Origin of the sequence: Seongchinamella unica (assembly GCF_004354085.1) — a bacterium.
Taxonomy (GTDB): domain Bacteria; phylum Pseudomonadota; class Gammaproteobacteria; order Pseudomonadales; family Halieaceae; genus Halioglobus; species Halioglobus unicus.
Genome location: NZ_SMSE01000002.1, coordinates 921,476 through 979,146 on the forward strand (window position 1 = coordinate 921,476; position 57,671 = coordinate 979,146).

Sequence of the window (57,671 nt, forward strand, 5' to 3'; positions counted from 1 at the left end):
GACTGTCTTCACGGCCGTTGAACTCCAGTGGCCGCAGGCCGAATTTGTCGCACAATTCTATGTTGAACGCCGGTGTGGCCTTGACCCAGGTGCCCTCCAGGTAGATCGAGGTATACCCGTGAAAGTAAAAGACCTCGGTCTCCATGGACTGCCGCAGGCGTTCGGTTGAAAGGTGATTGCAGACATCAGCGAAACCCAGTCGGGCGGCAATTCCCGACGCCCGACACAGCGCGGCCAGGAGCACCGCCTTGGGGACGCACCAGCCTTCCCCCGCCGCCAGCACCGAGGAGGCGCGAAAGCTCCGGGGCTCCGTACTGACGGCATAGGGGTTGTAGCGGATGTCGTCACGCACCGCGTAATACAGCCTGACGGCGCGGCTGACATCATCGCCACTACCTGCCTTTTCCCGCGCCAGGCGCCTGACCTCCGGCGCATCGGCGTCGATGAAGAAGCTGGGCGCAAGCAATGGGGCCAGGCTGTCATCCTGCGGCTGTTGTTCCATGGTTGTTGGTCCTGTGCGTGCTGGTGATCCGGCCAGTATATCCTGTTCGGGCACTCAGAACGGGTTCTCCAGCTCCAGGCTCACTTCGTAACCACCCACGTTGATACGGTGGCCATCGAGTTGCACATCGCCATCGGCCAGCACGCCGTGATCAAAGCGGTACACCGGTTCAATCGTGCCGGCGATCATGCCCTCGTCGTAGTCTGCCTGTGCCTGGCTCACCGCCTCGTTGGCCGCCTGCCAGGACTGCCACTGCTGCGACGTGCAGCGCTGCTTTAACAGCGCCATTGTCGCCGCCGGACTCAGTAGCGTGGCCGAGGCGTTGTTGCCGCCAAAACCCTTGGAATTAATCACCGCATACCGGGCCCGGGCAGGATCGAACTGCCGGTGCTCCTTGCTGAAGGCCAGGTGGTCGGTACGCACGTCATCGGCCAGTTCGTCGATCGTGTTAATGCCGGGAATCAGTCCATGATGCCACATACTCAGGGTGGCGGTGACCTGGTCGCCGGAGGCGGCACCCAGTGAGTGGCCGAGGTAACTCTTGAGCGCCACCACTGGCCAGCTGTCGATACCGAAAGCCTCTGCGGTGCGGCTGAGAATTTCCGATTCAGTGACCCGGTTCTGGGGGGTGCCGGTGCCATGGGCCTGGACAAAGCCCCCTTCCCGCACGGCCTGCTCGCCGAGGATCGCGCGCACCGCTGCCACCGACTTGGCCATGGTGATGTAGTTGCCCACTCCCGGACCCGATATCGACTTTTTGTAGCCATCTGCGTTGACGAATACGTCAGTAGCTGCGCCGAAAACCGTCGCGCCCAGCTCCAGCGCCAGGGCGTCGTCGAACAACACCACCATCTGGGCTGATTCGGCGATGGTAAAACCGCAGTTGTTGGCAAAGGGCCGGCAGGCACGGCGGTGATCCAGTTTGTCTCCCGGGCCCAGTCCATCCAGCTGGCGCAGTTCCTTGTCTGTCGCCAGTGCGCCCATGGCAGCATAACCTTCCATGACCTCGGCATTGACGGGAGCCTCGGCGGCGCCGATAAACGCAACCCTCGCCCTGCCGGCGCGAATATCGGCAATACCATTTTTGAGGTTATACAAAAACGAGGCGCAGGCGCCCAGGGTGGCTCCGGTAGAACCCATGGCACCCAGCACATAGGCGTTGATAAAATCGGAGGGCATTTCCGCCAGGCTCAACGGACAGTACTTTGAGGTCACACGCTTGCCGTTATAACGGGCCTTCAGCATGCCGCCGGCGCCGGCGCTGTCGAGCTGGCCCATGGCGCTGCCAGCATAGACGCTGATCTTGTCAGCGGGCACCCGCTGTTGGATCATCTCCCAGTCCAGGCCCAGGTTGCCGAGCGCGTCGGAGGCTGCACACACGGTCATCTCCAGTCCCCGGGGATGGCTGCGCGAAGCGTAAAGCTTGCCGGGTTCATAGCCGGTGGGCAGTTGTCCGGCGGCCTTGACTTCGAATTCGCGGTTGGTGGGTAACAGGAATTCCTGATGGCCCTGAATGTTCACATTCACGTGCGTCACCGAGGTCGGTGTCACCTTCCAGCTCGCCGGAATATCTTCCGGGAGATGACGTCGCTCAATGTCGAAATTTACCGGGTGACCGTTGCTCTCAGTCGGAAAGCGCTGGTTCCAGAGGACGGAGTCCACATCGAAGTGCTGGAGTTCGATACGCCGGATCAGGGTATGATCCAGGATGTACTGTTCCTGTGCGGATGGGTTATCCAGCCCCATCATGCTCGCCAGTGACGCCAGGGTGCGCTGTTTCTGGCGCTGGTCCAGGGCTTCGTAGCCCATGCGGGCAACGGCATGGTGTCCAGAGGCGCGCCCGGCGCCGTTGAATCCACCCAAACTTACGATGACCGGTAAAGGCTGGCCCGACATGATTGCAACTCCGATAGTGAGCGAAACTGGTTAAATCAGTGTACGCTGAGACAGGGTGAGAGTTTATGGCATATCTGCCATATAATATGGTTTTTTGGACAGGCTTGACCCATGTACCAGATTGCTGCCCTGCTCTACCCACAGGCCCTAGCCACCAGTATTACCCTGCCGCTGGAAATATTGCGTGCGGCTTCGCAGATTGCCCGGGTAAAATCCCGACTCAGCCCCCGCGTCCACCATATACTCGCCGCCGCCAACCGGAAGCCGGTCAGCCTGTTCGGCGGCCTCACCCTCAACCCTGACCTCGGCTATGCGCAACTCCCGCCCCTGGACCTGTTGATCATCCCCGCGATCTGGCGTAACCCGGTCGCGGTTATCAACAGCAGCCGGCCCTGGCTGGACCAGCTCGCCCGCATTGCCGCCAGTGGCACCCGGGTGTGTGCGGTGGGCACGGGAACCTGTCTGCTGGCGGAAGCGGGCCTTCTGGACGGAAAACCGGCCACCACCCACTGGAACTACCTCAGTCGTTTTGCCAGCGACTACCCGAAAGTACAACTGAAATCGCGTCACCTGATTACCCAGAGCGACAATATCTACTGCGTCGGTAGCGTCAACTCGATCGCCGACCTGATGGTTCATGTGGTTGAAGACTGGTATGGCAGCGGCGTTGCCCGCGCGGTTGAGAACCAGTTCTCGCCGGAGATACGACGCCCGTTCCGGGCGGCGGCCTACCAGAATGAAGGTGAGCAGAGCCATCATGACGAAACGGTCCTCGAGGCACAGCAGTGGCTGCAGGAAAGACTCGCCGACAAACCGACCGTGGAAATGGTGGCCAGCGAACTGGGGATCAGCGCGCGCACACTCAACCGTCGCTTTCGCCAGGCCACTGGCCAGAGCCCCCGGGCCTGGCTGCAGCGATTGCGGGTGCAACAGGCCCGGGAGCTTTTACGCCACTCCAACCTGACTCTGTCGGAAGTCGCCTGGCAGGTCGGCCTGCAGGACGTGAGCCATTTCGGCAAGCTGTTTCGCGAGCACGTGGGCATGACTCCGGGCGCTTACCGGGAAGCCGTCCGCGGCAAATTGTTTGTCCCGGAACGCGCTTGAGGAAAACAGGCGCCTGTGGCTAAATGGGCGCCCTGTTCGCTCCACCGGCTCACGCAATCAACTCAGCCTCCTGTGTGCCCTGCAAAAGCCGGGCAGGAAGCGCGGCGTAGGCGCCCTCTGCATTGGCGCTGGTCAAGCGGCAGCCGTCGCTATCGAACTCAACTGAAAGGTATCAGCCAATGGCTTTGTCCAGCGTACCGGATATTCTCGACGACATTCGTGCCGGAAAAATGGTCATTCTCATGGATGACGAGGACCGGGAGAATGAAGGTGACCTGATTGTTGCCGCCGAGGCAGTCACCCCGGAAATCATCACCTTTTTTTCCAGCGAGGCCTGTGGACTGATCTGCATGCCGATTACCGACGAGCGCGCCCGCCAGCTGCAACTGCCGCTGATGGTCAGGGACAACCGGTCCCAGCACGAGACCAATTTCACCGTCTCTATCGATGCCGCGGAAAAAAAAGGCCCCGGCATCAGTTCCGTGCAGCGCGCCCATACCGTGCTGACAGCGGTGGCCGCCAATGCCAAACCTGCTGACATCAATCAGCCGGGACACATCTTCCCGCTGGTGGCCAAGCCGGGTGGCGTCCTGCGCCGCGCTGGCCACACCGAGGCCGGAGTGGACCTGGCGCGCATGGCAGGTTTCGAGCCAGCTGCCCTGATCGTGGAAATCATGAATGAAGACGGCACCATGGCCCGACGCCCGGAATTGGAAGTCTTCGCCGAAAAGCACGGTCTTCGCATGGGGACCATCGCCGACCTGATCGAGTATCGCGCCCTCCATGAGCAGTCCGTGGAACTGAGAAACTCGAAGACGGTCGACACCGAGTTCGGGCCGTTTGAGCTCCACACCTTCCTCGACCTGATTGACGACACCGTGCACTACGCCATGACCTGTGGCGATATCTCCGAGGACGAAGATGTGCTGGTGCGGGTGCAGGCACAGAACACCCTCCGCGATGTGCTCGCTACACGGATCGAAGGGTCTGAAGGCTGGTCTTACCGGCGGGCCATGGAAGCAGTGGCCGCCGAAGGCAAGGGCGTGGTGGTGCTTATTGGCCAGGAGGTCAGTCCCGAACAGGCACTGGCGGAAGTCATCCAGTTCCCCGAGCCCCCGAGCGTTACCGGCCCGGCAGACACGGCTGGCCAGCAAAACTACCGGGTGATCGGTACCGGATCACAAATCCTCAAGCGCCTGGGCGTCGGTAAAATGCGCCTGATGTCGGCACCGGTGCACTTCAACGCCCTGTCGGGCTTCAACCTGGAAGTCACTGACTTCGTGCAGCCCTGAGCATCTGCCGCCGGCTGCCGGGCCCTGCCCCTGATACGAAAACCCCCGCATTCGCGGGGGTCGGCTCATCCCTCCTCGATGGTCACTCGCCTGATCTCCTGGGCGTCCCGCTCCGCCTCGCAGAACGGCATGTCGATCCAGCCGCTCTCGGAATACAGCCGTGTAGCATCAGCGTAATGCGGTGAGGCGGGATCGGTAGACTGCGAGTAGGTCAGCACGGCGTTGGCGTCGGGACAGTCCGTTTCATCCCAGCTGACCGCCTGGATGTAGCTGTTTCCGGCACGTACGTCAGAGTAGCCCTCACCCTCGACAAAGCCGGCGCTGATCACGCTGAACAGCATCGAGCCGGATCCGCCGGGCAGAGGAATACGCTCACCGTTCTTCTCGATGAACTGTACTTCGCCCCAGGTCGCATCCAGGGCGATACCATTGTCCTCAAATACGGCAACCGCGTCGGCCAAGCCCTGTCGCACTGATTCCACCACTGCAGCGTCTCCGGTGTTCAGCGTATTGGGCGTATTGACCGGATCGGTGGCGTCGAACGGCACCGCCCAGAGGTTGTTCAGGCTTCTCACCCGCTGCCAGAATTCGTAAAAAATATGGCCGCCAACGCTGTCAATCTGGTGGCGTTTGTCCCAGGACGCCAGAATCTTGCAGGCAGAAGCCATGGTGGCATTAGAGCTACCGTAGACAGACCAGTCACTCACTCCGTCACAAATACCGACGACATCGTCGTTGATCAACTCAGCGGCATGGTTGCGTGCCGAGGTCAGGATGTCGCGCACCTGCTGGTTGGTAAAGCCATCACCCTCCAGGTCATCCTCCCCTGCCAGGCGCTGCTCTGCCTGTACAAAGGTGAGTCGGGTGCGGATGGTCTGCTGGTATTCTTCAGGACCGATGGCCCGGGTAAAGCCGGTGAGCAGGTTACGCGGGTTGGGCAACCAGTAGCTGTCGTTGGCGTTGGCCGCGTACTGCGTGGTCCGCAGCTTGGGAAGGTTGTCGAAACCCAGCAGGTTTTCCGGTGCGCCCTCATCGTTGCCCAGCTGGCAGTCGGGGTCCGAGCCATCCAGGGTCACAATGCTCGCCACCGCGAGAATAGGTGCGGCGATGGGGCCGCGCACGCAGCTATCAATCAGCTGTTGCGACGCGTTGGGTACTGCGGAAATGTCGCCATAGAAGCCTTCGCCATGGCGATCGGCAGCGATGGTGTTAACCCAGGGAATACCGATGGTTTTGGTGGCCTCGAGAATGTCATCGAGGCCCTGTGCCTGGCCGAAGGCAATCCAGTTTTCCAGACCCCGCATGTTTTCCCGATTGGCATCATTGAACGCGAAGATGGTGCCGTTAAAGGTCGGCCAGCCACCGAAGGCTGCAAGCTGGTTACCCAGGTCGGCAATGGTACCGAACTGGCTCTGGTAAAACGTGTGCTCAACGGTCTGGCCGTCCCCGTCCACTGCACCGACGGTGACGGGTTCAAGATCAACCAGTTCGTCGCCAAAGTAGTACTGCAGGGGATTGTCCGGGTTGACTTCCAGTTCATGCAGGGTAAAACGACGGGCGGTAGAGACCGTGTGGCTCCAGGCGGTGTCCTTGTTGAAACCAATGTTGGCCAGCGGAATACCGAACAGGCCCGCCCCCATCACGTCGTATTCACCGGGAATCGTGTAGTGCGCCATGAAAAAGCGGTTCACGCCCTGCCAGGGAAAGTGCGGGTTCCCGTAGAGCACACCGCTGTCGAATCCGGCCGCGTCCCGACCGATCCCGTAGGCGTTGCTGCCCAGCACTTCAGTGGAGGGGAAACCAAAGCCCGCCAGCAGCTGTTCAGGCGTGGTGGCGGCGATCTGGGCCAATGCCTGTCGGCGCATCTCCTCCGACCGCGGCGTCAGGGCGGCGACGGTATCAGCGGGGGGCGCTGCAGCCACCAATTCGCGATAGAAAGGATCCGCCGAGGCGCGCAGAATGGTCTTGTGGCCCGACTTCAGGGCATCATCGAGGGTAACAGGCCTGACCCAGGCTTCGCCCCGGCAGCCTTCCTCTCCCTCGGCAAGATTATCCACCCCGGTATCAGCCAGGTAACGGCTGATACCGGCGGCGTAGCCCTCAAACAGGGCCAGGCCACGCTCGGTCATCTGCGCCTTGATCCGCTCCAGCGCGGCATCGGTGTTATAGAGTCGCATCACGAAGTCGAATTCCAGGTTGCCGTCGTCACCCAGATATTCTGCCGACTGGCCGTTGGCCCGCACCACGTCGCGCATATAACTGCAAAAGTTCTGCTCGGCAAACGCGTAGCCAGCACCGTAGCCGAGGCTGCCCCAGTCATCGGCGGTCACATGCGGGATGCCGTACTCGGTCCAGACAATATCCGCCTGGTAGGTCAGCTCTGGTTCCGGCGGTTCAACCACGGGCGGCTCCACCGGGTCACGGCGGTCAGAGGAATCGCTGCAGGCGATAACGACAAGAGAAACAAGACTGATCAGTGGCAGCCGGAGGCTAGCGGGAAGGGAGAGGTTCAAGGGGGCACCTGTGAATAGCAACATGGACTAATTATTGCGCTCATTCTACCTTGCCAGTGGCTTCGATCATACAAGGTGCGGACGACTTCAGCAGTCTAATCCGGCCAGCAGCCGGTAGTATGTGGCCAGTTCAGAGGTTGCGAAAATCGGGTGCCCGCTTTTCCATGAAGGCGGTGATCGCCTCGATGTTTTCCGCGGAGCCCGCCTGCCTGGCCATGGCCTGCTGTTCCGCCGCCATGGCGGCCTTGATCGCCGGCAGATGATGCATTCTCAGGCTGCGTTTGATCTCCCGCAACGAGTTGACCGGCCACCGGGCGATTTCCCTGGCCCTGGCCAGCGCATGGCCCCGCAGTTCCTGCTCTGGCAGCACGGCGGCAATGATGCCCAGCGCCAGGGCTTTGTCGGCGTCCACCCATTCGGCGGTGTAGAACAGTTCAGCGGCTTTTTGCGCACCGATGTTGGCCTGCAGCATGTAACTGCTGCCCCACTCCGGCGCCAGCCCGAGGCTGGCAAAGGGCAGGCGCAGGCGCAGGGTATCGGCTGCATAGACAATGTCTGCGTGGAACAGCACCGTGGCGCCTCCGCCAACCGCAACCCCCTGTGCCGCCGCCACCAGCGGCTTGTCGAACTCGGCTACCGCCAGCGCCGCCGCGTTGAACAGAGCCTGTGGATCGGTATCCGGTTCACCGAAACTCGCGAGGTCGGCGCCGGCGCAAAAATGCTCTCCGTTACCGCAAAGCAACGCACAGACGATTGTGTCGTCCTCGGCGGCAGCGCGAAATACATCGCGAATACCCGCCCACATGGCACTGTTGATGGCGTTCTTCTTCTGCGGGCGGTTAAAGCTAATAACCAGCACACCATCCATATTTTCACTGTGAATGTACTGGGTCATACGGACCTACCGGTGAAAAGTAACGGTGTCGGACAAGGGGGCGCGGTCGGTGATGCAGGTATTTGCCGGCTCATCCGGGTCCGGGTAACCAAAGGAAATGCCGAACAGCAGTTTGTGGGAGGCGTCCAGCGCCAGGGTCTCACGCACCAGTTCCACCTGGAAGCTGAGCGCGGTTTGCGGGCAGCTGCCAAGGCCATGGGCGGTCAGGGCCAGCATGAGGGTCTGGGCATACATGCCCAGGTCGGCCGCTTCGCGCAGGCCGAAGGGCTCAGGCAGGAACAGAAACGCCGCGTGGGGGGCGCCGAAAAACGTGAAATTGCGCATGAATTGCTCATGCCGGGCGGCCTTGTCCTCCCGGGCGATACCCGCGGCGTCGTAGAGCGCGGCCGCTGCGCCGTATTGCCTCTGCTTGTAGACGCCGTCATAAACACCGTCATAGGGGAAGTCCATGCTCATCTTGCCCGCCATAAACTGGCTGGGCATCTCCTGGCGCAGGTACTCCAGCTTTGCACCGGACACCACGTGAACACTCCAGGGCTGGGTATTGCAGTTACTGGGCGCACGCTGGGCGCAGGCGAAAATATCCTCCAGCATCGACTGGTCCAGCTCCCGTGGCAGAAATCCACGCAGAGAACGACGCTGGTTGACGATGGTGGTAAAAGCCTGACTTAAATCATCCGACATGGGTATTTCTGCTCTCCGGCTGGCAAGGAGCGACATTATGGGCACGGATCAGCTGCCGGTAAACCGGGCGGGACGTTTTTCCTTGAAGGCGCGCATCCCCTCTTTCGCATCGGACGATGCGAACACCGGGCCAGCCAGTTCATCGGAAGCAAGCATGGCTTTTTCTTCCGGCATACATTCCTGGTGTTCACGCAGCGACCTGACCACCGCTTTGACTGCCAGCGGCCCGTTCTGGCATATCCTGTCTGCGTACGCTTGCGCCGCTGCCAGGGTGGTGCCGGCAGGAACGACCTTGTTGACAAGACCGAAGTCCAGCGCCTGCCGGGCGCTAATGTGCTCGCCACAAAGCAGCATCTCCGCCGCCAGGCAGTAGGGAATCTGCCGACGCAGGCGAATGGTCGATCCGGACATGGGGTAGAGACCCCGTGCGACCTCGGTAATGCCAAAGATGGCGTTATCCGCAGCCACGCGAATGTCGGTGCCCTGCAGAATTTCGGTACCCCCCGCCAGGGCGTAGCCCTCCACTGCCAGTATCAGCGGCTTGCAGGGGCGGTTATCGCGCAACAAGGCCTGCCAGTGGACATTGGGAACCTCCGCCATCACCGCCATGAACTCCTCGGTGGACCGCTGTTCACCATCGGCTCCCGCCTTGAGGTCCATTCCGGCGCAGAACGTGTCGCCGTTGGCGGTAAGAATGGCGCAGTAGAGCTCGTCGTTCTCATCCAGCAGTCGCCACGCCTTGTACATACCCAGCAGCATTTCCGGACTGAAGGCATTCTTTGCTTCGGGCCGGTTAAGGGTCACGGTCAGCACGTGGCCTTGCTGTTCCACGGTGCAGTTTCTGGTGCTTATGTCGAGTTCGGGCATGGATCGGGGTCCGTTTTCTGGTTAGGTGAGTCAGGTCAGCTTACTGAAGTCACTGGATCCCCGCCTTCGCGGGGATGACGATATGGGGCCGGGATGACGATATGGGGCCGGGATGACGATATGGGGCCGGGATGACGATAAGGGGCCGGGGTGACGATACAGGGCCGGGATGACGATAAGGGGCCGGGGTGACGATACAGGGTCGGGGTGGTTAACCGGGGCCCGGGTGACGATAGCGTCATCATGCGACACGGTGGTTGCCGGCGAGGGCGATTTCCAGGGCTTTCGGGTAGGCAGGTTTGCCGCTGGGCGCTCTGGGCACCTCATCCACCACGTGCAGTTCCCTGGGCAGCTTGTAGCCGGCGATATGCTGGCGGGCGTCAGCCTGCAGTTGTTCCAGGGTAATACTGCTGTCACCGCGCAGGGCCACGACCGCCGCCACCCTGCTGCCGAAACGCTCGTCGGGGGTCGCCACCACCAGGCAGTCGAAAATCGCCGGGTTGGCCTTCAGTGCCTGCTCCACCTCTTCCGGAAAAATTTTTTCACCGCCACTGTTAATGCAGTTGGAGCCTCGACCGTAGACCGTAATGCTGTTGTCTTCCTCCAGCCGCGCTTCATCGCCCAGCAACAGCCAGGGTTTACCCTCCACTTCGACGATGGTTTTGGCGGTCTTCTCGGGATCGTTGTAATACCCCACCGGGATATACCCGCTGCGCGCAAAAATGCCCATTTCGCCCGGCGCAACATGTGCGTGAGGTTCACCCTCGTGATCACTGATCACCGACATGAACTCACTCTTGCTGACATTGCCCAGGCCCTGGCCTTTCTTGCCGCCACCATCCATGCCCATGTTGCCGCTTTCGGACGAGCCGAAGGAATTGGTAATGAACACATTGGGCAAGTGTCGTTTGAATGCTTCCTGCTTGGATTCGGAGAACACCGCGCCGCCGGAACCCACACTGAACACGGAGCTCAGGTCCCAGCGCCCCTCGTTGGCATCAAGAGCATCGAGTAACGGCACCGCCATCGCATCACCGACGATGGAAATCGCATTCACTTTCTCCCTCGCCACAATATCCCAGACGTCTTCGCCCACCAGCGAACGGTGTTGCGACAGCACCACCGTGTTGCCAGCCAGCAGCTGGATACAGGCGTACCACCAGCAGGCGCCATGCATCAGCGGGGCCAGCGCCATTCCCACGATAGCAAAATCCCCTATCCGATCGACGATCTGCTCCGGCTGGTCGATGGCACCATCAGGGTGAAACCAGCCGCCGCCGCCCATGGCGGCGAAAAACACGGACTTGTGCGGCCACATCACGCCTTTGGGCATGCCGGTCGTGCCACCGGTATAGAGAATAAACAGGTCGTCGTCGGCGCGCTCGGGAAAGTCCCGGCCATCGCTCTGGTCGGCCATGGCCTGTTCGTATTCAACTGCACCGATTGCCTCGGGGTTCGCGTCGGAGCCATCTTCTACATACACGAGGGTTGTAAGATCCGGTGCCGAGTCGCGGACCTCGGCTATGTGCGGGCTGAACTCCCGGTTGTGTATGCAGGCCACCATGTCGGCGTTATTGAATATGTACAACAACTCTTCATCGACATAGCGGTAGTTGACATTAATGGGCACCGCGCGGATCTTGAAACAGGCCAGCATGCCCTCGAGGTATTCATTGCAGTTATAGAGGTACAGGCCCACGTGGTCACCGGCGCCGACGCCCCGTGAGCTCAGGTAGTGCGCCAACCGATTTGCGCGCTGGTCCAGCTCGCGGAAGGTCGCTCGCTGTTCACCGCAGACCAGGGCGTCCCGGGAGGGGACCTTGTCCGCCACCATCTCGAACATGTCGGCAATGTTGAAGTGCTTCTTCATCTCCATCTCCTATCCCTTGTCCGCGCCGACGACCCACATGGCGAAGAACTGGGCGCCACCGCCATAGGCGTGCCCCAGGGCGAGCCTGGCGCCTTCGACCTGATGATCACCGGCATCGCCGCGCACCTGGCGGGCTGCCTCGGCAAAGCGAATCATCCCCGAGGCCCCGATGGGATTGGAACAAAGCACGCCCCCGGAGGGGTTCCAGGGAATGTCTCCGCCCTCGTCCAGCGAGGTGGCACCGTCCATGGTCAGTTTCCACCCCTCGCCTTCGGGGGCAAAGCCCAGGTTTTCCAACCACATGGGTTCGTACCAGCTGAAGGGGACGTATACTTCGGCGCAGTCCAGGTCCCTGCGGGGATCACTGATGCCGGCCTGCCTGTAGACATCGCCCGCACAGTCCCTGCCAGCCTGGGGGTTAACCTCATCACGACCGGCATACATCGTCGGTTCGGAACGCATCGCTACGCCCCGTATCCAGGCCGGCGGTCGCGGTGCCTGTTCTGCCAGTCCCTCATCAGCAATGACCATGGCGCAGGCACCGTCAGAGGAAGGACAGGCCTCCAGGAAACGAATGGGGTCCCACAGCATGAAGGACTCTTCCACTTCCTTCATGGTGATATCCGGCTTCTGTAAATGAGCCAGGGGGTTACGGGCACCGTGCAGGCGATCCTTGACCGCCACCTTGATACCGGCATCATAGGGCGCCCCAGAGCGCCGCATATACTCGCGAATAATCGGCGCGAAGTAACCGCCGGCGCCGGCGTTGAGGTGGGTCGAGAAAGGCTGCGGCGTGGACAGGGCCCACATCGCGTTCGATTCTGACTGTTTTTCATAAGCCACGGTCAGCACCCGCCTGAAACTGCCGCTCTGGACATGAGACGCCGCTACCAGCGCGGTGGAGCCGCCCACGGACCCCGCCGTATGGACCCGCAGCATGGGCTTGCCATTACAGCCCAGGGCGTCGGCCAGGTAGATTTCCGGCATGACAACACCCTCGAACATATCCGGGGCCTTACCGATAATGACCGCGTCTATATCGTCCCAGCTCAGCTGGGCGTCCTCGAGGGCGTTGACCGCCGCCTCTCTCACCAGACCGGCAATGGAGACATCATGGCGTTTGGTGGTGTACTTGGTCTGGCCGATGCCGACCACTGCTGCCAGATTAGCCATCATGCTTTCTCCACTACGGTGACGAGATTGTGCTGCAGGCAGGGTCCGGAGGTGGCATGGGCTATGCCCCGCTCCGCTTCGCCGGCAATGATGCGGTTAAACACCTCACCGATTCGCGACAGTCCCGACGCCATCATCAGGTTGCCAGCCAACACGCCGCCACTCGGATTGACGCTCGTCTCGTCGCCCAGCCCCAGGGCCCGGATCAGTATCAACTCCTGGTGACTGAATGGCGCGTAGAGTTCAGCGACATCAACTTTGCCCGCGCCCACGCCCGCGCCTTCGGCGGCAAGCCGGGTTGAACGGGAGTCGGTGAGATCACGCATACCCAGGTTATGGGTTTCCATACGGTGGTCTATGCCAGTGATCAATGCATAGGGCACGCCCCACTCTCTGGCTTTTTCCACGGTGCAGATAATCATCGCCGAGGCACCGTCTGAAACCGGAGCGCAATCGGCTCTGCGCAGGGGGGAGACATAGGTCTCCTCGGCCAGCACGTCGTCGGCACTGATGTCCCCGGCCAGCTGCGCATTGGGGTTGGCGAGGGCATTGCGCCGGGAGCGTGAAACCACTTCCGCCATGTCCCGCTCGCTGATCCTGCCCGCATCAAGCAGGATTCGCGCCTGCATGGCAGCGAGGGAGATACTGTCTAGCCAGAGCGGCGCCAGGTAATAGGGGTCCAGCTGCTGCGAGAGCACAATGGGCAATTCGCCCGGTGATGACTTGCCAAAGCCGTATATCAGCGCCGACTCGGCGTGCCCCATTCGAATTTTCAGCATGGACTCGTACAACGCCCAGGCGGCGTCCATTTCCACGTGCGATTCCCTGATCGGGGGTACCGCGCCAAGTGCATCAACACCGGCGACAAAGGCGAACGCTGCACCCTGCAGATAGTCACAACTCCCGGAGCAAACGAAATCGACGTCCTGGGCATTGGCAATCCCCAGTTGCCGATAGACTTCCGTCAGTACCGGCATGATCAGTTCCACCTCGTTACAGGCACCGACATCGGACACGGCCTTCGACTGGTGATAGGCCACGATTGCTATGTCTGTCACGATCCTATCCCTCCCATCCGCTGACCGGCAACGTGCCGATCGATTCCACCGGGACGTCCGGTTCATCGATCGGCTTGAAGTAACGGATATTGTCCATGGCATAGTCCCATTCTTCCTCGGGTTTCCACACCGCCTGCACCCGCTGGCCGATGTGCACCTCCTCGTTAACACACTCGCTCATCAGGTGAATGAAGGAGATATTGGCGCCATCGGCCACCAGGTTGGCGACGATGTAGGGGGGCTGGATCGGGTTACCCGGAATCGGAATGGACACGATGGTAAAAGATTCCACCGTTGCCTTGTCAGAGAGGACCACTTCTTCCTCGGTCGCGACCCCACAGGCGGCACAGGAGCCTCTGGGGGGGATATAAACCTGTTCACAACGGGGGCAGCGCTGGCCGGTCAGTACCCCCTTCCTGATCTGCGACAGGAAACGGGCCGGCGCTGCGCCGGCAGTGAAGTTGTATTTGAGGTAGATCGGCGCCTCGATGCCGGTCACAGGGTCCTGTCGCTCACTCATGACATTTCCTCCGGTACCAGTTCGAAGCCATTGATATCAGTGATAAAGCCGACGGTCTCCTCTGCCCACACCGCCCTTACCCTGACGCCGGTGCTGACGTCGGCTTCCCTGCCGGCGCGGATCCAGTGCACCATCGGCACATCGGCGCCGTCCAGTTTTATCATCGCCCAGGCAAAGGGTTGCTCGCTGGGATGGGACTCCCGGGGTTCCTTCACCCAGGCAAAACTGACGACCTCGCCTTCCTCTCCCACGTCGACAAACTCACTCAGCGCTTCGGCTGTGTCCGGGTCGTATTCCATGGGCGGCACCACCACCCGGCCATCACTGGCCTTGATCCCGACGATATTGCGGTCGCGCAGTTCGGTGAGAAATCGCCCCACCACCGGCCCGGTCGAACGGGTATAGGTAAAACCAAGCTCAAACGCCTGGTTGAGAATGTCCGGCTGTGACACGGCCTTTGCCTCCCTGAGAGGAATGATCGAGGTCTGGCAGTATCAGTGAGATGACTTTTGCGCTCAATGACCCATTGGATCAGCTGTTAATGACATTTCAGATCACTATGGTGAACCAGCAGGGTTTAACCGAGATTGGGTATGGCAGGCCGGAAAAAATCCCCCATAATGCCTGCTGTCAGTTCAATCACCCGGGAGAAAGGCATGTCTGTTTCAGCTTCAGGATACCTGCGTATCGGCGCCACGGACGTCGACGCATGGATGGATTTCGGCACCGGGGTCCTGGGCCTCATGGACGCCGGGCGTGAGGACGCCGCCGGTGCCCGCTTCCTGCGCATGGACGATCATCCCTTCCGGCTGATGATTGAACCTGCTGAGGCGGATGGTCTCATCGCTACCGGCCTGGAATTTCCAGACGAGGTCGCCTTCCTGCGCACCTGCGACGCGGTCGCCGAGGCCGGTCACACGGTAGCGCCAGGCTCAGCCGAGGAAACGGCAAGGCGTTGCGTTACCGCGTTCGCCACCACGACCGACCCGTCGGGAAATACCCTCGAGTTGTATTGGGGCCGGACACTCGATTATCGCCCCCTGATCTCTCCCCAGGGCGTACCAGGGTTTGTCACGACCTACCAGCAGACAGGGGATCTGGGGTTTGGCCACCTGGTGCTGCCCGCGGCGGATTTTGATGCCACCACCGCCTTTTACACCCAGATCATCGGCATGGGCATCACCGACATTCTCTACCCCCCGGGGATGGCGGGCGCGAAGATTCACTTCATGCACGCCAACAACCCCCGCCAGCACTCACTGGCCCTGTTCAATAGCCAGCATCCGCTCGGCGTTGTCCACATCATGGTAGAGGTAGAGACGATGGATGAAGTGGGCCGCGCCATGGATCGCGCCAGGTCAGCCGGCTCCCATTTCCTCGCCACGCTGGGGCGACATGTCAACGACAATATGTGCTCGGTCTACCTGTTGGCCCCGGGTGGCATCGCCGTGGAGTACGGCTACGACGGCCTGTTGATCGACTGGGAAAACCATGTCACCACGGTCAGCATCGAGGGAGATTTATGGGGACACGAGTACAGTTTCCCCGGGGTAAACGACTAAACCCGGCGCCGGGCACGTTGGAAATCAGCGTGTCCGTCCATAGCCTCAGCTCTCTCGCCTGGCGTTTACTAGTGCCTTGTCGGTGATTTCATCGACCAGGTTGATCATTTTCGCCACCAGTTCCTCGTACTCGGGGAACTCATGCACGAAATCCTTGAAGTCATGAGCCCGCTTTACAACGCGGCTCAGTATTTCTATCTCACCGTCGTCAAGAGGCTGTCCCCGGTCGACTTCCGCCTCAACTTTCAGCAGGTAGCGCAGACGGTAGTTAACAAATTGCTCCACCAGCACCTGGGAAACGCCGGTCTCGTCGAGGTCCTCGTCTCGGTGGAATTCCGGCGGCCTGAATTCCTCGTCTTCATCTTCCAGGAATCGATTGCCCACGCTTTGCCCTCCTGCCGAAGAATCGCCTTCAGCACCTGTGTTGCCGGAAACCGCTAGTGCACCTCAACGGTGACCGGGATCCAGCGATTGAGAATATATTGCAGTGTGCCATTACCGCGCATCAGCTGCAGCGCCCTGTTCAGCTCTGCCGCCAGCGCGCCGTCTTCCTTGCGCACCGCCCATGCCAGCATTTCCTCGGTCAATGGTGCGTACAGACTGATCAGATCGTCATTGTCCATGCTGTTGGCCAGCTGCCAGCTGGTGGGAGCGTCATGAATGTACAGGTCGATCACGTCGCCGCGCAGTGCGGCAAAAGCCTCCTGGGTATTTTCAAATTGCCGGACCTGGGCGCCCTGTAACTCGCGCTCGGCAAAATCAGCACCGGTAGAACCGCGTTTCACGCCGATTCTTACACCCTCGCGGTACACTGCCCAGGGCTGGGAATAACTGCCTATTTTGCTCTTGTGCATGATCGCCATCTGCCCCACCCGCAGATAGGAATCAGTAAACTGGACCTGGGCACTGCGCTCGGCGGTAACACTGAGTCCCGACATCAATACATCGACCTTGCCTGCCCTGAGTGCCGGCAGCAGTTGTTCCAGTGGAATTTCCACGATCTCCACCCGGCGTGAAAGTATCTCGCCAACGGCCTTGGCGTTGTCCGCCTCAATCCCGAGGTAGCGCCCGTCCTGCTTGAAATGCAGCGGTGGATAGTCGGCCGACATACCCACGCGCAGGGTCTCCGCTGCCATGGCCAGCGAGGTCAGGAGCAACAAACCGGCGGTTATCAGGATTTTGTTCAACATGGATATTCTCTTCGGGGTAGGTCACAGCCATCGGGACAGAAACTGTATCATTCCTGCCCCTCAGGCCAAGCAAAATTTATGCGCTTCGGTCACAAGCTGACTTGGGCATACCCTTCCGGTGCCGTAGAATGGCAGCATTGCAAGCAATGGCGAACAACCCATGACAGCCCCGGTTGCCCTGAACAGATCGATTATCGAAGGCTGGCTCGACGAAGCCCGGGTGGAATACTACACCTGTGATCGTTGCGAAGGCCTGCACCTGCAGTCCCTGCAGGACATCGAGGGTATTATCGACAGCCGCCTGTTTCTGGAACCCTGGGGCTTACTGCTCACCACCGAGCTGGAAATACGGCCGATGGCGCTACTGCCTCTGGCCGCAGACCTGGGAAGACTCAACATGGACTACCCGGCGCTCAAGCTGTTCCAGGACGTGGTGGACGATGCCACGCCACAACTGGTGATCGCTGGCACCCAGCTCGCCGCCGCGGGACTGACACTGGAACAGTTTGCCACCTTCGTTGCCACCACCGTCGCGGCGACACGCCAGGTCAGCAACGAGTGCCGGCAGCTAAACTATCTGTTCGCCGAGGCAAGCCCCGGAGAGCACCCCGGCCCCACTGCCATCCACTAGCCGCTGCCGGGTCTGAAGTTGGCCAGGCCGAAGCGCCTGGCCATGGCCCGGTCGAACAGCGCGGTCGGTAACAGGCGCTTCAGCAGCACCAGATTGAAACTGCCCTTGCCTCCGCGAATCACCGCGGGCGGCTTCTGGCGCAGCAACTTGTCGACCACCGGCGCGACAAATTCGTCGGTCGGCGTCGCCCCCTGCTGTCCCGCCTGCGCCCGGGCCTGTATACCCACCTCGATAGGCTTGAACAGGGAGTCATCCGGTAAGCGGATTCCCTCCTCCGCATGGTCGCCGAAGGAGGAGCGCACTCCCCCTGGCTGAATGGTGACAGTGCGAATGCCAAACGGTGCCAGCTCCATGCGCAACGCGTCGGTCACAGAGTGCACACACGCCTTGCTGGAACAATAGGCGCCGGCAAACGGTGTGGTAAACAGGCCGACAATACTGCCGACATTCACCAGGTCTGCCACGCCATGACTGGCCACGGCTTTACGCAGCAGGGGAATCGCAGCCCGGGTGACAGAGACCACCGAAATCACATTGGTTTCGTACTGGCGCCGCAAATCCTCCCGCTGCAGGTCGATCATGGCGCCCACCTGGGAAAATCCGGCGTTGTTGACCAGCATGTCCAGCTGCCCCGCCTCGTCCGCCACGGTTGCCATCGCAGCGGCGATACTGCTGTCATCGTTGACATCGAGGGCGAGCGTGCGCAGTCCGGCCTGGGCCAGATCCTGCAGGGTGTCTGGGCGGCGGGCGGTGGCGTAAACCTGCAGCCCCCTGCGGTGCAGTTCCAGGGCCAGACTACGGCCAATACCGCTGGAACAGCCGGTGATCAATACGGTTCGCGTCATGGATGATTACTCCTGGTTAGTAAGGGCCTGTTCACACTCAATAGTACCTGTCCGGAAACTCGTCTTCTCGTCATTCCCGCGAACATAGCGACCCACTGCTGCCTCTGGGACCCCGCTTTCGCGGGAATAACTGATTGGGAGCATGACCGGTGTTTCCGGATGCGCACTACATCGTTTCCTGCCATTTCTCTTGCCGGGCCCAGTCGCGGGGGGATTTCCCATACCAGCCACGGAAGCTGCGACTGAAGGCACTGAGTTCACTGTAGCCTAACACCATCGCCAGTTGGGTTAACTGCATATCACCTCGCCGCAGGTGGAAGATGGCGATCTCCCTGCGCACCCGTTCCAGAATATCGCGAAAGCTGCACTGCTCATTCTCCAGTCGTGACTGCAAGGTACGGGGGCTGGTGGCGAGAGTAGCCGCAACCCGCGGCAGAGAGCAATCCCCCGTGGGCAGAAGCGTGCGGATCATATCCTCCACCTGGCGCCCGGCAGATTTCGGCACCCGGCCCCGCGCCGTCAGGTAAGCGTCAAGGGCCAGCCGCAGTTCCTCACTCCGTCCCTGTAACGGCTGTGCCATCCAGTGCGCAGCGACCTCGACCTCCATGGCACTGGCGCCAAAACTGATGCGCTTGCAGGGTAAGTCGGCATAGGGAGCGACATCCGCGGGCTCTGAATAGGGAAAAGACACGCTCTCAGCCTGGAAATCCGGCCCGCACAGCCGGCGCATGATATTGCTGGTCACTCCCGCGGCCACGTCAAACACCTGCCTTGAACCGGGCTGGTCGTTGCACGGCAACGCGTAACTGATGATACTGGCGTCGGGATGCCGCTGCATGCGGGCATGGCCGTAGGTATCGTGGATACTGTAGAAATGTTCCAGGGTTTCCCAGGCACTGCTGACCGTTTTCGCCTGGGTCATGGTGATACCAATCGTGCCCAGGGTCTCGGCATTGGAGGCGCGGGCCATCAGTAGCCCGAAATGCTCGGCTCCGGTTCGCTGTGCCGCCAGGTGCAGGAGCCGCATGTAGTTCCCGTAGGGAAGAAAGACACCCGGCAGGGTAAGCACCTCCGGGGCAACGTCCGCCTCACAGAGCAGTGAATTGACGTCAACGCCAAACGGGGCCGCGGTGTCAGCAAAATGTTCAAGAATGCCGCCGCGGATATAGGGCTTCACGGCACGCTCCTCAACCCGGTAAACCTGCGTGAATTGTCAAAATAGCTTCGCAAATTGTCAAGCACAAAACTGAGAGCCACCTACAATGTCGCGACCAACGCCATACCTCAACAGATCTAATGCTAACAAGGAGTATCGCTGATGACCGCGCCCGTGAAATCCCCGCTGGAAATGTTCTACCAGTGGGAGCAGCAGACCCCGGACAAAATCTACCTGCGCCAGCCCAAACAACTGGAGTGGAAAGAGTACACCTGGCGCCAGGTCGCGGACCGGGTGCGCCGGATTGCCGGTTTCCTCAGGTCCAAAGACTACCCCGTCGGCAGCCGCATCGGCATCTGGTCGGCCAACAGTATGGACTGGCCGATCGTCGATCTCGCCATCATGCTGGCCGGCCACATCAGCGTGCCCATTTACCCCGGCCAGGATGTGGAGTCCGCCAACTACATCTTTAACCACGCCGAAGTCAGGCTGGTGTTTTGCGGGTCTTTCGACCAGGCTCCGCGGATTGACGAGGCTCTCGCCGAGGGCATGGAAACCGCAGGCATGCTCGGCTGCGCGATCGATGCGGATATCGACATGGCCTCTATTCTGGAACATTTTGAGCCCTTCACCGAATCCCCGGTGCCGGATCCTGAGGATATCTTCACCATCATCTACACCTCGGGCACTACCGGTAATCCCAAGGGCGCCATGCATATGCACCAGACACCGGGCCATGTGGTTCCCGGCATTGTCCAGACCATGCGCATGAACGAGCAGCCCAACGAGTTTTTCTCCTTCCTGCCCATGTCCCACGCCGCCGAGCGTATCGTGGTCGAAATGAGCAGCCTGTACGCCAACGCGAGCATTTCTTTCTCGGAAGGCCAACAGACCTTCGGCGACGAGATCCGCTCGGTGCAGCCCACCTTCTTTTTCGCGGTGCCAAGGCTGTGGGTGAAGTTCAAGGAAGGCATCGATGCCAAGATCCCCCCGGCGGCGCAAAAGGACCTGTCCGCCGAGCAAAAACAGGGCATCGCCCAGGCATTGGGCCTGAGTCGCGCCAGGTTTATCCTCACCGGCTCGGCCCCCTGCCCTACCGACGTCCAGGACTGGTTCCTGGCCATGGGTATTGCCCTGCGCGACGGCTACGGCATGACCGAAAACTTTATTCACGGCATTGCCTGGAGCAAGGATGACTCACCGATCTCCGGCTGTGTCGGCCAGCCAATGGACGATTCGGTGCAGGTGCGTCTCTCCGACAGCGGCGAAATCCAGTTCAAGAGCAAGGGCCTGATGAAGGGCTACTACAAGAATCCGGAAAAAACCGCCGAAGTCTTCGATGATGGCTGGTATTGCACCGGAGATTCGGGCCGCTTCGACGAAAACGGCAACCTGTGGGTGACCGGCCGGGTCAGCGAGGTCTTCAAGACCACCAAGGGCAAGTTCATTGTGCCCATGAAGCTGGAGTCCAAGTTTGGCCGGAATCATAACCTGGCGCAGTTCTGTTGCATGGGCCACGGCATGGATGCCCCGATTATCCTGGTCACCCTGTCGGAACTGGGCCTGAGCCGCGACCGGGAAGAACTGCGCGCCGAACTGGCCGCGCTGCTGGAGGAGATAAATTCAGAAGTGCCGGCTCACGAGCGCATTTCCCATATCTTCGTCTGTGATGAATGGACGATCGAAAACGCCCTGCTGACGCCGACCATGAAGCTCAAGCGCAAGCAGATCGAGGATCATTACCGGGAACGGCTTCGCCAGCACATGAATTCGGACAACAGGGTGCAATTTCTCGCTTGAGGCGACGGTACACGAGGCGGGCCTTCAGGGCCCGTCCTGCAAGCAGCACGGACCCGTTTTTCAACCTCGGCACCCGATCCGGTCGTTCAGGGCAACGAGGCCACTGTCGATGGCCTCCAGCGAGCGCAAACAAGCGGCCCCGGCCCGACCCATCCGGGCCTTGAAACTAATGGCTATTAGTCTATAGTATGGCAAAAGACCCACCGGTATATCGCTATGAACAAATGCCCCTTCGCCGATTTCCAGAACCTGATCGATCCGGACACCTACGCCAATGGCATGCCCTATGACGAGTTGGCCCGGATTCGCCGGTCAGGCCCCATACACTACATGGATGACCCCACGCGCGGGGTGCCCTACTGGCTGGTTACCGGGCGCGATGAAATCGACTTTATCTCGAAAAACCCGCAACTGTTTTCCAACGAGGCCCGCACCGCCCTGGCCGATGAATTTACCCAGGAAGAGATCGACAGCATACAGAGCAACATGACCATCAACATGGACCCGCCGCGGCAGATGAAGTCGCGCAAGATCGTGCGCGCCACCTTCACCCCCAGGGCAGTCGACTCCTACGAGGCGCGCTTTCGTGAACACGCCAAAAACATCGTCGACAAGGTCGCCTCCCGGGGTGAATGCGAGTTCGTCGAGGAAGTGGCTGCGGAATTGCCTCTGCTGGCCATACTCGAGTTATGCGGCATCCCCGCGGAAGACCGCAAGGACTTCTTCGAATGGACCAACACCATGATGTTCAACCAGGACTCGGAGATGGCCGTCGACCAGGAGGCGGCGCAAATCGCCTCCTTCCATGTCATCGAATACGCCATGAAACTGGCGGCCGAGCACAAGGACAACCCCAAGGACGACATCATCGGCGCCCTGCTTCGTGGCACCGAACGCGAGGAAGGATTGAATGAAGACGAGTTTGTCTGGTTCTTCCTGATGCTGATTGCCGCCGGCAACGAATCCACCCGTACGGTCACCAGCCACGGTATGCGCCTGCTGATGGACCACCCGGACCAGTTGGAGTACCTGGTGGAAAACCCGGACAGGATTCCGGGCGCCTGTGAAGAGATGCTGCGTTACAACACCGCCTTTATCCTCATGCGCCGCACCGCGATGGAAGATGTGGAAATTGCCGGCAAGCAGATCAGCAAAGGCGACAAGATCATCCTCCACTACCACACGGTCAACCAGGACGAGAGCATTTTTGGCGAGGACGCGATGGCATTCGACGTGCGCCGCGCCGAGCGAATGCCCGACCTCTACAACCAGCACCGTGCCTTCGGTATTGGCCAGCACTTCTGCCTGGGCACCCACCTGGCAAGACTGGAAATGCGGGTGATGTTCGAGGAGATCATACCGCGCCTGCGTCACCCGAAACTGGCCGGCCCGATCGAATACACCCGCTCCAGTCTGGTGAACGGCATCAAGCGCATGCCCATTACCTTCGACCCGGAAGTAAAGCAGGACGAGGCGGCGGCGTAACTCCGCTTAGCGCCTGAAAGCCGGCCAACAACCCGGGTAAACCTTGTCCCGAGCGAGGCATCGGGCCTGCTACTGACCGCTGCGATGATCGTCGGGATGCCGCAATGTTAACACTGCCTATTGCCCGGGCAGCCATCGGCCAGTAGTATCGCCACCCGAACCTCCTCCACACAACGACGACCGGGGCGATTTACCGTGCAGCTACGCAGTTTCATGTCAGCCAAAATACACAAGGCGACCGTCACCGAAGCAAACCTGAACTACGTTGGCAGCATTACAATCGACGCTGAACTGCTGGACCGAACCGGCCTGCTCCCCAACGAAAAGGTCCTGGTGGTCAGCAACACCAGTGGCGCCCGCCTGGAAACCTATATCATCGAGGGTGAACGGGGCAGCGGCTACATCGGCGTTAACGGCGCTGCAGCCCACCTGATCGGTGAGGGCGAGGAAATTATCATCATCGCCTTCACCCTGGCCACCGAGCCGGTAGAACCGAAAGCGATTCTGGTCGACGCAAACAATCGTTTTGTATCAGACCTGACCGAGCAACAGGCCGCCTTCGCCTGATCGACCTGGAACGGTGCCTCTGCATCCCGGGGCCGTTAGTATCAGCAATCGCAGCTTTGCGGGGAGTACAGACGGTTCCCTGATTTGACGGCAGCCCGCCAATCCATCACCTTCAGTGCGCGTTGCAACGATGAATTTCAATCGTTGCGTGAACGATAGCAAAATCACCGGGAATCAGCGACTTGTAATAGGCCGGCGACTGGGGCGCGTCACTGACGATGGCGATTTCCGCCGCATAGATGCCATGACCGATAGACCACACATGGATATCGGTAACACGATCGGTTGAATCAGTTTCAATGGACGCTGTAACGGCGCCCGTCAGGTCGTCGCCTGCCTGGGCATCAAGCAATACCCGGGCGGTTTCCCTGATGAGGCCATAGGACCACCGGGCCACCAGCGCACCGCCAACGATACCCATCAGCGGGTCGAGCCAGTTTGCTCCCAGGTACTTGCCGGCCACCAGTGCACCGATTGCAAGCAGGGATGTGACCGCGTCCGCAAGCACATGCAGGTAAGCGGCACGAAGGTTATGGTCATGCCCATGGTGGTGGTCGTGCCCATGGTGATGGTCATGGGGAGTAGACAACAGTAACCAGGCGCTGCCCCCATTCACCAGCAGGCCCACGAAGGCCACGATCAAGGCCTGGTCAAAGGATATCGGGATCGGGTTGATGAAGCGGTCGACACTTTCTATGACCATGAGCAGGGCAAAGCCCAGCAGCAACACCGCACTTGCAAAACCCGCGAGACTGTTGATTTTGCCGACACCGAATGAGAACCGTTGATCCGCCGCAAGCTTGCGGGACCACACGTAGGCGAGCACCGCGATACCCAGCGCCATGGCATGGGAACCCATGTGCAAGCCGTCAGCGAGCAGTGCCATGGAGCCGTAAACCAGACCCGCTGCGATCTCGACCACCATCATAACGGCGGTGACGATGACGATCAGCAGGGTGCGGCTCTCGCCCGGTCGTTTACGATCCTGGTTGAATACGTGTTCGTGGCGCCAGTCATCCAGATGATCGGTGTGCATTCGGTAATCTCGCGATGGTGTCTGTGGTCAATACAGCAAAAGTCGCCGGTCAGCTATTGAGCGGTAAGACGTCGTACGGTCAATCCTTTGAGCATACCGCAGCGCGCAACTGTTGATGATCATGCACGGTAATCTCCCGATTACGCTTGCTGATCACGCCGGCCCTGGCCAGGCGGGCAAATTCCCTGCTGCAGGTCTCGGTGCGGATCCCGAGATAATTGGCGATATCCTGACCACTCATTGGCAGATGGAAGTGGTCACCCGAACCGCCGTGCTGTGCTGAGCGGGACGCGAGGCCCAGCAGGAATGCCGCCAGCCGGCTCTTCGCCATTTTCTTGCTCGACAGCTGGCCCAGATGTTCCTGGTAGTCAATGATTCTGTGGCTCATCAAATGCAGTAACTGGGACTGCAAACCCGGCACTTCCCGGCTAACGCGCTCCAGTTCCCCGAAAGGTATTACGCACAGACAGGTGTCTTCCAGCGCAATCGCATTGGTCAGGTAGTGGGACTGATCTACCCCTGAAAAGCCGAATATATCCCCCGGCAGGTGACAGCCCATTATGCTGGTTTGGCCATCACTGTGGTTCCTGTAGGTTTTTACCGCACCACTGATCACGGCAAACAGGGCGGTGAACTTTTGCTGATCTTCGTAGATCAGGGTCCTCGCCGGAAAAAACGGCCTCTCCTCGATCACACTCTCCAGAGCAGCCACCTCTTCCGGCCACAGGTGGGCGGGCAGGCACAAGGCCCGCAACTTGCAGGTGTTGCATGACACATCGAAATCGTGGTCGCAGATGACACTGGCATCCACTGCCAGTGTGGAGAGAGGATTATCCAAAACTGCCTTCGCTTGCCCTTACCGTGACTGGAACTATCAACCTATCAGGATTCCAGGGTGTTGGGTACGGTTTTACAATTCGGGTTTGTGCCGGTTCACATCTCGCCCCGTGTGGCTCCGGCTAGCCACCAGCGGACAAATGGGGGATGACTTGTGCGTACTTGTCAATCATTGGCATGACCGCGCCGGGTTGATCCCACAAATCCATGGATACGCCAATGGTCGCTCGGGCAATCCCCATATCCCGGTATTCCTTGAGCTTATCCAGGTTATCGGTGTCCATGATCTGGATATTGATTTCGATATCGTCAGGATTCCGCCCCGCCGCCCTCACCTCGTCCCTGAAAGAGGCTACCGATTCAGCCACATCGCCCATGGCGACGTCGACCGGGTACCAGCCATCGGCCCAGGCTGCGGCGTGCTTCCGGCCCAGGGGACCCATCGCACCCAGGAATATTTTCGGTCCGCCCGCTTGCAAGGGCTTGGGGTCCGCCCAGACAGGGTCAAAGCGGATGTATTCACCCTCGTAGCCCGCCTCGTGTTCCGACCATAGCACCCTTGTCGCTGCCACGGTTTCGCGCAACACCGCATAGCGCTTGTTGAACGGGTGGGGGTTTACGTTTTCGTATTCCTCCTGGTTCCAGCCCACACCGGTGCCGATCATCACCCTGCCGCCGGAGAGCCGGTCGAGCGTGGCGATTGTCTTGGCCTGGGAAAAAATGTCCCGTTCCATCAGCAGCGCAATCCCGGTGCCCAGTTTCAGCTTGCTGGTCGCGTTGGCCGCAGTCATCAGCGACAGGTAAGGGTCCATCATATTGAGGTAGGGCGACGGCAGTTCTCCCCCCGCGGGATAGGGTGTGGCGCGGGAACAGGGAATATGGCTGTGCTCGCCATACCAGAGTGATTCAAAGCCCCGGTCCTCGAGGGCGCGGGCGAGTTCCGCGGGATGTGGGTCACTCGGTGTGTTCATCGAGCTGAATGCAAGGTGCATTTATTATTCTCCAACCTCTGTGGTGACCTCATCATACTAACCGAGGGCGCGGCACGGTATGCAGTTGCGGGCGCCAGAATGGGCGATTGGTTTAACAATACGGCTTTACTCGTCGACGGCAGTAGTCCCAAGATAACGACTGAAGAATAACATCCCGATTCAAGAGGTGATCATCCGTGACCAGCAAGCCGCATCTCGCTGTAGAGGCGAACAAAAAATCCGTCAAGTATGCCAGCGAAGGCAACAAAGAGGCCTGGCTGGCGCTATACGCCGAAGACGCCCTGGTCGCCGATCCCGTCGGCGTCTCGCCAATGGACCCGGCCGGCGAAGGCCACCGGGGTATTGCCGCCATTGAACAGTTCTGGGATACAGTGATCGGACCGTCCAACATCCAGATACGGGTCGAAAAGCGCTGGATAAGCGGTGATTACTGCTGCTGTGTCGCCCAGGTTGCCAGAAACGACCTCGGCGATGGCAAGTACGCTGACTGCGACATGCTGGCAGTGTATGAAGTCAATGAAGAAGGCCTGATCACGCGCATGCAGGCCCACTGGGATTTTGACCAACTCATGACCCAGATCGCGGCAGCTGCCGGGTGATCAAACGCTGGCTACTAACCCTGGTGCTGTTGCCAGGGAGCAGTGTCGCCTCAACGCAGGCGTATTATTCCCCCGGGGGCTGGCCCACGCTGCACCATGACGCGGGAAACCGCCGTTCGGTAGATATCGATCTGGGCGACCGTCAATACTCACGGCGCTGGCACGCGCTGGAGGGCGCCACGGTGCTCACTGCCCCGACTGTCAGTCCCGACGGGCAGTCACTGTATGTCACCACCGGTCAGGGCAAGGGACACAGCAACCTGCACGCGTTCACGATTGATGGCGAATTGTTGTGGCAGTCCCGGCCATGGCATTCACCGGATGACGGCGTCGATCCCTGCGCGTTGCTTTCAAGCCCCGTCATTGATGCCGACGGCGACATCTATCTCAGCGACTGCAACCAGCTGTTCGCCTTTCACGCTGACGGCAAGGAAAAGTGGGTCATCCCCCTGCCCGCGCCCGCCAGAGACGACTGGGCCGCGGCTGGCGACCACCCGGTCAACGCCTTTACCACCGCAGCCTTCACCCCCGGGGGACACGTACTGGGGGTCACCAACTTTGGCGATGTCATGCTGGTGGACCGGGAGAGTGGCGAGGTACTGAACAGACCCTATCGCTTGCCTGCCGCTGCCGCCCCCTACGCCCACACTGTCCAATTGCCGGACAGCCTGCTGTCCGGGGGACTGATGGACGAAGCCTTCAAGGAGTGGGCATGGCAATTGATTTTCGGCGGCAGCATGCGTTCGGCCAACACCCCGGCGGTCGCCGCTAACGGTCGTATTTTTGTGGTGGGCAGCAGTGCAACCGAGGGCGTGGGCGCGGTGTTTGGGCTGGACGTGTTAGAAAGTGGCGACGGAGCGGAGATAAGCACCGCCTTCATCACCGAGATTGGTATCGGCAGCGGTTCCAGCCCCGCCCTGTCGCCCGTTGAAGAGCGGGTTTATGTCAGCGACGAGGAGGGCTGGCTTTACAGCCTGGATACCGAGTCGGGCGCCATTGCCTGGAAAGTGAAAACCCAGGCCGCTGCCGGCGCAGCAGGTGTTGCCGACGATGGCACCGTGTACGCGCTCCAGTCCAGTGGCGCCGCAGTGATTGCGATAAGCCCCGATGGCGAAATCAAGTGGCGGAGTGAAACCGCGCAACTGGCCGATAAGCAGCCGGATTCTTGGCTGTTTGGCGCACCCATAGAGTCGGCCAATGGCAATCCCACAATCACTAAGGACGCCATCATCGTGCCCATTCTGGTGGGTTATCGGCTGCCGTTTATCGTCGCGCCGTTACCGGTCGCTTCCTACCTGGTCGCGCTGGACATCGACAGCGGCCAACTGCTGCGGATACTGACCCCCCTCCCCGATGATTCTTCCGGCATTACCGCCATACTCCCCGATGGCACCTTGGTAAGCAGTATCGGAGCCGTGGTGACCTCGGCCCTGGCGCCGCTGAAACCGGTGGTCAACTGGTTGCTGCCGGCCAACACCGAGGTGATGGAGGTCACCGGCGGTATTCAGGTCACCTTCCCGGATTAACCGGTGAGGCTAGTCGCCGAGCTTGAACACTCGCCGGGCATTGTCCCGCAGGAACAGGGGCCAGACATGATCGCGCAGTGGCACCCCGGGCATGTCCTTGAAAATACGCTCCAGTGAAATACCCATGGGGAAGTAGCCCGCGTACATCACCTGTTCACTGCCCCGGGTATTGGCAAACTCGATGATGTCGCTGGGATAGAACCTGGGCGCGAAGGCACTGGTCATGTAATGCAGGTTCGGGTATTTCAACATCAGTTTCCAGGCGAGCTCTGTCCAGGGCTCACCGCCATGGCGCATCACCACCTTGAGTTCAGGAAAAAACCAGCAGACTTCATCCAGGTGCTCTACTTTCTGGGGTTCCATGGGCAGCCTTGGACCGGGCACGCCGACGCAGGGACAAAACGGGATATCCAGGTCGACACAGGTCGCGTAAATGGGATACCAGCGTTTGTCATTGATGGGAACCTGGGGGCAGAGCCCGGACGGGAAGGCCGTGACCGCCTTGATATCGAACTCGTCTTTCAGCCGGCGAATCTTGCGCACCTCGTCCATCGCCAGATTGGGATTAGCCTCATAGGAGGCAAAAAAACGCTCGGGGTACTGCCGCAAGGCTGATTCATGGGTGAGTTGCGGGTCCCCGGTGATGCCCACCATCGCCTGTGAAATACCGTAGCGGTCCATCTGCGACAGGGTGTAGGACAGGCCGTCCTTTATGTCCTTCAGGTCAGGCACATCGAACATGTACTGGGCCGGCATACTGAACAGTTGGCGACTGTCGTTATCAAGAAACAGGGGCTTCATATACTCGTACCAGTCACCCTGTTCATCACTGGGTATCGCCAGCATCAGGTCGATTATGCCGATCTCTTCAGGCATGGGCATTGGGCTTCTCCCCCGTTCGCGGTCAAGGCGGCTAACTGTAGCCGACTACCGAGGCTAGCACAGGCGGTAAGTCCAGGCTCCGCCGATAAGCCAGGCGCGGGTTTAAATCCTTGTATCAGCTTGCCCGGAGATCACTCGCCGGGCTGCACCCGCAGTTTTCTGGCGTATAGTGAAAACATCCGTACAAGCCTGGCGCAGGAGCCTTCCCATGACTGTTTCCGGAAGCGAAATAAAACGCAAAATATCCGAACTCACGGCCTCCGGCGCGTTCTTCGAAGTTGAGGAGACCGCCTTTGCCGGCGGCACCTACCGGGCCTACAAGCATGCCCCAAAAACCGCGGTGGAGATTATCAACAATGCCCGCGGTCACGGCGAACTGGAGTTCCTGGTATACGAGGGTGAGCGCTACAGCTACGATCGCTTCTTCGGGCAGGTGGATGCGCTGGCGGCGCAGATGCAGGGTGATTTCGAGATCGAGAAAGGCGATCGGATTGCCATCGCCATGCGCAACAACGTGGAATGGATCACTGCCTATGTCGCCGCAACCCTGGTCGGCGCGATTGCGGTACCCATCAACAGCTGGGGCAAGACAGAGGAATTGCAGTACGCCATCGCCGACTCCGGGGCCAGCCTGCTGATCTGCGACGAGGCAAGGTTCATGTTGATAGCCGAACAATTTCCAAGCCTGGATATTGCCGGCATAGTGGTCCCCGCCTCGGAGAGTTTTGTTCGCCCTGACTGCGTAGCCCTGTTCGACGATGTGATCAGTGCCGGTGAAGAGCAGCCGCTGCGAACGGTGGAGGTGCTGCCGGAAGACCATGCACTGATTCTCTATACTTCCGGCAGCACCGGTTTCCCGAAAGGCGTGCTGCACCGCCACGGTGCTATCGGCCAGGCCCTGATGAATATGATGTTCATTGGCCTGCTGGTCGCCGAATTCGAGGGCGGGCCGCGGGAATATCGCGGTGGCGCGAAACGGGAAACCCCGATGCTGACAGTGCCACTGTTTCATGCCACCGGCCTGTTGGGCGGCCTGTACCTGCCTGTTGCCATGGGGCAGAAGGTGGTGATGATGTACAAGTGGGACAGTACCCGGGCGCTTGCATTGATCGAGCAGGAAAGGGTGACGGGGCTGTCCACAGTTCCGGCAATTTTGCAGGACCTGCTGGGCCACCCCGACTACGAAAAATACGATACCCGATCGCTGATGCGGGTCAGCGCAGCCGGGGCTGCAACGCCGGCCGGCCTGCCGGCGCTGATCCACAGCCGGATCGACAACCCCAGCAGTTCCGCCGGCTATGGCATGACCGAAACCCTGGCCGTCGGCGCAACCATGAGCGGTGCCCTGTTCGAATTCAAGCCGGACGCCGCTGGCATACCCTCCCCCATCATGGAGTTTCGTTTTGTCGATAGTACGGGCGAGAGGCTGCCCGAGGGGGAACCCGGGGAAATCGAGCTGCGCGGCATCAGCTGCACCCCCGGGTACTGGCAGAAACCCGAAGCCAACGCCAGCACCTTTGGTGAGAACGGCTGGATGAAGACTGGCGACATCGGCAACATCGACGAGGACGGCTATCTGCACATCACCGGACGGCTCAAGGAAATCGTTATCCGCGGTGGCGAAAACATTTATCCCGGTGAAATTGAACAGACGGCCTATGAGTGCGACGAGGTACGGGAGGTGGTGGTGTTCGGTGAACCCGATGAGGCAATGGGCGAGGAACTGGTGATGGTGGCCTACCTCGACCCCGAACGACATTTGCAGGAAGCTGATCTCAGGGGTTTCCTGCAGCAACGGTTAGCGGGCTACAAGGTGCCGCGGACCATCCGCTTCAGCGAACAGCCGCTGCCGCGTAACGCCAGCGAAAAACTGCACAAGCTCAGGGTAAAGGAAGCCTACCTTGGCAGCGGCGATGCCTGAGTAGCCCGGGGCGCCTATATCTCGATCACAGTGCGGATACCCCGCCCCTGTTCAAGGTCGGCAAAACCCTCGTTGATTTCCTCCAGCGGGCGCCGGTGGCTAATCATTGCCTCGATATCCAACAGGCCCCGGCGCCACAGGCGCAGTAACCTCGGAATCTCGTAAAGCGAATTGCAGGAACCGAGCAAACAGCCACAGAGCTTCTTTTCCAGGGCCTGGAACAACACCACATTGGGAATATGCAGGTCTTCCTCCAGCGCTGGTGAGCCGACAATGACGGTGGTGCCGCCCATGCGCGTCAGTTGCAGGCCCTGTTCGATCAGCGCTGCCTTGCCCGCGGCTTCGAAGGCGTAGTCAACGCCGATGCCATCGGTAGCCTCCATAACAATCGCCGGTATATCATCGTTGCCGGGATCAACAACGTGGGTAGCGCCGAACCGACGCGCCTGCTGCCGGCGCTCGGCAACCGGGTCGGAGGCAATAATCACCTCCGCGCCGGCGATGCGGGCACCCTGGATGGCAGCCATGCCGATACCGCCCAGGCCAAGTACCACGCAGGTTGCCCCGGCCTCCATATCCACGGTGTTGAGCACCGCGCCAACGCCCGTTTGCAGTGCACAGCCAATCACACAGGCCACATCCAGCGGGATATCCTGGTCGATCTTGACCGCCCCGGTGGCCGGGAGGGTCACAAACTCTGCCAGCGCGCCAATGCCGCAACCCCGGTAGACCACCTCTCCATTGCGGGAAATGCCGGTACTGCCGTCAGGCAGGGTACCGGACAGAATACTCATGGCGTTGGTACACAGGCTGTATTGACGGCGCTGGCAGTAGTAGCACTGACCGCAGGGCGCGGCAGGCGTAAGCACCACATGATCGCCAGCGGCCAGATGGGTCACTCCCTCGCCAACCGACTCGACAATCCCGGCGGCCTCGTGCCCGGGCACCTGCGGTCCCATCAGCGGTGACTTGCCGGTGATAAAGCCCAGATCAGAGTGGCAAAGGCTGCAGTATTTAACCCGCACCCGCACCTCCCCGACCCTGGGCTGGATCACCTCGAGATCATCCCGAATTTCGAGTGCCTTTCCCGCCTGCTCCAGTACCACTGCCCGCATATGACGTCCCATGTTGATTGTTCTGTGACAAACAGGTTATCCGGCAGCCCGGCGACGGTCCAGCAAGGCAAAGCATTCAGCTTGCCAGATAGTTATACGGCGGATCACTTTCTTGCCGTCGTATATCCCCAAACCGCAGAGCACGATATCACTACCAGCGGCCTCGGTTATACTCGCCAGCAACGAGATTGACGGTATCGCCAATGAAACTGACCCTGGAAAACCCTGAAGACCGACTGTTCGGCAAGATCCTCCGCCAACAAGCTGCCAACTGTCCCGCAAAGCCCTTCCTGGTCACCGATGACATCAGCATCAGCTACGCCGCGGCGGAGGAGATCACCAACCAACTGGCCGCGGGACTGGCCGCACAGGGAATCTCCGCCGGCGACCGGGTCGTGCTGTTCCTCTCCAACCGGCCGGAAATGGTGCTGCTCACGCTCGCTATCAACAAGCTCTCAGCCGTATGGGTGCCGATCAATACCGATTACAAGGGCGAGTGGTTGCGCCAGGCCGTCAGCGGCAGTCGCCCGGCGCTGGTGATTTCAGAGTCCGCGCTGGCGGGCAGGTTAGCCGAAACCGGAGCCACGTCACTGGCCACTGGACTTGTCCTGCTGGATGACGACACCGATGGCCCGGAAGGCGCCGTTCGCTACGAAACCCTGTTACAGCATGGAACGCTGAATCCTGATTACAGCAACCAGGACTATGGCGACACCTGTGCCATTATGTGGACCTCCGGCACCACCGGAAAATCCAAGGGCGTCATGCAAAGTTACAACGCCTGGATCAGGGCGATCGTCGGTGGTGCTTCCAGACAGTACGATTCGGCAGAGGATGACATCTGCTACTGCCCGTTGCCGCTGTATAACTCCGGCGCCTGGATTACCTGTGTCTACCGCTCGCTTATTGACGGCATCACCCTGGTGATAGAGGACAAGTTTTCAGTGAGCCGCTTCTGGGAGCGAATCACCCGGTTTGGGGCGACCCAGACGTTCTGCGTAGGAGCGATGGGCTCTTTCCTGATGAACGCCGCCGAGCGCCAAACCGACGGCGAGAACACGCTGCGCAAGGCACTGATTGTGCCAATGGCACCCGATATCTGGCAGCCCTTCGAAAAGCGATTCAACCTGAAACTGATCGAATCCGGCCTGGGTATGAGCGAGTGCCTGATGATCATGAACCAGCTTGATTGCCCGGCAGATACGCCAACCTATGCACTGGGCAAACCCCCAGCCGACATCGACGTGCAACTTTGCGACGACAGCGGCAATAAGGTCACCCCGGGCGAACCCGGGGAGATCTGTATCAGGCCAAAGCGTCCACACGTTATTTTCAGCGGCTATTTCGATAACCCGGAAGCGACCGCGGCCAGTTTCCGCGGGGACTGGTTCCTCACCGGCGACATGGCGCGGCAGGATCCGGACAGCGGTATCTACTATTTTACCGATCGCAAGAAGGACGCCGTCCGTTATGCCGGACGCAATATCTCCACGCTGGAGGTGGAAAGCATTGTCAGACGCCATCCAGAGATTGCCGATGTGGCCGCTTTCGGCATTCCTTCAAAAGAGGTAGACAGCGAAGACGAATTGAAACTCGCCGTGGTGTTAAAGCCGGGCAGTGGCGCCACCGCGGAACAGATCTGTCAGTTTATCAACGATAATGCGCCCTACTTCTTCGTACCCCGATTTATGGATTTTGTCGACGCCCTGCCGTATACGCCGACGCAGAAGGTGCAGAAGTTCCAGCTGCGGGAACAGGGAAATTCGCCAGACACCTGGGATTTGAAACAGTCAGGATTCGTGGTCCAGCGCTAGGGGTTATTGTCCCACGGCGACCGGGCGCGGCTACCGCTCCAACACCCGAATCTTGCGGTACCAGACCTTATCCCCGTGGTCCTGCAAGCCGATGTGCCCCTTGAGCAGGGTGCCATAGCGTGGCCTGTCGGCAAACTTGCTCTGCTCATACAGTGCCTGCCACCTTGGGCTTCCCAGGCTGAATTGCGCAGTCTGGCGGCCGTTTAACCAGAATTCCACCGCCGGTCCCAGGGCAATAATATGCACCTGGTTCCAGTAACCGACAGGCTTGCTGGTGTCGTGATCAGGCACAATCATGTCGTAATAGGCACCCGAACGATGGCTGGGATCCCTGGCATCACGGTGGCCGGCATTGTCCAGCACCTGCATTTCAACGCCGCTGTGGTGCATACTGCTGCCGCTTTCGTCGCCGCGTATGAAAATCCCGCTGTTGCCCGCCGCGCTGATACGCCACTCCAGTTTCAGCTCGAAATCACCGAACTGCTCCCGGGTAATAATGTCCCCGCCCCGGTACAAACGGGCAAGGCATCCATTTTCCACCCCCCAGCCCGTGTTCAGCTCTTGCTCACCGTAACTGCGCCACTGGTCCAGCGATTGGCCGTCGAACAGCAGGCGCCAGCCGGCCTGCTGTTCCTCCATCGACAGCGCGTTGGCACACTCGCCGGGATCGACCACCGGATCACTGCCGCAGGCCGCGAGCAACAGCAACCCCGGGTAAATAAAAACTGCAGGTCTCATCTTCGTCCTCACAGACAGCATTTTCTGCGCTTACAGGGTGTACTGAATACCCAGCCGAAACGCCCTTCCCGGGGCGGCGAAGCCTATCGATGTCTGGTACTCCTCGGCGAGCAGGTTGTCTGCCGACAGCCGCGCCTGCCAGTCGCTGGCAAAGGCCCACTGCACCACCCAGTCGAGGCGGTGAAAGTCATCCAGTTCCAGTGACTGCTCATAACCGGGAAAACGCGTACTGGACCACTGCTGGCCGGTGTAACGGTAGTCCAGCGTCGTCTGCCAGGCCGGTGACAGTTGCCAGGTGCCGGTCAGTGACCCCGACCAGTCCGGCCGGCCCGTCAGCACGGTATCTTCCCCTTTCACATCGATATCGGTATAGGTCAACTGGCCGCGAAGGCTCAGACTCGGCTGCACCTGCCAGGCCATCTCCAATTCCACCCCCCGCGTCTCGATATGTTTGCGATTGACGTTGCGGAACGTCTCGCTGTCAAAATCCACCAGGTCTTCGTACTCGTTCAGGAAGCCGGTGGCGGCAAGGTGAAGGGATGCGCTGACCTGCCAGCCAAGGCCCAGGTCCCGATTACGTGCTTTTTCCGGCAACAGGTCCGGGTTGCCGACCAGAGGATGCCCCAGTGCCGCGAAGCTCGGCAGCTTGAAGGCGTCACCCCAGTTGGCACTGAGTGACAGGGATTCCGTCAGACGGTAACGTCCGCCCACATTGAAGGTGGTTTCGGCATCGATACCATCCGGGTCGTCGTGGCGGACGGAGCCCTGCAGCAGCAGGCCATCGAACACTTCAGAGGAGCCATTGAGGAATATTCCGCGAGTGCTTCGTTGCAGCCGGTAGTCCGCGGGAAACACGATGCCAAAAAAATCGATGTAGCCGACACTGTCAGCTTGCTCATCACGGTAGTCGGCGCCCAGATTCACCTCTGAGGCGCGACCAAGCGCCATTGTATTCACCCAGCGCAGGCGGTCCTGGCGAAAGTCAGTGTCCGCCCCGTTAGGCGGCACTTCGGTGTAAGGAACAATTCCCGGTGAGCCATAGTCTTCGGCGTGTTGAAACCGGTCCACGCTAAAGTAACTGGTCCAGGCATCGCTCAGGCTCGCCTGCCACGACAGCGAATACACCTCATCGCGATACCGGCTGCTGTCCAGATCGTCAGTTGCGGCGAGCAGCGGCCCGCCACTCTGCTCTGGATAACTGGTCCTGTCACCATCGAGGTAGCGATAACCCAGCTCCAGCCTGTGCCCCTGTGCCGGTTCCCAGCCGACTCGCAGGCGCACGTTATCACTCTCGCGAGTACTGCCGGGTACGGGCTCGCCATCATCACGATAGGCGTACGCCAGGGAATAGTCCCATTGCCCTGCAGCGCCCCGCACGCCAAGGCTGTAATTGCTGAAATCGTCCTTCCCCCACTCACCCGCCAGCTGTAGCTGGTGGCCGGCATCAGGCCGGTGGGTGATGATATTGATGACGCCCGCCAGTGCGTCAGAGCCGTAAACCGCCGACTGGGCACCCCGCACAACCTCAATGCGTTCCACCAGGGCCGGGTTGAGATTGGCAAAGTCAAAACCGCCACCGCGAGAATTGGTGGGGTCGTTGACCGGCACACCGTCCAGCAGCACCAGGGTGAAATTGGATTCAGCGCCGCGAATGGAAACCGCTGTCAAACCGCCCGGGCCGCCCTGCTGCTCTACCAGCAGTCCGGGTAGCGTCTGCAGCACCTCCGACAGGCTGCGTTTGTTCAGCGACTGGATTTGCACCTGCTCCAGGACAGACACGGAGGCGGTCAGTTCTGCCAGGGGGGCGTATGTGCCGGTGACCAGAGTGTGCTCCATGCCGCGGGCAGAAGCCTGGCCCGCCAACATCATCAGAGCCGTTACCAACAGTCTGTTTCGCTTCATAATCAATTGCCTGGATTAGCGCGTTTGAGGTTAACTGTGCAGGCTTCGCGGCCGTTTCGACAGCGCAGACCAGCCTTTATTCCAAGACGAGATTTTTCGCCCTTGCTATACATCATTTTCAATTCCCTGTTTTTGCTGGCCTATGTGGCATCCGCCCTCGTACAGTTCAACGATCCCGACCCCTGGGCCTGGGTCGCCATCTACCTGGCAGCGGCGGGCATGTGCATCGCCTGGTTGCGACGGCGCCTGCCCCGCTGGTACCCCGCCGTGCTGGTGGTGACCTGCCTGCTGTGGATGGGCAGTCTGCTGCCGTCGGTGGTGGGCCAGGTGTCCCCGTCGGAGTTGTTTGAATCCATCAGCATGAAAACCCGGTCGGTAGAAGAAGCCCGCGAAATTGGCGGCCTGGCATTGGTTGCCGTCTGGGCGGCGGTGTTGATGCACCGCCGTGCTCCCTGATTCGCAACGGGTTCAATCGTTGCGGGTAAAGACGAGTTTCTCGCCATCACGGAAAATAGATAAACTCGTCGCCGGACCCTCGTCTTCCAGATTGAATCTCAGGTCTATATCCGGTCCCCCGGCGGCACCCTTGAAGCGATTGTCACTGACCTGCTCCAGCAGCCCCTTGCCGTAAAGGGGAACCGAAAGAAAGAGTCCCTCCGCCGTTTCCTCGATAGTCATGGTGACAAAACTGAGGCTGTACTTACCGACTAAACGGGAATAACCCCGATCGTAGGGCACTGCCTGCAACTCCTGCGCCGTCCAGGGCCGGTTGCGGTCGGCACTGGCGGTGCGGATTTCACGGACCTGCTCAATGCTGACAGGGCTCGCCTTGTTGCCCCAACTGCGCCGTATATAGGTCATCAGTCCGGCAAGCGTGTCATTGTCCAGTTCCGCCAGGTGACCGTGAGGCGGCATCAGCCCATTCCACTGTTCGCCGTTGACCTCGATCGGGCCGGCCAGGCCCTGCAGGATGATCCGCGCCAGCCACTCCGGTGGCCCGGTGACCCAACCGGCTCCCGCAAGCGCCGGGGCCAGTCCGGCGGTGCCGGCGCCATTGGCGCCATGGCAGTTGCCACAGGTCGGGTAATAGGCCTTGCCTTGCTCCATCAGCGCGATTTGCTCGGGGCTCAGCGGCGTAATGCCCAGAGCCAGTTCATCCCCCGGCCAGGTGAACGCCACCCTGGAGGCCAGGCGTGCTTTCCACAGCGGGTCTTTCTCGCTGATGGTGCCGTCGGTGTAAATCGGCGGGGCCTCCGCGAGCCGGGCCGGGGTGAAGCCGTTGGCCTGTGCCACTGCCTGAAAACCGGCTAAGAGGGCAACCTGCTGCCAGCTCAGTTCCCCGGACCGGTTTTCTACCAGGGAGAGGAGCGCCAGCATCCGTGGGGAAGACTGGCCGGTGCTCGCCAGGTCCGGACGGATGCTGCGGTAGGCGTTAGCACTCAGTGACTTCAGCGCACTGACCAGACCCTCGTTTTCTACAGCATAGGGGGCGCTGTCCAGGTGTTCCCGCAGAAAGGCCATCTCCTGCCCATGTAGCGCTCTGACAACAGCCTGGCGCACATAGACGCTGTCGCTGCCCCGCTGCAGAATACCGGCCAGTACGTCGCGCACCCCGGGCTCAGTGGCCCAGGGGCCGAGGGCAAAAGCATATTGCACCTGAACCATAGGCTCCGCCATCTCGAAAACCTCCGCCGCCGCGAGCAGCCGGGTGGCATCGACAATCCCGGCCCCCGCCCTGAGGGCGTGAATCTGGCGCTGTGGATCTGCCGTGCGCCATCCGGCCTCGACCAGATCAGCGCTCAATTCACCGCGCCCCTGCAGTGCCCAGAGCGCGTGCAGGGCCGGCACCGTCGCCTCCCCTGTTACCAGCTCAGCCAGAGCATCGGTCTGCTCACCGGAGTGCGTGAGCAACAGCCGCTGGGCGGTGTCGCGTGTCCAGCCGTTCTCGCTGGACAAAGCCAAAACCAGTTGTGCAGGGTCGGCATCGGCCAGGGAGGCAAAGCCGCGACGCGGGTGTCCGTCCCTGTGACGAATACGCCAGATACGCCCCTTGCCAATGGGCTTGTCCAGACCGCGCTGGAAAATCTGTTCGCGCAATTCGTCCGTGAGAAAGTGATCGTCCTGTATGATGCCGCGATACATGTCGATGATGTACAGGCTGCCATCCGGTCCATTGGCCGCATCGACCGGGCGAAACCGCTCGTCAGTGGAGCCAAAAAAGTCGCGTTGGCCCCATTGTTGATCATCATAGGTCTGCTGCTCGGCCATAATGGCCGGCCCTTGTTCAACCAGGGCAAACTGCGCCACTACATTAGCCGCCGACTCCGGAACGAAAGCGTGACCGCGGTATTGTTCGGGAAACTGGTCGCCCCGGTAAACCACCAGCCCGCTGACACCTGTGGCCCGGTTGAGGCGGCCATCCTCGCGCAGGGTACCTTTCAGGTAAGCCCGGTTGACGCCGGGATTCACTCTTACCGAATAGACCGGGGAGGGATCCGTCAGGTTCACCCCGATCCCCGCCGGGAAGGTCTCCACACCGGGCAGGACGATGTCCTCACCCTGGAAAAAATCGGCCTGCAGCCAGGTCGAGTTGTGGTTGTAGTAGAGCCGCCCATAGTCATCCTTGCTGATACCCCACTGTCCGCGAAACGGCCCCTCCTCTTGCTGCAACTGACCATCGACCAGGCGCAGGCGACGTTGCGACTTGGCGTTGTACAGCCAGTTATCCAGCCCGGGAAGCAGGCGGTTTTCCATGTGTTCGACGTTCGCCGCCTCCCTGGCGTCGGCATAACCACCCACACGGCGCCTGTTGCTGCACAGGGCCTCGGGCGCAGGCAATTCGCACAACCAGAGATTGGGCGGCTCGGCAATCAGCACGCCCTCATTGACCACCGCCACGGCCCGGGGATTCACCAGCCGGTCGAGAAAGACCTCACTCCTGTCCATGCGTCCATCGCCATCAGAGTCGGTGAGCCGCACTACCTGTCCCACCGGGTCTTCGCTGCCGGTCCCGTAGGCGTCGGGCATGTAGCCGCGCATTTCCACCACATAGAGCCGTCCCCCGGCGTCCCAGGCCATCGCGACAGGATCTTCGACCAGCGGCTCGGCGGCCACCAGTTCAACTTCGAATCCCGGCGCGACGCGAAAGCTTTGCAAGGCCTCTTCCGGACTCAGTACCGGCGCGGGCTGGGTGTCCAGCGTCTTGTAAAAAGCAACTTCCTCGCGATTTTCCCGCAGCGAGGTCCAGCGGAAATCCGTCAACTCGAATTGCGGACCGCAATTGGCGGGGCTGACCCGCAACTTGCCGCGATCGAGCAGTCCCGACTCCACCACCCGGACCACGTCATACCCGCCAACACTGAGGGTGGCAGCGTCACCAATGGTCACCCCGGTAAACCGGTGCCGATCGGCCACTGCCAGTTCCACCTCGTCGAACACCTGCACCGATTTCGGCGTTACCAGGCGCCCGGTGGCACGGTCGCGATAGATCGCAACCTCGACAAATGACTCACTGCCATTCATCTCGCCGTCGTCGTAGCGCATGCGCACCACGGTGGGTTGCTCGCAGGCAGGCACACCAAAGCTGATACTGGCGTCGCTGAAGCGACGTCTGGGGCTCAGCCACTGTGCTGCGCTGGAGGTCTCTCCAGACAGCGTCCCGTCCACGATATCGATCACATCGAGGCCTTCCAGACCCCAGTCATCTGCGGTGAGCGGGGCGCCCGCTTCGGCAAGGGGTTCCAACTCCCTGATTCTGATATGACGCCAGCGCATGACGCCGATGTCACCGGCGTGTACCTGCAGTGCAATAAAGCCCTCGGCATCAAAGGCGTCGATTACCGTAGCTACCGGCACGCCGTTGAGCCAGGTCTGCAACTTGCTGCCGCGCGCCTCGATTTCTATATCGTTCCAGTCATCCAGTCTGATCGCCTCCCTGGCCGCCTGGTCGTGCTCCAGGGTATACAACCAGCCGCGTCGGGCCTCGTCATAAATGCCTCCGCTCCAGGATCGCTCCGAGTGGTCCAGCTCGTACTGATAGCCGTAGGCCCTGCCGTCGGATTCGCGCTGTTGGGCGCGAAACAGTACACCGGAATTACCCGGCTCATCCCAGCGCATCTGCATGCGCAGATTGAAGTCGGCAAAGGTCTTCTCGGTGCGCAGGAAGGTATTTTCGCCGGGACCATGTACCCCTTTGATGGCGTCACCGTCCGCCTCGAACGTGGATTCTCCGCCAATCACCCGCCAGCCCGCGAGACTGTCGCCGTCGTAGAGCAGGCGGTAGCCCTCTTCGACCTGGAACGCTTCACCGGTGGTCCTGCCGAGCCAGACATAAATACCGACGGCAATGGCAGCAATAATCAGTGTAGAAAGTAACTTTTTCATAGGTGGGTCGCGATTGTCTTGGTTTATTGACGTTGGTTTTTACCGCCAGTCATTGCTGTTATTCCGCCAGGAAAGCACGGACACCTTCCCGCCGGATCCTGTTGATGTTCTGTTCAAGCTGCTCACACAGTTGAGGGTAGCCGGGCACCGATTCGGCGGTGATGCGGGCGTAGGCCAATACGCCCTGAAGCCTCGTCGGATCGCCGCTGGCGCGCAGCGCAAGTAACTGATCCGCCCGGGGGTCACTGATATCAAGCGCTGAATCGAGCACGTAATAGCACCAGCAGGCCAGCGCCTTGAGCAGTTCTTCCGGCCGCGTTGCCTGCTGTAATACCGGCAGCCAGCGCTGGCTGATTTTCTCGCTGCCGTCCATTGCGATCTGGGCACAGCGATGTCGCAGGCACGGGTTGCTGAACCGGACCCACAGCTGTTCGACGTAGCTGTTGAGGTCAAAACCCGCGGGGACGCTCAGCGCCGGAACCAACGACCGTGTCATCAGCCTGTGGACATATCCCCCCAGGGTCGGGTCGGAGACCACCTCATCGACAGTTTCCCTGCCGGCCAGCAGTCCTGCATAGGCGATCGCCGAATGGGTCGCATTGACCAGCCCGAGCTTGATCCGCTCGTAAGGCAGGATATTGTCAACAAACTGCACCCCGACGGCGTCCCATGCCGGGCGCTCGCTGCAGAAATCATCCTCTATGATCCACTGGTTAAATCGCTCTGTGGCAATGGCGGCCTTGTCATCCAGCCCCAGCATCGCACTCTGGGCTGCCTGCTGCCGCGCCGCGGCCGCCGGTACAATCCGGTCGACCATACTGCAGGGGTAGCGGGTATGTTCCTCCAGCCACCCGGATAATTCGGGGAACACCAGGCCCGCGTACTCCCTGAGTACCGCCGCCAGCACCCGGCCATTGGCCGACAGGTTGTCACAACTGATAAGGGTCAGCGGCTGGCCGCCCTGCAGGCGCCGACGCTCCAGCGCCAGGGCCAGCACACCAATGGCGGAAGTCGGTTGCTGCGGATTGTCGAGATCGGAACGCAGCTGGACATGGTCACGGTCCAGCGAGCATCCATCGGCACCCGTGCAGTACCCTTTCTCGGTAATCGTCAGCGACACGATACGGGTCCGCGGACTGGCAATGGCCTGGCACACCGCCTCGAGCTGGGTCGCTGCAACCAGTACATTTCTGACCACGGCGACCACCCGCAGCGATTGCTCCCGGCCATCTTCGGCCAGCACCGAGTACAGGCAGTCCTGGGGCAACAGTTGCCTGGCGACGCTGTCGCTGCGCATCGACACGCCGGTAATACCCCAGTTTCCGCCAGAATGAAGAATGGCGTCCTCGGTAAACACCGCCTGGTGGGCGCGATGGAAAGCGCCCAGCCCCAGGTGCACGATACCTGGCTCCAGTCGCTGCCAGTCGTAGGTGGGCGCCCGGACCCCGGCGTTGACCTGTGGCAGACTGCGTTGGGAAAGTCGTTCGCTCACAACCGGTAGGCCTCCCTGGCGAGATTGACCGCGAGGTCGACTGCCAGTTCGCGGGCCTCATCCATTTGCAGGCGGTGTTCCGCCACCAGCTGCGCCAGGAAGCGGCAGTCGATTCGCCGCGCCATATCGTGCCGTGCGGGAATCGACAGGAAGGCGCGAGTGTCGTCGTTGAACCCCACGGTGTTGTAAAAACCCGCGGTTTCGGTGACCTGCCGCCGGTAACGCAGCATGCCCTCGGGACTATCGTGGAACCACCAGGCTGGGCCCAGCTTCAGACAGGGATAGTGTCCGGCAAGGGGCGCCAGCTCACGGCTGTAGGTGGTTTCATCCAGGGTAAACAGTATCAGGGTAAACCCGGGCTCATTGCCGACCCGGTCGAGCAAGGGCTTGAGGGCTTTGACGAACTCTCCCGGCAAGGGGATATCCGCACCCTTGTCACGCCCGTACTCTGCGAACAGCTGCGGGTTGTGATTGCGGAAAACTCCCGGATGCAGCTGCATGACCAGGCCATCCTCGAGACTCATCAACGCCATTTCCAGCAGCATCTGGCCCCGGAACTGCTCGGCCTCGGGACCGGTCAGTGCCCCCGCCAGCGCCCCCTGGTAGAGCGACTCGCATTGATCGGCACTGAGGTCGGCAGTCACGGCGCTGGGGTGACCGTGGTCAGTGGAGGTGGCGCCCATCCGCCTGAAAAACGCCCGCCGCTCTCGCAGCGCTGCCAGGTAGCCGGCGTAGCTGTCACAGGCTTCACCACTGATTCGCGCGAGTTCGGCAATGTTGGCGGCAAAGCCCTCGAACTCCGGATCCACTACCGGGTCAGGGCGGAAGGCGGTGATCACCCGGCCAGGCCAGGGGTCGTCCCGCAGCTTGCGGTGGGACGCCAGCGGGTCCAGCGGCGATTCCGTGGTGGCTATCACCTCGATGTTGAAGCGTTCGAACAATGCCCGGGGAAGAAATCGGGGCGTTGCCAACTGGCGATTGATTTCGGCGTAGAACTGCTGGCCATTGCCCGCATGGAGTAGTTCGTCCAGGTCGAAGACCTCGGCAAACACGTGATCCATCCACATCCGGGTCGGCGTGCCCCGGAACAGGTGATAGTTGTCGGCAAAAATCTGCCAGACAGCTGCCGGGTCCGCGCCACTGGCTGTACCATCGCTGCGGGTGATGCCGAGGGCATCCATGGAATAGCCCTGGCTGTAAAGCATCCGCAACAGGTAATGGTCCGGTTGCAATAACAGCTCGCTGGCGTTGGCAAAGGGCCGGTTATCGGCGAACCAGCGGGGGTCCGTGTGTCCATGGGGACTGATGATGGGCAGTGAAGCCACCTGCTCATACAGTTCCCGGGCAATGGCCCGCTGCTGCGGGCAACTGGCGAACAGCCGATCGGGGTGCAACAGGCTCATCCCGATTGCTCCATGAGGCTGTCGATCACGCGCTGCAGGTGGTTTGCCATGGCGCCCCGGGCGGCGTTGCTATCGTGTTCGCGCAGCGCCTGCAGAATCGCCTCATGGTCGGCAACAATGGGCCGGCTGCCCTCCTCCCGGACCCGCTGGTGAAAGCGGGTACTGATTTCCGACCCATTACGCAGTTGCCAGAGCCAGGCCACCGTGGCACTGATCGCACTGTTACCGCTGGCCTCTGCAATCCCGCAGTGAAACTGCTGGTCGAACGCCTCCGCCTGCTCCACCGACTGCCCCTCCTGCTCCATGGCGGCCAGCAGTTGGGCCAGGCGGTCCAGCTGATCGGCGTTGATACGCTGTGCGGCGAGAGCGCAGGCCTCACCTTCAAACAGACCTCGCGCTTCCAGAATCTCAAAGGGGCCGGGTGCCTGCATCTCGGGTAACTGACGGGTGCCTGCCCGCTCCAGCACGTACACACCGGACCCGGACCGCACTTCCACCAGCCCGCTGATTTCCAGAGCAATCATGGCTTCGCGGATGGTGGGCCGGCTTACCCCGAACTGACTGGCCAATTCCCGTTCTGCCGGCAGGCGGCTGCCGATGGCAAAGGCACCATTTTCAATCAGTTGCTGTAACTGCTCGGCTACCTGCAGGTAAAGCCGGCGCACTTTTATCGCCTCTATCGATGGCTTCACGTCACTGTCCCCTCGCCCTGTCTGCCAGTGCCTGGGCCCGCATGCTGAGTTCCGCCGCAAGGAAAGCGTGGGCCTGGGTCATGGCATTTTCTGTGCGATGTATACAATCGAGAATCAACTGTCCGAAGTACGGAAAGCCGGTGGTGTCCTGGCATTCCTCCACCGACTCGCCAGAGCCGTCCACCAGGATCAGTTTTGAAGACGGCGCTGCCCCGCCCACATCGAGGTACTTGCGCAACTCCATGGTGCCCTCGGTGCCAACGATGAAGCAACGCCCGTCACCCCAGGTACGCAGGCCCTCGGGGGTATACCAGTCCACCCGGGTGTAAAACGAGGCGCCGTTGTCGCCGGTCAGGGACAATTCACCAAAATCCTCCAGCCCCGGCTTGTCGGGGTGACTGAAGTTTTCGACCCTGGCGAAGTTGATGTGGGCACTGTTGCAGCCGGCGTAGGTCAGAAACTGCTCGACCTGGTGGGATCCGATGTCGGTCAGAATGCCGCCGTAATGGCGCTTGTTGAAAAACCAGTCGGGGCGGGTCTCCGGGGCCAGCCGATGCGGCGCAAGGTTCAGCACCTGCAACACCCTGCCGAGGGCGCCCTGGGCAATGAGTTCGCCCGCCCGCCAGGCCGCATCGTTGTGCAGCCGTTCGGCGTAGTAAACCGCGTATTTGCGTCCCGTCTGCGCAACCACCTTGCGCACGGCTTCGAGTTGCTCCAGCGAGGTAAACGGCGACTTGTCGGTCAAGTAGTCCCTACCCGATTCCATCACCCTGATACCGATGGTGGCACGCTGGTCGGGAATGGCGGCGGCGTTAACCAGCCGGACGGCGGGGTCGGCCAGAATCTGCTCGAAACTCTCCGCGACCACTACGCCGGGATAGGCCTCGCAGAATTTCCTGACCTTCTCCGGGTCCGGGTCGTAAACGTATTTGAGCGTCGCGCCGGCATCGCGCAGGCCATTGGTCTGGCCATAAATGTGTCCGTGATCCAGGTACGCGGAGGCAAAGCAGAACTCCCCCGGGGAGACCACGGCTTCCGCCCGGCTGGTGGGCGCATAATTGGCGCCATCCTTGATATCGACCACAGTGCGCTCTCCCTAGATCCAGCCCATGGCCACGGACGTGCTGTAAACGACACTCGCCAGGACCACAACAATGCAGACCACCATCGCGGTATTGAAAACGAGCCGCTTACCGCCGGTGGGACAATCGTTACCGAGATATTCACGGTTGTTGTTGAGGAACAGCCAGCCCAGGTAGGCGATGGGCAGCAGAAGGCCGCAAATGGCGGAGGTGGGCAAAATCACATAGGCGCCCATGCTGGACCACAGGAATACGCCCAGGACCGCTGGGGTCGGCAGTAACAGGGCGAGGCGGTACGGTGTACTGTGGTTTTCCCAACCGAACATGGCACCGGCAGCGGCACCGCAGCAGAGCATATGCATGACCAGGGATCCAACGGCCATGCCCAGGATCCCCAGCGCGAATATCAGGCGACCGGTGATCGGCCCCATGCCCGCATCGGCGAACATCGCACCGGCCTGGGCTGGGCTCAACTTACCCTCGATGCTCATGTCACTGCCGTAAAAGGCGCCAGCGGCAGCAATGGAAATCAGGCCCGTGACCAGGATATAGGGAATCACCAGACCCATGACAATGTCCCACCGGGAAAGCTCTCGGTGGGCCCTGCCCCAGCCTCGATCCAGCAAGGTGTAGCCGTAGACAAAGGTCATGTTAATACCCACGGCGGTACCCAGCGCAGCCATGACCGTGGTCACGCCGGCGGCGTCATCAGGCAGGCGCCCGGGAATGTACCCGGCCAGCACCGCTGCCCAGTCCACCTGGCCACTGAGACTGGCGCGAATGACTACCCACGCGAAGGCGACAATGATCATGCCGCTGAGAACCTTGATCGCGTTTTCGAACAGCATGACCGCCCGCCCCCCGGCGCCGTAATGCCAGGCCGTATAGGCACAGAGCATCCACACCAGGACCGCCAAGGCGAACAGGAACAACTCCCGGGCGGCGCCCGCCTCGCGCTGCAGGCTGAAGCCGGTGCCTACCGCAATAATTTCCTCCAGCATCCCCGCGCTCAGGGGGTAGTGGGAAAACCCCCAGATGATACTGGAGGCCAGCGCCGCTATCGCCCACAGCCAGGCCAGCGCCGGACTGACATGTTTGCGCATGGCCTCGAAGGGTTTTATCCCGGTACTCAGGGTCTGGTGGGACAGCGCAAACAACATGATGCAGCCGATCATCATTGCCAGCGGCTGCACCCACAGCAATTCATAGCCGTAAACCGCGCCGATCGTCAGCGAGGTAATGGCACTGCCACCGCCCAGGGTCATGGCGCCCTGCAACCAGCCGGGGCCACTGAGCCGCAGGTAGCCCGGCACCCGGGCCCAGGCCGGCCTGCTGGCCAATAGCGCCAGTTGTTCGGTTTCGGGGCTGCTCATGGCTTCGCTCATCGGTAAGAGGCGCTCATGTCTATGTTGGCGTCGATATCGGCCTTTTGCCTCAGGCTGGAACCGTCCAGCCGTTGCTGCAGCGCCCGCTGGTAGACGTCGCTCGCCAGAGGCAGGCTGACTTCCCGTGATTCCCAGGTGGACAGCAGCATGGCATTGGCCAATGCCAGGGAATTGAGCCCGTCACTGGCGGGGGCGATCAGTGGTTCCCCCGACTGGATGGCGGCGGCGAAATTGGCCAGCACCCGCGCGTGCTGGTTGACGTTGCGGTCGGGTGTGATGTCTGTGGCTTCACAGGCCGGCATGCCAAACATATCCCGTGTTTCGCGGTTGTACTGGCTGGTCGCCGGCGTGTTGCGGCTCAGCAGCAGGCGCTCGCCATCGAAGTAGAGGCTGCCCCGGTCACCGACGATGTCCAGCCGATTGACCCCCGGCGCTTCGCCGGTGGAGCCGATAAAGACGCCGCTGGCACCGTTGGCGTACTGCAAATAGGCGGTCGCCTCGTCCTCCACCTCGATATCGTGGTAACGACCGAAGCGGCAATAGCCGCGCAGGGACTCCGGCATGCCCGCCAACCACTGGAAGATATCCAGATTGTGGATGCACTGGTTGACCAGCAACCCCCCGCCCTCGCCCCGCCAGGTGGCCCGCCAGTCGCTGACCTGGAAGTACACCTGCGGGCGAAACCAGTTGGTCATGGTCCAGTGGGTTCTGGTGATCGCGCCCAGTTCACCCTGCTGCAGGCAATCGCGCATCTTCTGGAACAAGGGGTCCGTACGCTGGTTGAGCATGAGGGCGAACACCTGCTCCGGGCCCTGCCGGGCCAGCAATTGCTCGCCCTCCTGCACCGAGAGGCCGATCGGTTTCTCCATCATCAGGTGCAATCCGGCGTCGAGAACGGCGCGGCCAATCTCGAGGTGGGTAAAGCTGGGGGTCGCCACCAGAATGGCATCGCACAGGCCGCTGCGAACCATTTCCTGATAGCTTGCAAAGTATTGCACGCCCAGCGTTTGCGCCAGCTCAGTGGGCTGCCTGGCGCAAATGGCGGTCAACTTGCAGCCAGGCACGGCACCCGAGGTCACATTTTCAATGTGCTGGCGGGCGATGTTTCCCAGCCCGACGACACCCAGTCGTATTTCGTTATTTTCGCTCATACCGTGCCGTCGCAAGCCTTCGGGTGCTTGCCTAAAATCCGCAGGTGGGTCAAACTTGACCCTGAAAAATTGGTCAGGCCAATTTAGAGGTCTGGCCGATAGCTGTCAAGCGTGAACTGGACGCGCGTTTACCCATCACAGGATACTAAACCATGGAACAGACCTGGCGCTGGTTTGGCCCCGATGACCCGGTTACCCTGGAGAATATCGTCCAGGCCGGTGCGACCGGCGTGGTCACCTCCCTGCATCACATCCCCACCGGGGAAGCCTGGCCTGTCGCTGAGGTACGCGAGCGCAAAGCGCAGATTGAGGCCCACGGCCTGACCTGGTCGGTGGTGGAAAGCATCCCGCTGCACAACGAGATCAAGACGCGCAAGGGCAACTACCAACAGTGGCTGGAAAACTATAAAGCATCGGTGCGCAACGTGGGTGCCGCCGGAGTAGGTACAGTCTGCTACAACTTTATGCCTGTCGTGGACTGGACCCGCACCAACCTGGCCTACCGCCTGCCCAACGCCTCCCAGGCCCTGCGCTTCGAAATGACCGACTTCGCGGCCTACGACGTGTACCTGCTGCAGCGGGAAAACGCGGCCGCCGACTATCCCGAAGAACTGCTCGACCGGGCCAGGGCAAGGTTGGAAGCGATGAGCGACGAAGAGCAGCGTCTGCTGGAAGAAAACATCATCGCCGGCCTACCCGGCGGCGAGGGCTCCTATGATCGTGACGGCATTCGCGCGGCCATTGCCGAATTTATTGCGCTCGGCAATGACGGCATGCGTGCCAACCTGTTCGCCTTCCTGGAGGAGGTGATCCCGGTCGCCGAAGCGGCGGGTGTGCGAATGTGCATTCATCCCGACGACCCGCCCTTTTCGCTGTTCGGTTTGCCCCGAGTGGTGTCCACAGCCGATGATGCGCGGGCTTTGATGGCGGCGGTACCCAGTGTGAGTAACGGTCTGACGCTTTGCGCCGGCTCCTTCGGCGCCCGCGCCGACAACGACCTGGTGCAGATGGTGCGCGAGTTCGGACCGCAGATTCACTTTGTCCACCTGCGTAACATCAAGCGCGAAACCGACGGCTCGTTCTTTGAGTCGGAGCACCTGGATGGCGACAACGACATGGTCGGCCTGATCCAGGCGCTGCTGGATGAGGAACAGGCCCGCCGCCAACAGGGCCGCAACGACAGCATTCCCATGCGCCCCGATCACGGCCACCTGCTCGGCGACGAGATCGGCCAAAGCGGGGTCAATCCCGGCTACTCGTTCGGCGGCAGGCTGAAGGGCCTGGCGGAACTGCGCGGCGTTATCCACACCCTGGAATACCTACGCCGCTAGTGCTCATATTTGGGGTCAGAGTAAAAACTATTGCTTCCCCGCGCGTTGGGCCAACCACTCAAACCCTTTTTTACTCCGACCCCAAATATCCGCTGGTGGCGCTTTGCAATTGCCGTGATTGCGGTTATATTCGCTCCACTCCTCTGGAGTGTGGTATTTCTTGACGCTATAAAAATCTAACAGTCGGGGTGTCGTAATGACTCAGATAATCTCTTTCAGCACTGCCATGGCAGTACTCGCGGTATTCGTGGCGACCGGCCTCGGACCCCTGGCAGGCTAACGGAACTGCGGTATTGCCCGGGTCAGAGCGGCCTTCGCGCAAGCTCCGGCGGGGCAGTTGTTAATACTCACCGCTACTTACCGTCCGACCTTCGGGCCACAATCACAGGCACCTCTTCCATGTAGGCCGAGACAAAGTCACCGGTCTTCTTCAACTGGCTCTCGGGGCCAGCTACAGCCAGTGTTATCAAAGATCCGGCCCGACTGCCTGGCTATTGAATACCTACCGGCTCATATGGCTGTAGTCCTGGGCCACTAGCCGTTCAGGACCTGCAATAATCCCCTGATCAGACGCCGCGAAATGGTTCATTTCAATTACGCTAGCAAGTTTCCGGTGATTTTTCTGACCCATAGGATTCCAGCAATATTCTCAATGCGTGGACGTCCCTCGTCAGCCGCTGGCACTTATTCAAGTCATCCTCACTCAGTGTCGAATCGACAATACTGACGAGGTTGCCACCCAGTTGCTGCCCCTGGTCCCGACCTCTTCCCGTGGCTTCCACCAGGGCCGACGTCTCGTGGCTCGGATTCGGCATATTTGGGGTCAGAGTAAAAACTCTCACGGAGTTGCGGCGCTTCAGCCCGGGCGGACGTTTTTACTCTGACCCCAAATATTATTCCTCAAGCGGTTCAGAAATTGCGACGCGGCGGCATGACGGGAGCGTTGAGGGATGAAATACTGCCGTTCCCTCTCCAGCGAGATTTTTGACCATGCGCAACAACATCGGAACACTGCTGACAAAGCGTGCGAGCATCACCCCGAACAGGGAGGCGTTTGTCGAATGGGAGCGACAGCGCCGGTTCAGCTTTGCCCGCTTGAACGCCCGCAGTAACGCCACGGCCAATGCCTTGCTGGCCCGCGGCGTGCAGCCCGGCGATCGGGTGGCAACCCTGTTGAAAAACGGCATTGAATTCGTCGAAAGCTACTTCGCGATCGCCAAAATCGGCGCGGTGATGGTGCCGGTCAACTGGCGCCTGGTGGGGGCAGAAATCGCTTACATCCTCCAGGACTCGGGCGCCGTCGTCCTGTTATTCGACAGTGAGTTTGACCAGACCGTGGCGGAACTGCGAGACGGCAGCGGTGGCGCGCTTCCCTGCGAGCACTGGCTGCGCTGCCAGGCTGGCGAAGGAAAAACTCCCGACTGGGCGGAAGACTACGACGCGGTGCAGGCGGTAGCGAGCGATAGCGAACCGCCCGTAGGTGCCAGTGATGACGACAATCTCTTTATCATGTACACCTCCGGCACCACGGGGCACCCGAAAGGTGCAGTCCACAGCCACGATGGCATGCTCTGGTCACAATTGACCAGCATGGCAACCTCGGACATGCGCGGCGACGATCGTTTCCTGCTGGCCCTGCCGATGTTTCATGTGGGCTGCCTGAACCCGACTTCCCTGCTGGTTCACCGGGGCGCCACCGGGGTGATAATGCGTGACCTGGACATGGCCGCCATGTTCCAGTGTATCGACACGGAAAAGGTCAGCATCTTCATGGCGGTGCCCGCCCTGCTGCAATTCATGCTGCAGGCACCGCAGCGGGAAAGCAGCGACATCTCCTCGGTCCGCTGGATTGCCACCGGCGCCGCGCCGGTCCCGGTTTCATTACTGGAGGCCTGGGCCGCGCTTGGGGTAAGCATCCACCAGGCTTACGGGCTGACGGAATCCTGCGGCCCCGGGACCCTGTTGCTGCCCGGGGACGCCGCCGCCAGGGCCGGTTCCTGTGGACGGCCGCAGATGCACACCGAGGCAAAAATCGTCAACGGCCAGGGCGACATCATTCCCATGGGGAGTAGTGAGCCCGGCGAACTACTGCTCGCGGGCCGGCACATGATGAAAGAATACTGGAACAATCCCCGGGCCACGGCGGAAACCCTGCGTGACGGCTGGCTGCACACCGGTGACATCTGTACCTGGGATGAAGAAGGCTTCATTACCATCTGCGATCGAAAAAAGGACATGATTATCTCCGGTGGCGAAAATATCTATCCGGCAGAACTGGAGAATGTCCTGGCCGCCTGCCCGGACGTCGCGGAAGCGGCAGTGATCGGCATGCCGTCAGCAAAATGGGGAGAAACGCCCCTGGCCCTGGTGGTCGCTGCGCCGGGGGCGAAACCCGACGCGGCCAGCCTCCGCGCCTGGTGCAGGGAGAGACTGGCCGGCTACAAGGTGCCACAGCTCTATGAGGTGGTCGAAACGCTACCCCGCAATCCTTCCGGCAAATTACTCAAGCCCCAACTCCGCGAGGCGTATCCGGGGCCGGCCCCTTTCTAGGCCGGCACCGGTCACCTGGCGAGCACCCGGTCCAGGGTGTCCGCCTCGATACCGGCCAGGTTCCGGTAGAGAATTCCGAACGCGATAACCAGAAAAGGCACCGCCCAGATCAGCGGGATGCCGAGCAGCATGGTCGAGGCTGTCAGGATCAATAGCGCCGTGATATCAAACGCCAGGACCACAAACCAGTGGTGGCCAATTATCTTCCGGGAAGTCTCCAGGGCCTCCCAGGGACCCAGCTTTTTATCGACCATCAGGGGCAGCGCTATCTGGTAGCTTACCAACAGGTAGATCCCGGGCAGCACCAGCAGGAGAAACCCAAGCAAAATAAGGCTATTCATCAACAAGGCGGTCAGGAATATCTTCAGGGTCTTGTCATACCAGGCGAACAGGCTCTTCGGGTTTGGCTTCTCTCCCATCGCCACGGCCGTGGCCAGGAAGCCAAGGCCAACGGCCATTGGCATCAGCACCAGCCCTGATACGATATTGCCGATCAATTCGATCACGGTGGGAGGCTGCACCGTACCCGGGTCAATCGGCGGTGTATTCAATATGCCGAAGAACATGCCGATCAGAAAAGCCAGACTGAGATAAAACAGCACCGCCATCCAAATGGTGCCCTTGTTCCCTCCTACCCTGTCCCAGGCTTCCGCTAACCAACCACCCAGGCCAAGCTCATAATCACCGGCCAGTCCCCTTTCCAGTGAACCGGCTGCACTCCGTGTGCTGTCTCGTGTAGCCAATGGATCGACTCCTTTACACTGTTACAGGCTCTCAATATCGCAGCAAACAGTCGCCCGCCCCGGGCGTCGCCGTTTCAGGAGGGCACAGGAAAACCGAGTTCCTCGGCAATCTTGCGGATTTCAGCGAGCTCCTCGGGGCTGGTCTCACCATCCGCTGCCGCTACTGCGTGCATGGAGTCGATAAAGTGGCGGGCCTGCTCTTCGCTGAAGATGGAATGAGCCTGACCGTTGATGGCAGACTTGCAACGCACTTGTGACATCGCCAGTTCCATCACCAGGTCCACCTCGCCCTGCCCCAGATCGGATGACTGATTGAGGACGGTGCGAATCATGTCACGCTCAGTGTCGTCGATAGTGTTATCCGCCATCGCCACCCGGGTCAAGGCCAGGGAAAATGCAGAGAGGTATAGGGAGGCCTGGGGGTCATGCCGGTCGAGCAGGCGCAGCATCTGGCTGGTGTTGGCCGACACCGCCTCGCTGATCGACTGTATTTCCCCGTCTTCAAGGTGAAGAATCCGGTCTGCCACATCGAGAATGCGATTATCGTGGGTCACCAACACCACCGAGGCACCCTGTTCCTGGCAAAGCGCCTGGATCAGCTCAACCACGGTGCGCCCGGATTCCTTGTCCAGCGATGCAGTCGGTTCATCTGCCAGAATAAGCGTGGGCCGGGTGACCAGGGCACGGGCAATACCCGCACGCTGTTTCTGGCCGCCGGACAGGGCCCGGGGGTATTTGTCGACGTGCTCCTCCAGACCGACCTGGGACAGGACCTCGACGACCCGTTGGCGCTGCTCTGCAGACGAAAGTTTTTCATCGCACAGTTGCAGGGACATCATCACATTCTCCGCAACCGTCAGCGAGTCCAGCAGATTGTGCTGCTGGAAGATGTAGCCAATCTGGCGTCGCACCCGGGTCATTTCTTTTTCGCCCGCGTCGCGCAGCTCATGACCCAGGACCTGTACGCTGCCCTCCTGTGCCGAACGCAGCGCGCCGATCAGGGTGATAAGGGTCGTCTTTCCCGAACCCGAGGGGCCGGTGAGAATAACAATCTCACCCGGCTCGATGCGCAAACTGACATCGTTGAGCACCTTGCGCTCGCTAACAGCGGTTTTATAGCTGTAGGTGACGGACTCTATCTGCACGGGCGCAGACATCAGAACACCTCCGCGGGATCAGCTGAACGCAGCTTGCGCAGGGCCAGCAACCCGGAACCCGCGCACATGCAGATCGTTAGTAACAGCACCTGGCCACCGCGCTCCGGGGTCATCTCCATCGGCAGATTGGTCGCCTCGCTGGCCTGTCCGTAAACCAGCAGGCTGATTGCCAGGCCAGGAATAAAGCCGATAACTGCCAGTAAAAAAGCTTCGGAAAGCACGATGCGACTGAGAAAGAAATTGGAGTAGCCCATGGCCTTCAACGTGGCGTATTCGCGCAGGTGATCCTGCACATCCGAAAACAGAATCTGGTAAACCACGATCACGCCCACCGCCAGGCCCATGGCAACCCCAAGGCCGAATACGTAGCCTATGGGTGTGCTCTGGGCCCAGTAGTCCACCTCATGCTGGATGAACTCCTGTCGGGTCAACACCCGCACATCCCCGGGAATGCTGGCTTTGATCCTCTCTTGCACCAGCGCCTGGTCAGCCCCTGGCTCCACCTTGATCAGGCCCAGTTCTATGCGCGACGCTGAGCGTTCAGGGAATATCCTGCGAAAATTGAGGTCGGAGGTAACAATACTGCCGTCGATACCAAAGGACGTACCCAGCTCAAAAAGGCCCACCACACTGACGTCGCGGCCGTTGACCTCGGTGACAACCTTCTCACCGGCGTCCCACATGCGGGCCACGGGCCCAAATTCACCGCGCGACAGGCGATCGAACAACACCCTGTCGGGGTGGCGCAGTGCGCGAATGTGGTCTTCCTGGCCAATCAGGGAGAAACCCTCGTCAGTCGGGTCAAAACCCATCACGTAAATGTTGCGGGTTTGCAGCGGGTTATCGGGATTCCGCCACTTGCCGATGCTGATGTAAACCGGGGTAACGGCTTCCACGCCCGGCACACCCAGTGTCTGGTAGAGCCGGTTACGCGGAAATCCGGGCGGGTTGACGATGTAGGTGGCTTTGGGGGAGATCAACGCCAGGTCATAGCCCAGGGCCGAATGCCAGCGCACTGAAGAATCATAGAGCGCCTTGGAAAAGCCCAATTGCACCAGTACCAGTATTACCGCGAAGGCCACACCCAATACAGCGGCAAGCAACCTCAGTTTCTGGTGGCTGATCTGCACCCAGGCAATCTTCAACGGACGCAGTTTCAAATGCCGATCTCCACTTCCACCTGGAGGTTGGTCAGCGTTTTCACCGCATCCGTATTATCGAGCAGAATGTCCACTTCGATCACGCGGGCATCCGCTTCCGCGATGGGGTCCATCCCGAGCACGTCCATTTTGCCGACTTTGAGACCAATTCGTTCAACCGTACCGGTAACCGGTGTCGCCAGGGCCGGGCTGGATATCCTGGCCTTCTGTCCGGGCTTGACGTGGATAATGTCGGTCTCGTAGACCTCGGCCACCGCGTACATCCTGTCGGTCTGGCCGATTTCGACCACACCTTCTACACCTACCCGTTCGCCGGGACGGGCATGCACAGTCAGTATCTGGGCGTCGGCGGGAGACTTCACCACGGACAACTCCAGCATCGCGGCCGCCGCTGCGCGGGAAGCCCGGGCGCTTTTTACCCCCAGTTCCAGCGCTTCGATCTTGGAAGCGGATGTGGCCATGGTTCGACCGAGTTTTTTCTCCCGGTTGAGCTGCTGCAGTGCGTTCTCCAGTTCCGCTTCATAGCGCGCCAACTCCGCATTGCGCACCGGGTAGCTATCGAGGGTAGCAATCACGTCTCCGCGTTTGACCATCTGCCCCTCTTCGACCTTGAGTTCCATGATGACCGAACCAAGACCGGATGGCCCTGCCAGGCTTACCACGCCACCGGCAGGTTCAATCCGGCCGAGACTGCTGACAATCACCGCCTGAGCGGCCAGCAGCGGTGAAAAAACCATGGATACAGCGAAAAACAGTGTCGCGATAACCCGCATTGAATAACCCCCTCTTGTCCTTATTATGCGCTCAAGGATAATGCGTCTGTTTATAATAGCAAGGTGGATGTAAAGGTATAAATTATTGCCTCGCCAAGACCCCCATTCTAAAGCACACTAGCGCCCGATTCGCCCCCCGATAACATCAACCCGCGGCCCCGGGCCCGCAGATCAGTCACGGAGACCGTCACGTCCATGGGAAGCACTCATACCTATCAGCAGGATCCACGCAACGCCGACATCCAGATCAACATCAACGGCGAACTTTTCCCTCGCGACAAGGCCATGATTTCAGTCTTCGATTCCGGTTTTATTCTCGGCGATGGCATCTGGGAGGGCCTGCGCCTTCACAACGGCGTTATCCCGTTCCTGGACAGGCACATGAAGCGCCTGTGGGAAGGTGCCAAGGCCCTGGATCTCGACCCGGGTCTGAGTAAGGAGGCCCTGGCACAGCGCCTGTATGACACCCTCGATGCCAATGCCATGGAAGACCACGTACATATCCGGCTCATGGTAAGCCGCGGGATCAAGGCAACCCCTTACCAGGATCCGGCGGTGACCCTATCCGGCCCCACGATCGTCATCATTCCCGAGTACAAGACCCCTGACCCTGCCCTCAATGACAGGGGGGTCAACCTGTATACGGTTTACGTCCGCCGGGGCTACGCGGATGTGCAGGACCCGCGGATAAACAGTCACTCCAAGCTCAACTGTATCTTCGGCTGCATACAGGCCGCCAAAGCGGGTGCCGACGAGGCGCTGATGCTGGATCCCCACGGCCATGTGGCAACCTGCAATTCCACCCACTTTTTCATTGTTCGCGACGGCGAGGTGTGGACCTCCTCCGGCGACTATTGCCTGGACGGTATTACCCGCCGCAACGTCATCAACCTGTGCAAGGCCAACGACATACCCGTGTACGAGAAAAACTTTTCCGTGATGCAGGCCTACGGCGCAGAAGAGGCCTTTGTCACCGGCACCTTTGCCGGCCTGACCCCGGTATTCGATATTGACGGCCGCTGCATCGGTGAGGGCAAGCGTGGACCCATGGTCGATCGCCTGCAGGCGCTATATTTGGGCATGATCCACAACGAATGTCGGGGCGGTCGCCGATGACCGTGCGGATAGCCATGTGGTCCGGCCCGCGTAATATCTCCACCGCGCTGATGCGCAGTTGGGAAAACCGCCCGGACTGCTCCGTGGTGGACGAACCTTTCTACGCTGCCTACCTGGCTGACACGGGACTCGAACACCCCTGTCGGGAAGAGATCCTGCTGGCCCAGAGTCGCGACTACGGCAAAGTCATCGAGCAACTCACTGCAGGGCCCGTGGCCACCGAGCTGCAGTACCAGAAACAGATGACCCACCATATACCCCGCGGGCTGGACATGGGCTGG

General features: G+C 60.5%; 50 protein-coding genes (2 of these 50 running past the window's edge). 17 read left to right on the plus strand and 33 right to left on the minus strand.

Translation table 11 applies throughout. The features are described from left to right. Positions 1–502: the 5' portion of a transglutaminase-like domain-containing protein gene (locus tag E2F43_RS11325; protein ID WP_133212667.1), read on the minus strand. The gene continues 200 nt to the left of window position 1, outside the view; 502 of the gene's 702 nt are visible here — the first part of the coding sequence; it begins with the start codon at positions 500–502; the stop codon falls past the left edge of the window. A 54-nt stretch (positions 503–556) separates the two neighbouring features. Beyond that, complete coding sequence (locus E2F43_RS11330) at positions 557–2,398, minus strand: beta-ketoacyl synthase (protein ID WP_133212669.1); 1,842 nt, start codon at positions 2,396–2,398, stop codon at positions 557–559. A gap of 111 nt (positions 2,399–2,509) precedes the next feature. Between E2F43_RS11330 and E2F43_RS11335 the strand changes: the two genes are divergently transcribed. Genes E2F43_RS11335 through ribB form a run of 3 tightly spaced genes read left to right on the plus strand, consistent with a single transcriptional unit; the run spans position 2,510 to position 4,794 of the window. Continuing rightward, positions 2,510–3,502, plus strand: coding sequence for a GlxA family transcriptional regulator (locus E2F43_RS11335; RefSeq protein WP_133212671.1), 993 nt, complete (start codon positions 2,510–2,512; stop codon positions 3,500–3,502). After that, positions 3,483–3,668 carry a hypothetical protein gene (locus E2F43_RS11340; RefSeq protein ID WP_133212673.1) on the plus strand — a complete coding sequence of 62 codons (186 nt, stop codon included), beginning with the start codon at positions 3,483–3,485 and terminating at the stop codon, positions 3,666–3,668. Before E2F43_RS11335 ends, E2F43_RS11340 begins: the two co-directional genes overlap by 20 nt. Positions 3,669–3,681: 13 nt before the next feature. After that, positions 3,682–4,794, plus strand: coding sequence for a 3,4-dihydroxy-2-butanone-4-phosphate synthase (gene ribB / locus E2F43_RS11345; RefSeq protein ID WP_133212675.1), 1,113 nt, complete (start codon positions 3,682–3,684; stop codon positions 4,792–4,794). Positions 4,795–4,859: 65 nt separating this feature from the next. Here ribB and E2F43_RS11350 read toward each other — a convergent pair whose 3' ends face one another. The 9 genes from E2F43_RS11350 to E2F43_RS19260 all read right to left on the minus strand — a co-directional run bounded on the left by E2F43_RS11350 (position 4,860) and on the right by E2F43_RS19260 (position 14,826). Next, positions 4,860–7,307: a penicillin acylase family protein gene (locus E2F43_RS11350; protein WP_165954275.1), complete on the minus strand. Its 2,448-nt coding sequence runs from the start codon at positions 7,305–7,307 to the stop codon at positions 4,860–4,862. A gap of 130 nt (positions 7,308–7,437) precedes the next feature. Further along, complete coding sequence (locus tag E2F43_RS11355) at positions 7,438–8,202, minus strand: enoyl-CoA hydratase-related protein (RefSeq protein ID WP_133212679.1); 765 nt, start codon at positions 8,200–8,202, stop codon at positions 7,438–7,440. A 6-nt stretch (positions 8,203–8,208) separates the two neighbouring features. Beyond that, positions 8,209–8,886 (minus strand): nitroreductase, encoded by a 678-nt coding sequence (locus tag E2F43_RS11360; RefSeq protein ID WP_133212681.1) that lies wholly within the window; start codon positions 8,884–8,886, stop codon positions 8,209–8,211. Between the two features lie 48 nt (positions 8,887–8,934). Then, positions 8,935–9,753 (minus strand): crotonase/enoyl-CoA hydratase family protein, encoded by an 819-nt coding sequence (locus E2F43_RS11365; protein WP_133212683.1) that lies wholly within the window; start codon positions 9,751–9,753, stop codon positions 8,935–8,937. Positions 9,754–9,994: 241 nt separating this feature from the next. Continuing rightward, the gene (locus E2F43_RS11370) at positions 9,995–11,623 is read right to left on the minus strand and encodes an acyl-CoA synthetase (protein ID WP_133212685.1); all 1,629 of its coding nucleotides are present in this window, start codon (positions 11,621–11,623) and stop codon (positions 9,995–9,997) included. A 9-nt stretch (positions 11,624–11,632) separates the two neighbouring features. Continuing rightward, positions 11,633–12,799, minus strand: a complete 1,167-nt coding sequence (locus E2F43_RS11375) for a thiolase domain-containing protein (protein WP_238946859.1) — start codon at positions 12,797–12,799, stop codon at positions 11,633–11,635. Beyond that, positions 12,796–13,854 (minus strand): lipid-transfer protein, encoded by a 1,059-nt coding sequence (locus E2F43_RS11380; protein WP_133212687.1) that lies wholly within the window; start codon positions 13,852–13,854, stop codon positions 12,796–12,798. The genes E2F43_RS11375 and E2F43_RS11380 overlap by 4 nt, the downstream gene beginning before the upstream one ends. 4 nt (positions 13,855–13,858) lie before the next feature. Further along, a complete protein-coding gene (locus tag E2F43_RS19255; RefSeq protein WP_238946860.1) occupies positions 13,859–14,374 on the minus strand; it encodes a Zn-ribbon domain-containing OB-fold protein in 516 nt (171 codons plus the stop codon). Further along, a complete protein-coding gene (locus tag E2F43_RS19260; RefSeq protein ID WP_238946861.1) occupies positions 14,371–14,826 on the minus strand; it encodes a Zn-ribbon domain-containing OB-fold protein in 456 nt (151 codons plus the stop codon). Before E2F43_RS19260 ends, E2F43_RS19255 begins: the two co-directional genes overlap by 4 nt. Positions 14,827–15,030: 204 nt before the next feature. Between E2F43_RS19260 and E2F43_RS11390 the strand changes: the two genes are divergently transcribed. Continuing rightward, the gene (locus tag E2F43_RS11390) at positions 15,031–15,936 is read left to right on the plus strand and encodes a VOC family protein (protein WP_165954276.1); all 906 of its coding nucleotides are present in this window, start codon (positions 15,031–15,033) and stop codon (positions 15,934–15,936) included. Positions 15,937–15,981: 45 nt separating this feature from the next. On the opposite strand, the gene E2F43_RS11395 is transcribed toward E2F43_RS11390, so the two are convergent. Together E2F43_RS11395 and E2F43_RS11400 are read right to left on the minus strand one after the other, a co-directional pair. Continuing rightward, on the minus strand, positions 15,982–16,320 hold the full coding sequence (locus E2F43_RS11395; protein WP_133212691.1) for a hypothetical protein: 339 nt from the start codon (positions 16,318–16,320) through the stop codon (positions 15,982–15,984). Between the two features lie 53 nt (positions 16,321–16,373). Further along, on the minus strand, positions 16,374–17,126 hold the full coding sequence (locus tag E2F43_RS11400) for a transporter substrate-binding domain-containing protein (RefSeq protein ID WP_133212693.1): 753 nt from the start codon (positions 17,124–17,126) through the stop codon (positions 16,374–16,376). A 160-nt stretch (positions 17,127–17,286) separates the two neighbouring features. On the opposite strand from E2F43_RS11400, the gene E2F43_RS11405 reads away from it, so the two are divergent. Then, on the plus strand, positions 17,287–17,757 hold the full coding sequence (locus E2F43_RS11405; RefSeq protein ID WP_133212695.1) for a type III secretion system chaperone family protein: 471 nt from the start codon (positions 17,287–17,289) through the stop codon (positions 17,755–17,757). Here the strand turns inward: E2F43_RS11405 and E2F43_RS11410 are convergent. Both E2F43_RS11410 and E2F43_RS11415 read right to left on the minus strand, forming a co-directional pair. Beyond that, the gene (locus tag E2F43_RS11410) at positions 17,754–18,602 is read right to left on the minus strand and encodes an SDR family NAD(P)-dependent oxidoreductase (RefSeq protein ID WP_133212697.1); all 849 of its coding nucleotides are present in this window, start codon (positions 18,600–18,602) and stop codon (positions 17,754–17,756) included. The genes E2F43_RS11405 and E2F43_RS11410 overlap by 4 nt on opposite strands. 166 nt (positions 18,603–18,768) lie before the next feature. Next, positions 18,769–19,779, minus strand: coding sequence for an AraC family transcriptional regulator (locus E2F43_RS11415; protein ID WP_133212699.1), 1,011 nt, complete (start codon positions 19,777–19,779; stop codon positions 18,769–18,771). Between the two features lie 141 nt (positions 19,780–19,920). On the opposite strand from E2F43_RS11415, the gene E2F43_RS11420 reads away from it, so the two are divergent. The 3 genes from E2F43_RS11420 (at position 19,921) to panD (ending at position 23,610) form a co-directional block, all read left to right on the plus strand. Continuing rightward, on the plus strand, positions 19,921–21,558 hold the full coding sequence (locus E2F43_RS11420) for an AMP-binding protein (RefSeq protein ID WP_133212701.1): 1,638 nt from the start codon (positions 19,921–19,923) through the stop codon (positions 21,556–21,558). Between the two features lie 216 nt (positions 21,559–21,774). Continuing rightward, positions 21,775–23,043, plus strand: a complete 1,269-nt coding sequence (locus E2F43_RS11425) for a cytochrome P450 (RefSeq protein ID WP_133212703.1) — start codon at positions 21,775–21,777, stop codon at positions 23,041–23,043. 213 nt (positions 23,044–23,256) lie between these two features. Then, positions 23,257–23,610 (plus strand): aspartate 1-decarboxylase, encoded by a 354-nt coding sequence (panD, locus tag E2F43_RS11430; RefSeq protein ID WP_133212705.1) that lies wholly within the window; start codon positions 23,257–23,259, stop codon positions 23,608–23,610. Between the two features lie 112 nt (positions 23,611–23,722). On the opposite strand, the gene dmeF is transcribed toward panD, so the two are convergent. From dmeF to E2F43_RS11445, 3 genes are all read right to left on the minus strand, one after another. Continuing rightward, positions 23,723–24,646: a CDF family Co(II)/Ni(II) efflux transporter DmeF gene (gene dmeF / locus E2F43_RS11435; protein ID WP_133212707.1), complete on the minus strand. Its 924-nt coding sequence runs from the start codon at positions 24,644–24,646 to the stop codon at positions 23,723–23,725. A 79-nt stretch (positions 24,647–24,725) separates the two neighbouring features. Then, entirely contained in the window at positions 24,726–25,484 is a 759-nt protein-coding gene (locus tag E2F43_RS11440) for a helix-turn-helix domain-containing protein (protein WP_133212709.1), read from the minus strand. Between the two features lie 121 nt (positions 25,485–25,605). After that, positions 25,606–26,475, minus strand: a complete 870-nt coding sequence (locus E2F43_RS11445) for an LLM class F420-dependent oxidoreductase (RefSeq protein WP_133212711.1) — start codon at positions 26,473–26,475, stop codon at positions 25,606–25,608. A gap of 176 nt (positions 26,476–26,651) precedes the next feature. Between E2F43_RS11445 and E2F43_RS11450 the strand changes: the two genes are divergently transcribed. Next, positions 26,652–27,074, plus strand: coding sequence for a nuclear transport factor 2 family protein (locus tag E2F43_RS11450; protein ID WP_133212713.1), 423 nt, complete (start codon positions 26,652–26,654; stop codon positions 27,072–27,074). Next, entirely contained in the window at positions 27,071–28,600 is a 1,530-nt protein-coding gene (locus tag E2F43_RS11455) for an outer membrane protein assembly factor BamB family protein (protein WP_133212715.1), read from the plus strand. Before E2F43_RS11450 ends, E2F43_RS11455 begins: the two co-directional genes overlap by 4 nt. Before the next feature lie 9 nt (positions 28,601–28,609). Here the strand turns inward: E2F43_RS11455 and E2F43_RS11460 are convergent, their stop codons facing one another. Next, positions 28,610–29,482 (minus strand): amidohydrolase family protein, encoded by an 873-nt coding sequence (locus E2F43_RS11460; RefSeq protein ID WP_133212717.1) that lies wholly within the window; start codon positions 29,480–29,482, stop codon positions 28,610–28,612. Positions 29,483–29,690: 208 nt separating this feature from the next. Between E2F43_RS11460 and E2F43_RS11465 the strand changes: the two genes are divergently transcribed. Continuing rightward, positions 29,691–31,403 carry a class I adenylate-forming enzyme family protein gene (locus tag E2F43_RS11465; protein WP_133212719.1) on the plus strand — a complete coding sequence of 571 codons (1,713 nt, stop codon included), beginning with the start codon at positions 29,691–29,693 and terminating at the stop codon, positions 31,401–31,403. 14 nt (positions 31,404–31,417) lie between these two features. Here E2F43_RS11465 and E2F43_RS11470 read toward each other — a convergent pair whose 3' ends face one another. Then, positions 31,418–32,530 (minus strand): Zn-dependent alcohol dehydrogenase, encoded by a 1,113-nt coding sequence (locus E2F43_RS11470; protein ID WP_238946862.1) that lies wholly within the window; start codon positions 32,528–32,530, stop codon positions 31,418–31,420. 191 nt (positions 32,531–32,721) lie between these two features. Here E2F43_RS11470 and E2F43_RS11475 point away from each other — a divergent pair, with 191 nt between their 5' ends. Further along, on the plus strand, positions 32,722–34,332 hold the full coding sequence (locus E2F43_RS11475) for an AMP-binding protein (RefSeq protein ID WP_133212721.1): 1,611 nt from the start codon (positions 32,722–32,724) through the stop codon (positions 34,330–34,332). Positions 34,333–34,362: 30 nt separating this feature from the next. On the opposite strand, the gene E2F43_RS11480 is transcribed toward E2F43_RS11475, so the two are convergent. Together E2F43_RS11480 and E2F43_RS11485 are read right to left on the minus strand one after the other, a co-directional pair. Next, the gene (locus E2F43_RS11480) at positions 34,363–35,070 is read right to left on the minus strand and encodes a 3-keto-disaccharide hydrolase (protein ID WP_165954277.1); all 708 of its coding nucleotides are present in this window, start codon (positions 35,068–35,070) and stop codon (positions 34,363–34,365) included. A 30-nt stretch (positions 35,071–35,100) separates the two neighbouring features. Beyond that, complete coding sequence (locus tag E2F43_RS11485; protein ID WP_133212725.1) at positions 35,101–36,972, minus strand: TonB-dependent receptor plug domain-containing protein; 1,872 nt, start codon at positions 36,970–36,972, stop codon at positions 35,101–35,103. Between the two features lie 102 nt (positions 36,973–37,074). Between E2F43_RS11485 and E2F43_RS19065 the strand changes: the two genes are divergently transcribed. Next, the gene (locus E2F43_RS19065; protein WP_165954278.1) at positions 37,075–37,428 is read left to right on the plus strand and encodes a transmembrane 220 family protein; all 354 of its coding nucleotides are present in this window, start codon (positions 37,075–37,077) and stop codon (positions 37,426–37,428) included. Positions 37,429–37,440: 12 nt separating this feature from the next. On the opposite strand, the gene E2F43_RS11495 is transcribed toward E2F43_RS19065, so the two are convergent. From E2F43_RS11495 to E2F43_RS11525, 7 genes are read right to left on the minus strand one after another with little or no spacing between them, the layout of a single operon-like run. Continuing rightward, positions 37,441–41,355: a DUF7133 domain-containing protein gene (locus E2F43_RS11495; protein ID WP_133212729.1), complete on the minus strand. Its 3,915-nt coding sequence runs from the start codon at positions 41,353–41,355 to the stop codon at positions 37,441–37,443. 58 nt (positions 41,356–41,413) lie between these two features. After that, on the minus strand, positions 41,414–42,847 hold the full coding sequence (locus E2F43_RS11500; protein WP_133212731.1) for a mannitol dehydrogenase family protein: 1,434 nt from the start codon (positions 42,845–42,847) through the stop codon (positions 41,414–41,416). Continuing rightward, on the minus strand, positions 42,844–44,250 hold the full coding sequence (gene uxaC / locus E2F43_RS11505; protein ID WP_133212733.1) for a glucuronate isomerase: 1,407 nt from the start codon (positions 44,248–44,250) through the stop codon (positions 42,844–42,846). Before uxaC ends, E2F43_RS11500 begins: the two co-directional genes overlap by 4 nt. Beyond that, positions 44,247–44,942: a FadR/GntR family transcriptional regulator gene (locus E2F43_RS11510; protein ID WP_133212735.1), complete on the minus strand. Its 696-nt coding sequence runs from the start codon at positions 44,940–44,942 to the stop codon at positions 44,247–44,249. The genes uxaC and E2F43_RS11510 overlap by 4 nt, the downstream gene beginning before the upstream one ends. A 1-nt stretch (position 44,943) precedes the next feature. Beyond that, complete coding sequence (locus E2F43_RS11515) at positions 44,944–46,026, minus strand: Gfo/Idh/MocA family protein (protein WP_133212737.1); 1,083 nt, start codon at positions 46,024–46,026, stop codon at positions 44,944–44,946. Positions 46,027–46,038: 12 nt separating this feature from the next. Then, complete coding sequence (locus E2F43_RS11520; RefSeq protein ID WP_238946863.1) at positions 46,039–47,397, minus strand: divalent metal cation transporter; 1,359 nt, start codon at positions 47,395–47,397, stop codon at positions 46,039–46,041. A gap of 8 nt (positions 47,398–47,405) precedes the next feature. Next, positions 47,406–48,560, minus strand: a complete 1,155-nt coding sequence (locus tag E2F43_RS11525) for a Gfo/Idh/MocA family protein (protein WP_133212741.1) — start codon at positions 48,558–48,560, stop codon at positions 47,406–47,408. 152 nt (positions 48,561–48,712) lie between these two features. On the opposite strand from E2F43_RS11525, the gene uxuA reads away from it, so the two are divergent. Then, the gene (gene uxuA / locus E2F43_RS11530) at positions 48,713–49,891 is read left to right on the plus strand and encodes a mannonate dehydratase (RefSeq protein WP_133212743.1); all 1,179 of its coding nucleotides are present in this window, start codon (positions 48,713–48,715) and stop codon (positions 49,889–49,891) included. Between the two features lie 990 nt (positions 49,892–50,881). Next, positions 50,882–52,441, plus strand: a complete 1,560-nt coding sequence (locus E2F43_RS11535) for a long-chain-fatty-acid--CoA ligase (protein ID WP_133212745.1) — start codon at positions 50,882–50,884, stop codon at positions 52,439–52,441. 11 nt (positions 52,442–52,452) lie between these two features. Here the strand turns inward: E2F43_RS11535 and E2F43_RS11540 are convergent, their stop codons facing one another. The 4 genes from E2F43_RS11540 to E2F43_RS11555 all read right to left on the minus strand — a co-directional run bounded on the left by E2F43_RS11540 (position 52,453) and on the right by E2F43_RS11555 (position 56,274). Continuing rightward, positions 52,453–53,184: a hypothetical protein gene (locus E2F43_RS11540; protein WP_133212747.1), complete on the minus strand. Its 732-nt coding sequence runs from the start codon at positions 53,182–53,184 to the stop codon at positions 52,453–52,455. 74 nt (positions 53,185–53,258) lie between these two features. Then, positions 53,259–54,341, minus strand: coding sequence for an ATP-binding cassette domain-containing protein (locus E2F43_RS11545; RefSeq protein WP_133212749.1), 1,083 nt, complete (start codon positions 54,339–54,341; stop codon positions 53,259–53,261). Further along, on the minus strand, positions 54,341–55,501 hold the full coding sequence (gene devC / locus E2F43_RS11550; RefSeq protein ID WP_238946864.1) for an ABC transporter permease DevC: 1,161 nt from the start codon (positions 55,499–55,501) through the stop codon (positions 54,341–54,343). Before devC ends, E2F43_RS11545 begins: the two co-directional genes overlap by 1 nt. Continuing rightward, positions 55,498–56,274 carry an HlyD family efflux transporter periplasmic adaptor subunit gene (locus E2F43_RS11555; RefSeq protein WP_133212751.1) on the minus strand — a complete coding sequence of 259 codons (777 nt, stop codon included), beginning with the start codon at positions 56,272–56,274 and terminating at the stop codon, positions 55,498–55,500. The genes devC and E2F43_RS11555 overlap by 4 nt, the downstream gene beginning before the upstream one ends. A 195-nt stretch (positions 56,275–56,469) precedes the next feature. Between E2F43_RS11555 and E2F43_RS11560 the strand changes: the two genes are divergently transcribed. Further along, positions 56,470–57,390, plus strand: coding sequence for an aminotransferase class IV (locus tag E2F43_RS11560; protein WP_133212753.1), 921 nt, complete (start codon positions 56,470–56,472; stop codon positions 57,388–57,390). Continuing rightward, on the plus strand, positions 57,387–57,671 hold the 5' end (the start) of the coding sequence (locus E2F43_RS11565; protein WP_238946865.1) for a sulfotransferase-like domain-containing protein. It continues 444 nt past the right edge of the window; the window shows 285 of its 729 coding nt (coding positions 1–285); the start codon lies at positions 57,387–57,389; the stop codon falls past the right edge of the window. The genes E2F43_RS11560 and E2F43_RS11565 overlap by 4 nt, the downstream gene beginning before the upstream one ends.

Bases quoted from the DNA above. Each gene is read 5' to 3' on its own strand.
- E2F43_RS11330 (WP_133212669.1), bottom strand. From the start codon at position 2,398: ATGTCGGGCCAGCCTTTACCGGTCATCGTAAGTTTGGGTGGATTCAAC.
- E2F43_RS11335 (WP_133212671.1), top strand. From the start codon at position 2,510: ATGTACCAGATTGCTGCCCTGCTCTACCCACAGGCCCTAGCCACCAGT.
- ribB (WP_133212675.1), top strand. From the start codon at position 3,682: ATGGCTTTGTCCAGCGTACCGGATATTCTCGACGACATTCGTGCCGGA.
- E2F43_RS11355 (WP_133212679.1), bottom strand. From the start codon at position 8,202: ATGACCCAGTACATTCACAGTGAAAATATGGATGGTGTGCTGGTTATT.
- E2F43_RS11360 (WP_133212681.1), bottom strand. From the start codon at position 8,886: ATGTCGGATGATTTAAGTCAGGCTTTTACCACCATCGTCAACCAGCGT.
- E2F43_RS11365 (WP_133212683.1), bottom strand. From the start codon at position 9,753: ATGCCCGAACTCGACATAAGCACCAGAAACTGCACCGTGGAACAGCAA.
- E2F43_RS11370 (WP_133212685.1), bottom strand. From the start codon at position 11,623: ATGAAGAAGCACTTCAACATTGCCGACATGTTCGAGATGGTGGCGGAC.
- E2F43_RS11375 (WP_238946859.1), bottom strand. From the start codon at position 12,799: ATGATGGCTAATCTGGCAGCAGTGGTCGGCATCGGCCAGACCAAGTAC.
- E2F43_RS19255 (WP_238946860.1), bottom strand. From the start codon at position 14,374: ATGAGTGAGCGACAGGACCCTGTGACCGGCATCGAGGCGCCGATCTAC.
- E2F43_RS11390 (WP_165954276.1), top strand. From the start codon at position 15,031: ATGTCTGTTTCAGCTTCAGGATACCTGCGTATCGGCGCCACGGACGTC.
- E2F43_RS11400 (WP_133212693.1), bottom strand. From the start codon at position 17,126: ATGTTGAACAAAATCCTGATAACCGCCGGTTTGTTGCTCCTGACCTCG.
- E2F43_RS11405 (WP_133212695.1), top strand. From the start codon at position 17,287: ATGACAGCCCCGGTTGCCCTGAACAGATCGATTATCGAAGGCTGGCTC.
- E2F43_RS11410 (WP_133212697.1), bottom strand. From the start codon at position 18,602: ATGACGCGAACCGTATTGATCACCGGCTGTTCCAGCGGTATTGGCCGT.
- E2F43_RS11420 (WP_133212701.1), top strand. From the start codon at position 19,921: ATGACCGCGCCCGTGAAATCCCCGCTGGAAATGTTCTACCAGTGGGAG.
- E2F43_RS11425 (WP_133212703.1), top strand. From the start codon at position 21,775: ATGAACAAATGCCCCTTCGCCGATTTCCAGAACCTGATCGATCCGGAC.
- panD (WP_133212705.1), top strand. From the start codon at position 23,257: ATGTCAGCCAAAATACACAAGGCGACCGTCACCGAAGCAAACCTGAAC.
- dmeF (WP_133212707.1), bottom strand. From the start codon at position 24,646: ATGCACACCGATCATCTGGATGACTGGCGCCACGAACACGTATTCAAC.
- E2F43_RS11445 (WP_133212711.1), bottom strand. From the start codon at position 26,475: ATGCACCTTGCATTCAGCTCGATGAACACACCGAGTGACCCACATCCC.
- E2F43_RS11460 (WP_133212717.1), bottom strand. From the start codon at position 29,482: ATGCCCATGCCTGAAGAGATCGGCATAATCGACCTGATGCTGGCGATA.
- E2F43_RS11465 (WP_133212719.1), top strand. From the start codon at position 29,691: ATGACTGTTTCCGGAAGCGAAATAAAACGCAAAATATCCGAACTCACG.
- E2F43_RS11470 (WP_238946862.1), bottom strand. From the start codon at position 32,530: ATGGGACGTCATATGCGGGCAGTGGTACTGGAGCAGGCGGGAAAGGCA.
- E2F43_RS11475 (WP_133212721.1), top strand. From the start codon at position 32,722: ATGAAACTGACCCTGGAAAACCCTGAAGACCGACTGTTCGGCAAGATC.
- E2F43_RS11480 (WP_165954277.1), bottom strand. From the start codon at position 35,070: ATGAGACCTGCAGTTTTTATTTACCCGGGGTTGCTGTTGCTCGCGGCC.
- E2F43_RS11485 (WP_133212725.1), bottom strand. From the start codon at position 36,972: ATGAAGCGAAACAGACTGTTGGTAACGGCTCTGATGATGTTGGCGGGC.
- E2F43_RS11495 (WP_133212729.1), bottom strand. From the start codon at position 41,355: ATGAAAAAGTTACTTTCTACACTGATTATTGCTGCCATTGCCGTCGGT.
- uxaC (WP_133212733.1), bottom strand. From the start codon at position 44,250: ATGAGCCTGTTGCACCCCGATCGGCTGTTCGCCAGTTGCCCGCAGCAG.
- E2F43_RS11520 (WP_238946863.1), bottom strand. From the start codon at position 47,397: ATGAGCAGCCCCGAAACCGAACAACTGGCGCTATTGGCCAGCAGGCCG.
- E2F43_RS11525 (WP_133212741.1), bottom strand. From the start codon at position 48,560: ATGAGCGAAAATAACGAAATACGACTGGGTGTCGTCGGGCTGGGAAAC.
- uxuA (WP_133212743.1), top strand. From the start codon at position 48,713: ATGGAACAGACCTGGCGCTGGTTTGGCCCCGATGACCCGGTTACCCTG.
- E2F43_RS11535 (WP_133212745.1), top strand. From the start codon at position 50,882: ATGCGCAACAACATCGGAACACTGCTGACAAAGCGTGCGAGCATCACC.
- E2F43_RS11545 (WP_133212749.1), bottom strand. From the start codon at position 54,341: ATGTCTGCGCCCGTGCAGATAGAGTCCGTCACCTACAGCTATAAAACC.
- E2F43_RS11555 (WP_133212751.1), bottom strand. From the start codon at position 56,274: ATGCGGGTTATCGCGACACTGTTTTTCGCTGTATCCATGGTTTTTTCA.
- E2F43_RS11560 (WP_133212753.1), top strand. From the start codon at position 56,470: ATGGGAAGCACTCATACCTATCAGCAGGATCCACGCAACGCCGACATC.